We start from the raw sequence: 57671 nt of genomic DNA on the forward strand, positions 1-57671 counted from the left end.
TTTGTTTTTAATACTGATGGCTGGAGGTTTTAAGGATCAGGATTTCCTTTTCTAGTTTTTTTAACAGCGTATTGAAGGTTTCAAGTGTGTTTTCCAGCTCCTGTATCACTGCATTCCCTCTGATCTGATCTGTTGCTTGTTCCTCCCTATCCTTTCCATGAAGCAACCAGTTATAGCTTTTGCTATAATATCTGGCAATTACATTCAGGATATTAAAAGAAGGAAATTGATTTCCCAATTCAATTTGAGAGTAATTGCTTCTGGAAATACTCAACAGGTCCGCAACTTTTGACTGAGAAAGACGTTGTGCAGTTCTGAGGGCCTTTATTCTTTCGCCTATATCTTTCTTTGATAGGATTTCTTGCATAAGTAATATTAATTTCGTTGATTTGTTTAGGATCTCGTTAGTGAATATTAATTATATCGAGACAATTATTACTCCAAAATCAAGTATTAGGGTTAAATTGCCGGGATTTTGAACTTTTTTAGGAAAATTGTTTTCTATTAATGTAATCTTCGGTAGAAAAAAATATGCAAGAATGAGTGTCATGTGGTCTACAGTTGTAAATAAAGGGTATTATGTCAAACAATAGTGTTTGTGAGCTGATTGATAACTCATTTTTTTTAATTGACAGAAAATATCAGTTAGCCTATTATAAAATAGAATCATTGCATTTCGTGGGAAGTTTTTTGGAAAAAAATCCCATAAGTGGGGAGCAGATTGTAGAATTGATTGCCCATCGCTATAAGCGGACTTTGATGAGACTGCTTTCCAAATGTTTTGAAGGCAGGTGTTTTAGTATAGAAAAGAGATTACCGGTTGCCAATGCAAATGATCATATTTTGCTCATCACTTTTACGCCTATAGAAAAGGATGGAAGAATTGAGCATGTGGCTTGTACAATATTTAGCGACAGTGTGAATGCAAGGCAATTGAAGTTGATTAACGAATATTCTCATTTGACCTCACATCAGCTGCGCGCGCCTATAACAAATATTCTAAGCCTGTCCAATGCAAACAATCATGTTTCTTTGGAGTCTTATGATACTTTGAAAATCAACCAGTTGTTAAGTGATATCAATACGCAGGCCGGTAAACTGGATAATATCATCCGTATGCTGAATTCTCTGCTTCATGAAGGAGACCAGGAGGATTATGGACCTGGAATAGAGGGGATGACAAGTAAACACATCGTTCTGGTGGATGATGATGTGATCACCAATAAGATTCATCAGATGCTGATCAGTAAATTACAGATGGATAAGCGTGTGGTTTTGTTTGATAAACCGGAACAGGCGCTTCAGTATGTACTGGAAAATACACCGGACTTAATTTTGCTGGACTTGCATATGCCGGAGATAGACGGCTGGAAATTTTTACAGTTGCTGGAAGAGCATCATATTGAAACAGATGTGATTATTGTTTCATCTTCGATTGATCCGGTAGAAAGAACCCGTGCACAGCAGTTTATCTGTGTTAAGGACTTTTTGACCAAGCCCTTAACCTACGATAAAGTAAAATTGATTTTTGACAATTAGCTTTCTCTGTTCATCAGCTCATTGGCCAGGCCGCTGATTTCTTCTTTTTGCTGTTGCGGTACATTGATCGCTGATAAAGCAGCAAAGGCTTTATCAAGGTAATTCCTCATTTGCTCAGTGGCAAGCTCCTTTACATCATACTGGTTATATAATGCGGTAACGCGCTCTATTTTAAGCAAGGCATCGTTATTGCCTGCCTGCTGATCCAGAAGCACTGCATCTTCAGTGTTTGCAATTTCCTGAAGTTTTAGCAGCAGATAAGTCTTTTTGTTTGCAATGATGTCGCCGCCTACCTGTTTGCCAAATTTCTGCGGATCACCATATACATCAAGAATATCATCCTGAAGCTGGAAAGCAATTCCGAGGTTTTCACCAAAGTCATAGATCAGATTTGCATCGGCCTCATTGGCACCGCCTACAATGGCTCCAATTTTCATAGCGCCCCCAACCAATACCGCTGTCTTTAGCCTGATCATATCAATATATTCCTCAATGCTGACATCATTACGGCTTTCAAACTCCATATCCAGCTGCTGTCCTTCGCATACGCCCTGGGCTGTTGCGTTAAAGGTATCCAGGACTTCTTTTAAGACACTAACTTTTACTTTAGTGAGTAGTTTGTTGGATTCTACCATCATCACGTCTCCGCTAAGGATAGCGTTGTTGGTTCCCCATTTCTCATGAACGGTTTGCCGTCCACGGCGTAAGGGCGCATTATCCATGATATCATCGTGGATGAGGGTGAAATTATGGAAGGTTTCAATAGCTAGAGCCGCCGGAAGTGCCTCGTCCAAAGAGCCGTTAAACAGATCTGCAGCGAGCAGGACCAGTGCCGGGCGTAATCTTTTGCCGCCCAGGTTCATAATATAGGAGATTGGATCGTAAAGGCTTTTGGGGTGATTGGAATAGCTGAGCCCTTTAATTGCTTTTTCTATAATTTCCTGTAATTCAGAAGTCGTGTGCATTCGTCTTTATTGCCGTGTATATGTTGTTGTGTATTGATTAAGGATTTTGAAGGAGTGAAAAATCGATTTGACGTTTGGAAAGGTCTACTTTTTTTACTTTAACCTGTACTTCATCACCCAATTGGTATTTTTTCTTTTTGCGCTGACCAATGATGCAATAGTTCTTTTCATCGAGTACGTAAAAATCATCCGCAATGTCTCTGAGCCTGATCATCCCTTCACATTTGTTGTCGATCAGTTCCACATACATACCCCATTCTGTTACTCCTGAAATAATGCCAGTGAAAATATTTCCAATATTCTCTTCCAGGTATTCTACTTGTTTGTATTTGATGGAAGCGCGTTCCGCATCTGCAGCACGTTTTTCCATGGCTGAAGAATGGGAGGATGCAATTTCATACTGTTCCTCGTTCGCCGATTTTTCTCCGTTAAGATAAGAAGCCAGTAAGCGGTGAACCATTACATCCGGATATCTTCTGATTGGAGAGGTAAAGTGTGTATAGTGGTCAAAGGCAAGACCGTAATGGCTGGTCTTTTTAGTAGTATATACCGCTTTGGCCATGGAGCGGATGGCCAGTTGGGTAAGCACATTCTGTTCTTTTTTACCTTCCACATCTTCCATCAGGAAGTTCAGGGATTTGGCGATTTCCTTATCGGATTTCATATTGATCTTGTACCCAAAACGAGAGGCAAAGAGGGCGAAATTATTCAGCGTTTCCAGGTTAGGGGAGTCGTGGGAGCGGTATACAAAAGTATATTTTTGCTTTCCTTTTCCTTTTTTGGCAACGAATTCTGCTACTTTTTTGTTCGCCAGCAACATGAAATCTTCAATGAGCTTATGCGCATCTTTACGTTCTTTTACATAAACACCAATCGGTTTACCAGTTTCATCCAGCTTAAATTTAACTTCCGTACTTTCAAAACTAATGGCGCCGGCTTTAAACTTTTTATCGCGTAAGATATAAGCGAGTTCGTTCAGCTTGAGGATTTCTTCAGCAAAATCGCCTGCTTTGGCTTCAATGACTTCCTGTGCTTCTTCATAGCTGAATCGTCTGTCAGAATGGATCACGGTTCTGCCAAACCATTCGTTGTGAATATTGGCTTTGTCATCAAGTTCAAATACAGCTGCAAAGCAAAGTTTGTCTTCATGCGGGCGTAAAGAACATACGCCATTACTTAAGCGCTCAGGCAGCATAGGGATCACACGGTCTACCAGGTATACTGAAGTTGCCCTGGCATAAGCTTCTTTATCTAAAGCACTGTTAGGGAGTACATAATGAGAAACATCTGCAATATGTACACCAACTTCATAATGTCCGTTCTCCAGTTTTTTAAAGGAGATGGCATCATCAAAATCCTTGGCATCTGCCGGATCTATGGTAAAAGTAGCGGTTGTCCGGAAATCTTTTCTGCCTTTAAGCTCTGCTTTTGTAACCTCTTCAGGAATGGCATTGGCTTCTTTTTCAACTTCGGCGGGGAAGGTGAGCGGGAAGCCGTACTGCGCAAGAATGGCATTCATTTCTGTATCATTCTCGCCTTGTTCTCCTAATATATGGGTAATCTTTCCGATCGGATTTTTGGCTTCTTCCGGCCAGTCTGTAATAGTGACCTGCACTTTTTGACCATTTTTAGCGCCGTTTAGATCGCTTAAGGGTACAAAGATGTCATGCAGCATTTTCCGGTCGTCTATCGCCACAAAAGCGAAACGTTCTGAAATTCTGATCACGCCGATAAAGTCTGTTTTTGCCCGTTCCAGGATCTCTACAACTTCGCCTTCATTTTTGCGGCCGCTTTTCTTTGCATAGATGTAAACTTTTACCTTATCTCCATGTAGTGCGTTATGCAGCTTCCGTGCAGATACGTAAATGTCTTTTTCAAATTCGTCGTCGGGAACAACATAGCCAGAACCATCGGTGGTAATGTCTACTTTTCCAATGATAAAGGTTTTCAGGTCCTTTAAACGGAACTTACCTTTTTCAGCTTCAATGAAGGTGCCTTTATGAGTTTGATCTTTGAGCACTTCCAGGATAGTTTCCCTGGAAGCTGCATCAGTTATGTTGAGTTTTGCAGATACCTGTTTGTAATTCAGTGCTTCTTTGCTCTTGGTGAGCACATCGCTGATCAGCTGTGTGAGCACTTTTGTTAGGTGGGATGATTTATTCTTTGCCATAATTAATTTATGAATCACCCCGAAGGTAGCAATTTGAAGCGAAAAATAAACCTGTATCTGGTTAAAAGGGGTTTAAAATGCCCTAAAAGTGCCAGTGTATTCCCATATTCAGGTAATAATTGGAGGCCAGTTTAGAGGTTGGACCCTGGTCAAACATTTTAGAAAGTTTCTTTTCCCCAAACTGATAGGTGCGTAAAATGACCATGCCACCGCCAACTACAAAATCAAGGTGTTTAAAATGCCATCTGTTTTCCAGTCCGGCGGGTAATTCCCATGAACTGAGCATTCTTCTTTTGTCGCCAAGCGTTTCTGTATCATAAGACATCAACCTGGGTTTGAAAACCAGGGCCAGGTCTGTTTTTTTATTCACTTGATAGGCATAACTGATTTTATTCACAAAACCAGAGCCTCCATCTCCGTCGGGCAGGCTAACGTCCAGTTTAAATTTATCTCCGGTTTTCCATTGCACAATAAGCACCGGCCATACCATTGGTGTGCCATAAGCGTTGTTTAGAAAAGCCCCGAAACCAAAGGTGAAGTTGGGATTGTAGCGTTTGATAAAAGCCACACCTCCATTAAGGAACACATCTTTTTCGTTTACTTTTTCCATGTCAGAATAGACGCCTGCAGAAAGGGCATATAGTATGCTCCAGCTTCTGTTTAGGCTGTGCAGGTGCTGGATGCCAAAGTCTGCCGTAACCAGTCTGGAAGGGAAAACCTGCTGTTCGTAATTTGTATTTTGCAAATCTGTATATGAGCCACTCAGCGTAGCCGTCCATTTACTATAGCTACCTTTAAGTGTATCTACTTTATTGGACAGGTCGAATCTAAGCCCAAGTTCCGCCCGGCTCATACTGGTTTTTGCTGTGGATTTATCGGTTTCATTGGGTCTGATGAACCTGGATTCCGGAAAATAAGTGCCGCTCGCACGGATGTCTGTAAGTTTGATCTGGGCAATTACCTGTACTGGCTTTCCCATTAAAAATATAACCAGAAACGCTAGAGCGGTTATAACGAGATGTTGCTGAGTGATTTTCATGTTTTTTAAGGTGTGACAACCAATTCCCATTTTACCACTACGGCCAAAAGAATAAATTGTATTTTAGCTTTTATAAGCAATTACTCGTACTGATGATAGAAGAACAAGAGAGAAAGACCAGGAATGAAATTGTTATGATTGTAATTAAGACAGTTGTATACATTGCGCTTGTCTATTTCAAGATCAATATTCCCCCGATATACAAACATTACCCTGTGATCGCTCAAGCTGCAGAGGCTCTTTTTGTATTCCTTGGGCCCAGTTTAGCCGTTTCCGCGATCCGGCTGGTGATCATCTTCTGGTACATCAAGAAACATAAGTTCAAGAGTAATATAAAAGACAACTTTATCCTGGGTATTAACCGGATTGTATCCATTTTAAATACAGTCTTTTTTGCCCTGGCCTTTATGGTTTTCCTAGGGGTTGATCCAATCAAATTTCTGACGAGCATCACCATTGTAGCGGCAGCAATTGCACTGACTTTTAAAGATTATATAACCAATATGATCAATGGATTGATCATTATGTTCTCTGACCGGCTTTCTCTTGGGGATCACATCCGGGTACATGATATTGAAGGTAAGATCATCGATATTACTTTGATCAATATGATCCTGCAAAATGAAGATAATGATATGGTGATCGTTCCCAACTCCGTGGTTTTTAGTTCTGTAATTGTAAACCAGTCTAAGCAAAACATCAAGAAGCTTAGTGTGGAGTTTCAGATGCTGCTCCATTTTGGCTATACTCCGGAGTACCTGGAAAATCATTTAAGACAAATAGTGATGCCATATTCTGGCTTTATTATGGTGAATGGCCTGACCGTAAAAACGATGGCCATCAATAAAGATGAAGCCAGGTTCAAAGTCCAGGTCTTATTGAATCAATACGACAAGGTCAAAGAAAGGGAGATCAGGCGGGCATTAAATACCGCAGTAATGAAACTGGCTGTTCCGGATCAGAAATTATAAATACAGTGTCTGTGTACCCGGAATGGCAGCAATCAGTTTTTTCGTATAGTCTGCTTTGGGATGATTATAGATATCTTCCGGAAAACCTTGTTCTTCAATTTTACCTTTGTTCATCACAATCATCCGGTCGGAGATATGTTTGACAACGGCGAGATCGTGAGAGATGAAGATATAGGTTAAACCGAGTTCCTGTTGCAATTGCCTTAACAGATTCAGCACCTGGGCCTGTACAGAAACATCGAGCGCGGAGACAGATTCGTCACATATAATAAACTTAGGTTCAAGAGCCAGAGCCCTGGCAATCACAATACGCTGACGTTGCCCGCCGGAAAACTCATGAGGATACCTGTCAAAATGCATCGCATTCAAACCCACTTTCTCCAGTAAACTGATCACATGCGCTTTGCGTTGCTGATCGTTGTGGTGCAGCTGGTGAACTTGAAGGGGCTCCATAATAGCATTGCCGGCCGTCATTCTGGGATTTAAAGAAGAATAGGGGTCTTGAAAGATGATCTGAATGTCTTTCCTTATTCTTTTTAAATCGTTCCTGCGCAAGCTGCAAAGATCTGTATCATTAAAGATCACTGTGCCCGATGTGGGGTCGGTTAATCTTAAAATACTTCTTCCAAGGGTGGTTTTTCCACAGCCGGATTCGCCCACCAGACCGAGGGTTTCGCCAGGATAAACATTAAAGGTGATGTCATCCACCGCTTTCACATAATTGCTGACCTTGCCAAACCATCCCGGATTAACCGGGTACCAGGTACAGAGGTTCCGGACCTGGAGGAGTGGGGGCTGGGCATAGAGTTCCGCTCTTCGTGCTTCTATTTCTGCCGTAGTATAGGTATTGGCTTCCAGCAGATGCTGGATAGGTTGGTCCTGTTTACCATCGAGAAAATCGGCTATGGTTGGTAAAACTTTAAGTACCCTGCAGGGGCTTGGTCTGCAAGCCAGTAAACCTTTGGTATAGGGGTGCTTCGGATTTTTAAAAATTTGTTCTACCGCACCCTGTTCAACAATTTTTCCTTTGAACATGACTGCAACTTCATCTGCAATCTCACTCACTACACCGAGATCATGAGAAATGAAGATCATGGCCATATCTCTTTCTTCTTTAAGCTTGGCCAGCAATTGCAATATGGTTTTTTGTACCGTAACATCTAAAGCTGTGGTAGGCTCATCTGCAATTAGAAGGTCAGGATTACAGCTCAGCGCCATGGCAATCATTACCCTTTGTTTTTGCCCACCCGACAACTGATGTGGGTAACTGTTAAAAATGCGATCGGGCTGGGGCAGCTGTACTTCTTCAAACAATTGAAGAGTATGCTGTTTGGCTGCCTCTTTACTTAATTTCTGATGTAGGATAACGGCCTCCATGACTTGATCTCCACAAGTAAAAACGGGATTGAGTGAGGTCATGGGTTCCTGAAAGATCATAGATATCTTATTTCCACGGTATTTTCTGATCTCTTTTTCCGAAAGATTAAGCAAATTGATGGTCTCAAACTCAATGTCTCCTTCAACCCTGGTGCTCCGGGGATTGTGAAGCCGCATGATGGAGAATGAGGTTACCGATTTTCCTGAGCCAGATTCACCTACGATTCCAAGAACTCTTCCTTTTTCAAGGGTGAAATTGATCTGGTTTACAGCCGGAGTCCAGGATTTGTCCTCTTCATTCAGGAACTGTACGGCGAGATTTTTTACGTTTAACATCAGATTACCAAGATAAGGAAATTTATCCCTCAAATTCCGTCAGTTTCTTCTATTTTTGTGCCATGGAAAGAGAAATTCTGGATACTAAGCGTAAAGCCTTAAAGATCAATTTAGATCCAAAAATTTACGGAACTTTTGCAGAAATTGGAGCAGGCCAGGAAGTGGCACGTAATTTTTTTACCGCAGGAGCGGCTTCAGGCACGGTTGCTAAAACCATGTCGGCATATGATATGACATTTAGCGATGCGATTTATGGCGCTGAAGAGTCGGGGAGATATGTAAGCCAGTCTCGCTTAAGTAAAATGTTAAACCATGAATATGGTTTATTGAATGAGAGGTTAAGTGGTGAAAAATACGACGACAGGACCTTTTTTGCTTTTGCAGATACGGTTACAACCTTAAATTACAACAAATCGAACGATCCGCATGGCTGGATTGGAATTAAGTTCCAGTCTGAACCCGGTGGTGAATCCAATGAAATTGTATTCCATGTAAGGTTATTGGATACGGATTCTGCCTTGCAGCAAAACGTTCTGGGAATAATTGGTGTGAACTTAGTATATGCTGCGTTTTATTTCCATCACGATCCTAAAACGATGATTGAGTCTTTAGCAGACAATTTAACTGTAGGTTCTGTAGAAATTGACCTGATCTCCGTGAACGGTCCCGCATTTAAAGAGGTAAACAATATTTTGCTGAACTTATATCTGATTGTTAAAGATTTTTCCAGTGCGGCCATTTTTGACTCCCTTGGAAGGCCTTGCTTACCCAAAGACCTCCTGTATAAAAAGGACATTATGATTCTGCGGACGAAATATGCGCAGAAATCAAATCCGAATTTTAGCATGTTAAATAAGGCTGTTGATCAGTTTGTACGTACAGAGAATGTGAAGAAAGACAATTTGAGTGTACTGATTGAAGTATTGCTTTCCAATGTTTTGTCTGAAGATGAAAATTGGACCGAGAACCTCGACCTGCGTGCTGTGGCTAAAAGGGCAGAGGAGATGTGCAATACCGGTAACCTGGTGATCGTATCGAACTTTGCAAGACACAATAAGTTGGCTAAATACCTGGACAGGTGCAAACCTAAAAGTGTAGGAATCTCGACCAATATCAACAACTTGAAATTTGTATTCAACTCGAGCAATTTTGGAGATAATTATTCCAGCATGTTGTTGAGTTATGTAAGTGATATGTTCAGTAAAAATGTAAAGCTTTTTGCTTATCCTTTCCTGGACAAGAAGACCAGTGAGGTGATTACCAGTGCCAATATGCCGGTTACACCAGATGCAAAACCTTTATTCGATTTCCTGATCATTAATGGATATATTACTGATATCAGAGATTACAGTGAGGGAGACGTGAAAACGGTTTAATGTTTTACGACTTTAATATATAACGAAGAAGGCCCTGCAAATTTTGCAGGGCCTTCTTCGTTATATATTGCCTGGTGATTTCTTAGAACTTATAGGCTAAAGTTGTAATGAACTGACGTGGAGGAATAGGGTTCACACTGTAGTTTTCATGAACATAGTAGTTCAACACGTTAGTAATGTTCGAGATCTTACCAAGTAAGGATAGTTTTTTCCAGCTGTAACCTGCGGAGAAGTCAAGTGTTGTAAAACCTTTAAGTGGAATGATTCCAGTGGAAGAATTATTCTTTGTTGTATTTCTACCGCCGTTGCGATCTCCTGTATAAAATGCGGAAGCTCCTAGTTTAAGACCTTTAAGCTCACCAGAATTAAAAGTATAGAACAATGTACCATTTGCAGTGTTCTTAGTTGTACCAACTACACGTTCGCCTTCTACGATACCTGTGGTGGCACTGGTAGAAGTATATCTCATATAGTTATAACTATAGCCCGCAATAAAATTTAAACCATCTACGATCGTTCCAGTAAGGTCAATTTCTAAACCATCACTCTCAGATTTACCGCTAAACTCTTTCTTGGTTGCATCTGCAATGGCAGTTTGTGCATACCTATTGTTCTTAATCTTATAATAAGTTAAGTTAGCGGATAGTTTACCCTCCAAAAAGTCATTTTTCACACCTGCTTCATATTGATCAATAATGGAAGGAGCGATTGGGGCGTTGGTTGCAATATCAATGCCTGTGTTCGGTGTGAAGTTATTGGAGTAACTCGCATAAACAGATGTAGTTTTTAGCGGCTGATAGATTAGTCCGATTTTAGGAGAAAATGCTTTATCTATTTTAGTATCACCAGTAGTTTTTATTTCGCTTCCGTCAGCAATTGTTTTAACCGTTGTTACAGGTGTTCTTTGATAAGTCCATCTCAAACCTGCCAGTACTTTAAATTGCTCAGTTACAGTAATCAAATCTTGTACAAATCCGCCCATTCTATAGATTGGTGCCACCGTATTGGTCGATAAAGTAGTTTCAGGAGTATTAAAATTTGTCGGTTGATTAAAAGTTAGCGGATCAAGTATATTTACCTGATCATAGTATTTGGTCTGAACACCACTTAAATTCACTGTTCTTGTGTTTGGATTGTTGAATGCACCGGTAGTTGTATTAGATTGATCTGCGTCAACGCCTACTAATAATGTATGCTGTAAAGATCCCGTTTTAAATGATCCATTTAAATTGATCTGCTCATTGTAAGTAAATTCTTTAATATTAGACCGGGTAAGAGAACGGTACCAAATTCCTTGTGCATCAGCAAATGGTCGCTCAGAAGAAAAATAGTTTCTTTTGTATGACTGCAGGGATGCAATCGCATTTAACTTCCAGTTGTCATTAAACCGATGGTTTAAATTGGCCTGCGCTGTAGAGGTATTTGTTTTATTATATGCCCAGTCTGTGTTGATGTATACATTTCTTCCTAGCGGAGATAGTTTGTTTGCAACTGTACCTATACCAAAGTCAGGTGTATAATCACTTTTTAAATAATCTCCTTGAACCAATAACTCGGTATTATCGCTGATTTTATAGAGTAAGGATGGATTAACATAGATTCTTTTAGAGTCTACATTGTCTCTAAAGCTCCCAGCCTTTTCATAAGTTCCAATTACACGGAAAGCTAGTTTTTTTGAGATTGGGCCATAAAGATCCAGTGTTGGCTTGTATAGATCGTAACTTCCAACACGCATGGAAACTTCACCACCATATTCGAATTTAGGCTTTTTAGTCACCATGTTTACAACAGCTCCACCACTAACTCCTCCATATAATAAGGCAGCGCTTCCTTTTAATACTTCAATTGATTCCAGTGTGCTGGCTTCTGGCATACCACCAATAGTTGTTCTTGCGCCATTTTTAAAAACATTATTGGAACCCAAACTATAACCACGGGCAAAAAAATTCTCACCAACAGAACCGCGGTTCGCCCCTAAAGATACCCCATTCACATTCTTTAAAACATCGGCTAACCTATTAGCTTGCTGATCCTGGATTACCTGACTGCCAATAATCTGTACAGCCTGAGGCAGATCCCTAGGTGCAATGGCAATCTTACCCAGGTTCACTGGTTTCTGATTTGGCGTTTTGTAACCATTAATGGCTACCTCATCCAATTGAGAAGCGGATTGCGAGATAGAGAAGCTGATCTCCGCAGTTTGTCCGGCAGCAACATTGACAGATTTCTCTTGCGAAGCGATACCAACAGCCGATATTTTAATCACATAACTTCCTGGCTTTACATTTTTAATGGAAAATGCACCATCTTCATCTGTTACTGCAGCTTTTCCTGCATTTTTTAGGCCTACGCTTACATACCCGGCAGGTTTGCCATCACTTGTTTTAACCGTACCGACGATTTTACCTGTGTTTTGTGCATAAACAGCAGATTGAAGAGCGAAAAAGATAGCGAGGAAGCTAAATAATTTGTAAATATCTGGCATATTGTTATTAAGATTAATTCTAATTGGCCGCAAAGATAGAATCTCATTTGGTTTTAGCAAAATTATTTAGAATTAAAATAAATAAGACTAATGAAAAGTCTGAATATCAGATATCAAGGCAATGTCATTTATGATTTGTTTATTGGTATATCGGAAAAAGTCGATATATATTTGTGTCATGAATCATTTAGATGTTTTTAAGGCACTGTCTAACAAAGCAAGGTTACAGATTTTACAATGGCTGAAAGATCCGGAGGTACATTTTCCAGATCAGCCTGGATTTGAATCTGGTGTATGTGTTGGACAAATCCAGCAGAAGGCTGGACTGACACAATCTACTGTTTCCGAGTACCTGTCTATTCTTCAGCGTGCCGGATTGATAGAGTCAACCAGAGTAGGGCAGTGGACTTATTATAAAAGAAATGAGAAAGCTTTTATTGAGCTCACACAGATTATACAAAAAGACTTATAGAAAATAATATGAATACAGACAGTTTATTTAGGCCGTTTAGCCTTAAATCTTTGAATATCAAAAACAGAATTGTCATGGCTCCAATGACACGTTCCTTTTCGCCTGATGGCGTGCCTACTCCAGAAGTAGCGGCTTATTACAGGAAAAGAGCAGCCGGTGAAGTTGGATTGATCTTGTCGGAAGGAACCGTTATAGAACGTATTTCTTCATCTAATGATAAAAACATTCCCCATTTTTATGGAGAACAGGCATTGGCAGGATGGCAGAGTGTAATACAGAATGTTCACCAGGTAGGAGGACAAATGGGACCTCAGATCTGGCATATGGGCGTTATGGATAACCACCATTCCGGATGGGTACCGTCTGCACCTTTTGAAGGCCCTTCTGCTTTTAATAAACCTGGTTTTGAGAATGGAAAAGCAATGACGGAATCCGATATTGCAGATACCATTGCGGCTTTTGGACGTGCTGCTGCAGATGCCAAAAGACTGGGTTTTGACTGCTTAGAAATTCATGGTGCACATGGTTATTTAATTGATCAGTTTTTCTGGACAGGAACCAACAACCGAAAAGATCAGTATGGTGGGGAAACTTTGGCAGAAAGAAGTCGTTTTGCAATCGAAGTGATCAAAGAAGTAAGAAAACAAGTTGGTGAGGATTTCGCTGTGATCATTCGTCTTTCACAATGGAAACCTCAAGATTATACCCACCAACTGGCTAAAACACCTGCCGAACTTGAAGCCTGGTTAAATCCTATGGCTGATGCTGGTGTAGATATTTTCCACTGCTCGCAACGCCGTTTCTGGGAACCGGAATTTGAAGGCTCTGATTTGAATTTTGCAGGCTGGGCTAAAAAAATCACCGGGAAATCAACGATAACTGTAGGATCTGTAGGGCTTAGCGGTGAGTTTTTGGCTGCTTTTGCAGGAGAGAGCTCGCAACCAAGTTCACTGGATGAATTGGTAAGAAGGATGGACCGTGGAGATTTTGATCTTGTGGCTGTGGGAAGACCACTGCTCGCAGATCCAAACTGGGTACAAAAGATTCATCAAAACAAAACAGATGAATTGAAAGGATTCAGCAGAGAAGCCTTAGCACAATTGATTTAAGAATAAAAGGGGACCTTAATCCAGGTCTCCTTTCTATTTTATACAAGATATTTATTGTTGATAAGCTTTTGGAACCACAACTGCCATTAGCCTGTCGGGGTGTTCTAATGGTTTAAATCCAAACTGGGCATATAATCCGTGGGCATCCTGCGTAGCCAGCATATATCTCCTTAGGCCCTGAAGGGCTGGATGAAAAAGCATCAGCGACATCAATTTTTTAGATAAACCCAAACCCCGGTGTTCTTCCAGAACATACACATCGGCCAGATAAGCAAAGGTTGCCTTGTCTGTGATCCATCTTGCAAAACCAATTTGGTTAGTTTCCTTATAAATTCCAAAACACAAGGAATTATCGATAGATTTTTGAACAGTTTCCAGCGGGATTCCCTCTGCCCAATAAGACTGAGTACTCAAATAATGGTGTACTGATATTGCATCAATTTTTTGAACATCGTCTGAAAAAATATATCCATTTTCTATAATTTCCATTCTTTGTTATTGGTTTTTAAGACATTAAACCGTCATTAGTTTCTCATATTGATATATTGTAATGGCTGACCAAAATCTTCCTTCCTGCACAAGGAAATTACAGCCTGAAGATCGTCAATGCTTTTGCTTTGTACACGTACCTGGTCATCCATCATAGAAGCTTGAGCTTTCAATCCGCTTGCTTTAATTTTTGCAACGATTTTTTTTGCGGTTTCTTTGTCAATTCCTTCTTTTACAGATATTTCCTTTCTGATCATGTTACCTGAAGCATATTGCTCTTTGCCAAAGTCAAGGCTCTTGGCATCCAGATTTTGTTTGATCATCCGGGAGATAATGGCATCCTGTATGGCTTTTAACCGCATGTCGTCCTCTGTTACGATAGTGATCACATTGGTCTTTTTATCATGGTCTATCGTACTCTTAGAATTGTTGAAATCATAACGGTTCAAAATCTCTTTTTTAGCGTTGTTCATCGCATTGTCGAATGTTTGGGCGTCTACTTTACTTACAATGTCAAAAGTGGGCATGATAATAGCTTTAATATAAAAAATTGTTAAATTAGTTAATAATTGATTATCCACAACTTATACGTTTGTTATGAAAACCAAGAAATCAAAAGTGCAAAAAAAAGTTGCTAAAAAGGCAGCAAAAAAAGAATTAGAAAAAACTTTGACTGAAAAGTTCCTGGAAGTGATCAGTCATCTCGGTCATGATGCAGAGAAAATCGCCGCAGACATTACTAAAGCGAGTAAATCGGTAGCCGAAAAGCTTTCTAAAAAATTGCAGGAAGTTAAAGAATCAGTAACCAGTAAGACGGAAGAGGTTGTGAAGAAGAAAGACAAGGTTGCGAAGAAAGCTTCTGCAAAAAAAGCACAGGTTTCTAAAAGTGTTAAAAAAGCGGAAAAAGTAGTAGAAAAAGTTGCTGCCAAGGCCAAACCTGTGGCACAGAGTGTTAAAGTAACAGCCATTGCTACAGAAGAGAAAGTAGCCAAGGCTATTGCAAAACCAGTTGCAGCTGTTAAAAAAGCGGTAGCTGCTCCTAGAAAAGCCCGTGTAGCAAAAGTTGCAAGCCCGGCTAAACCTGTTTCCGAAAAACCAGCTGTTGCTAAACCCGTTGCTGCTAAACCTGTCGTTGCTAAATCAGCAGCTTCAAAAACAAGTGCTGTGAAAAAAACTGCAGCGGTTAAAACCACGCCTGCAAAACCAGCAGCCAAACCTACCGTTGCCAAAACACCGACTGCTAAAACACCGACTGCTAAAACACCAACAGCGAAACCAGCTGAACCGGCTTCAACTGTTTCAAAAACAGTTACAGAAAGCCCGGCCGTAGTTAAAACTTCCGAGGCTGCTGAAAAGGAAGCCGAAGCAACTAAATAAGGTTAAATTATTTTTATGTTAATTCCTCGATAATTAACAATGATTTAACATTAGAATTTGCAGTTTTGACTATCCCCGGTCAAACGGGGAATTGATACATATACATGACTAAGAAAAAGGTTCCTTTTTTAAACAGAGAGATTAGCTGGCTATATTTTAATGAGCGGGTTCTGCAGGAAGCCGCCGATGAAAGCGTCCCTTTAATAGAACGAATCAAATTCTTGTCTATATTTTCTTCAAACCTGGAGGAGTTTTACCGCGTCAGGGTAGCTACCATGACGCGGCTTACCAATTTGAATGATAAGACTAAGGCGCTTCTTGGTTTTAACCCCAAGAAGGTACTCAACGAAATCAAAAATATAGTCGTAAAGCAGGAACGCAAGTTTGAACAGCTTTTCCAGGCCACTTTGATTAACGAACTGGCTCAGAACCGTATTTTTATCTTAAATGATACCCAACTCAATGTGGCAAGGGGCGAATTTGTCCGGAATCATTTCAGAGACCGGATCTTATCGAACCTTGTTCCCATCATGATTGATCTGGATAAACCTTTTCCGGAGCTTAAAGACCGCAACCTGTATTTTTTGGTGCGCTTGTCTAAAAAGGGCTCTAAAAAGAACCAGAAATATGCACTTATTGAACTGCCAAATGATCTTCCCCGTTTCCTGGTCTTACCGGAAACGAACGGATTAAAGTTCATTATTCTTGCAGAAGACATCATCAAGTATTGCCTGGATGATATCTTTTATGTTTTCAATTATGATGAAATTGAGGCTTTTTCGATACAGGTTACCCGCGATGCGGAGTTGGATATAGACAAAAACATCAGTGATAAGTTTATAGAAGAATTAAAGACAAGCCTTGATAAGCGCAAAAAGGGCAAACCCATGCGTTTATTATACGATACAGAGATGCCCTTTGATATGTTGAGCGTACTGGTTTCCAAGATGAAAATTGAGGCCGAAAGCCTGATTCCTGGTAACCGCTATCATAGGTTTGGCGATTTTATCCGTTTTCCAAATGTAGGCTCCGCAAGTTTGGAATATCCACCAACGGTACCACTTAAGGTTGCGGGTTTGCACCGTACGGAAAGCATTATCAATAAACTAGCAGAGCGTGATTATCTCATCAACCTGCCTTATCAGTCATACGATTATATCATCTTGTTTTTAAGAGAAGCGGCTATAGATCCCAAAGTTACAGAGATCAATATTACCCTTTATCGTTTAGCCGAAAACTCGAGGGTGGTCAATGCCCTGATCAATGCGGCAAAAAATGGTAAAAAGGTGAATTGCCTGGTTGAATTGAAAGCGAGATTTGATGAAACCGCCAATATTTACTGGTCTAACAGGCTGGAAGAGGAAGGGGTTAACGTAAATTATGGTTTAACAGACTATAAAGTGCATTCCAAGATCTGCCTGGTAAAAAGGATGGAACGTGGAAGGGCAGTATATTATGCGAATCTGGCTACAGGTAATTTCAACGAAAAAACCGCCAAACTCTATTGCGATCACAGTATTTTTACCGCTAAAAAAGAGATCACTTCCGATCTTTTGAAACTGTTTACTGCTTTAAACAAAAAGACAGTAGCGAAAGGTTTTAAACACCTTATAGTTTCTCCCCTGGAATCCAGGCTAAAGTTCTATGAACTGATAGACCGGGAAATCCGGCACGCTAAAGCTTCCAAACCTGCTTATCTGATTTTGAAAGTCAACAGCCTGGCCGATGAGGGTATCGTAGAAAAATTATACGAGGCAAGCAATGCAGGTGTAAAAATAAAGCTGATCGTTAGAGGAATTTGCTGCCTGGTTCCGGGAATGCAGGGCTACAGTGAAAACATTACGGTAGTGAGCATTATAGACAAGTTCCTGGAGCATGCACGGGTATTTATATTCGGTAATAACGGCAAAGAAGAAATGTTCCTTTCTTCGGCCGATTTAATGAGCCGGAATTTTGAACACCGTGTGGAAGTTGGTTTTCCCGTACTGGACCACGAGGTTCGGCAGGAAATCAGGGATATCATAGAATTTCAACTTCAGGACAATGTTAAAGCCAGGGACATCACCAAACTGAACAACAATAAATACCATAAAAACAGATTAACAACTAAAGTAAGGGCACAGGTTCAGACTTATAACTACTTAAAAAATAAACACCAGTAAATTCATGTTAAGATACGCTGCTATAGATATTGGCTCCAATGCGGTCAGGTTACTGATCGCCGATATTACAAAAGACGAGACCGGATATGGTTTTAAAAAAAACACCTTAGTCAGGGTTCCGTTACGTTTGGGAGACGATGCCTTTCTCGACCAGAAGATATCAGACAGGAAAATTGAAGATCTGTTAAAGACCATGACGGCTTTTAAGAATCTGATGGATGTTTACCACGTTACAGAATACCTTGCCTGCGCAACCTCTGCCATGAGGGAAGCTTCAAATGGTGCAGATATCATAGCCAGAGTAAAAAAACAAACCGGACTGACACTTGAAATCATAGAAGGTCAGCGTGAAGCCAATATCATTTATTCCAATCATATTGAGCAGACCCTGGATGCGAAAAAGAGTTACCTCTATATTGATGTGGGCGGAGGCAGTACAGAACTTTCTGTTTTTGTGAATAAAGCGCCCGTGGCTTCCAAATCCTTTGATATTGGTACCATTCGGATACTGGACAATCAGGATAAAGAGGAAACCTGGGAAGACATGCGGATATGGGTAAAAGAGCAAACCCGGAATTATAAAAATCTGGCTGGTATAGGCACAGGAGGGAACATCAATAAGCTCTTTAAAATGTCTAACGAAAAAGAGGGTACGCCACTTACTTTTCTAAAGTTAAAGTCGATGTACAATCAACTCAATAGTTATTCTTTAAAAGAACGGATCAACCTGGTCGGCTTGAATCCCGACCGTGCAGACGTGATTATACCCGCTTGTGAAATCTATATCACCTTACTAAAATGGACCGGCATTAAACAGTTGTATGTGCCAAGAGTGGGTATGGCAGACGGGATCATTAACCTGCTGATTGAAGAAAATCTGAGCTAGAGGTATATAAGAGCAAGATAAACCCCGTGATGGCTAACGCTGTGCGGGTTCGTACAAGCATATACTGGGTATACACCATCCTGATGAAGAGATATTCTGACCTCTATTTCCTTCAGTAAGGATCGTTTTGGGGCCGCCAGTGAATGGATCATTTCCGCATTTAATTCGCTTTGGGTGTAGTAGGTGCAATTTTCTACAGATACGAAGCCAGTAGAATAGCTGAGGTTAAGTGTTTGTACGGTGGTTTCCAGAGAAGCGGGGGCATAAATCCTTTGACCTGTTTTTCTGGAATGTATTTTATAGGCGGCTTCCTTCATGCTCCAGAACAACCAGACGAGTTGATCGGCATATTCACTTTCCTTAATCAGCAATTGTTCCTTTTCAGAGCATATTTTTTGCAAATAACCTTTCCGCATCCAGTTGCTTTCTGTCGCTGCAAGCCGCAGGTCTACAATGTCATTCCCGGCCAGCTTCATGGAGTTTGCTTTCTATAATCTCAATGGCTGCACGTACATTGAGCATTTTTTCCATCGATAAGTTATCGATCTCGATTCCAAATTCTTCTTCCACATCCAGTACAACATCTACCAGATTTGCAGAGTTGATCTTCAAGTCTTTCAGGAAATCGGTGTCCTCGTTAATGCTGTCCAGTGCCTCCTTATTCTGGGTGTAGTTGGAAACAATGACTTTCAAACGGGAGAGCAATTCTTCTTTATTCATGATCTATATTTTTTAAAGATGATACAGGCATTAACGTCGCCAAATCCAAAACTCGCTTTTGCAAGATACTCTATAGGAAGAGATTGATATTGAAGAGGGATTTTTTGAGGATCTATTTGGGCTGCGATATCCGAATGGAGATCCTCACAGTTGATGTTGGGGAATAAAAAGCCTTCAGCGATCTGAAGAACCGAAGCTACACATTCCATACTGCCTGAAGCGCTTAATCCATGCCCGGTCATACCCTTTAGGGCATTAATATATGGGAAATTCTCCCCCGAACGCCCCAAGGCAGTACACCAGTTCCTGATTTCGGTGCTGTCCATTATCGTCGCTGTTAAATGTCCGTTGATCACATCAATCTGGTCTGCATGCAGGCCCGTGTTTTTTAAGGCAGAACTGATGCAATTTTGTACAGCTTTGCTATTCGGAGCGGTCATCGTACCAGTGCCCCTTTGTCCACCCGAATTGAGATGCCCGCCAAGTACTTCTGCATAAATTACAGCCCCGCGTTCAACCGCACTGTCCAGCGATTCCAGCAGCAGGGCACCTGCTCCACATGCCGGTACAAATCCACTTGCAGAGAGGCTCATCGGTCTTGAGCCTTTTTCAGGCGTTTCATTGTGTTTATAGGTACAAACTTTCATGGCATCAAAACCTGCCCATATATAGGGGCCGCCGTCACTGGTACTTCCGGCTAACATGCGTTTTGCTCTACCAGACTGGATCCGCTCAAAGGCCATCAATACACTTTCTGCACCAGTGGTACAAGCCGAAGAATTGGTGCTGACCTGATTGCCTAAACCCAGTTTTCCACCAAGGTAGGCACTGACGCCACTGGCCATGGTTTGCATCACTGCATTGCTGCCCAGTTTGCGGACCTGTTTTTCGTCAATCTTATAAATGGCTTCCCTGAATTTTTCTATGCCAGAGGTTCCGGCGCCAAAAATAGTACCGCTGTCCCAATCCGGATCATCCTGTCTTTCCAGAGAAAGACCCGCATGTTTCCAGGCTTCCATGCCGGCAATTACGCCATATAAGATGCCTTCACTGTTAAAGTTCCGAAGTTCAAGTTCTGTAAAGCAGCTTGAAATCAACTCAGCGCTCAAGTCCGGGTGGCCGGCAATCTGGCAGGAAAACTGAAGCTCCTGTAGCTGGCTATGGTGTTTAATCCCGGACCTGCCATTTTTAATGGCCTCTTTGAACATAGGAATTCCTACGCCATTTGGAGCCACAATGCCAAGTCCGGTGACAACAACCCTGTTAGCCATTTAATTTTGTGGTTACCATACCGGATAAAGTTCCTTTACAAACCACATCACCAGCTTCGTTCTTCATTTCTACCTTGCAATGCAGTTTCTTGAAACGGAAATATACTTTTTCAGAAACCACAGTTACTTTTTCCCCAGGGAAAACAGGCTTCATAAAGTCAATAGCTGTAGAAGTCAGCATAACATGGCTGGAAGCGGCTGAATCAATATAACCGCTCAGGTAAATACCCAGGCAAACCAATCCAATCTGTGCCATCGTTTCTGTAAGAATTACACCAGGGGTAACAGGGTGGTCTTTAAAGTGGCCTTTATAAAAATCCAGGTCTTTGTTAAAAGTATAAGTTCCTGTTGCGCCATTTTCATCGATAGTAAGCAGTTCATCAACAAATAAAAATGGGACACTGTAGGGTAATTTTTCTAAAATTTCTTGTTTGTTCATCATATAAATTTTTGTTTTACCACTGTAACAGTATTCTTTGCGCAGAAAAGCCAGGTCCAAAACTCAGCATTAATCCTTTTTCTCCTTTTGATGGTTTTTTGTCCATAAAGCGTTCCAGAACATATAAAACAGTGGCACTCGACATATTTCCATACAAACGTAACACTTCTTTTGTATCCTCTATATTTTTATCTTCAGCAGCAAACAAAGATTCTACCATTTGCACAATTTTTTTTCCTCCGGGATGAAAGATCAGGTGGTCAATATCCTGAATAGTTAAATGATTTTTGGCCAGGAAGGGATGGATGATCTGAGGAAAATGTTCTGCAATAACTTTTGGAACATCAATATCCAATACCATTTTCAATCCGGTATTGGTTAAAGCAAAGCCCATCATCTGTTCTGCATGGTAAAAGTGGTACATCGCTTCGTCCAAAATTTCTGGTCCCTGGTCTGCTTCACAGGAAGACAATAAAACGCAAGCTACCCCGTCTCCGAATATGGCTGCGCTAACGATATTGGCCATGGAAAAATCTTCCAGCTGAAAGGTCGCTGTAGGAGATTCTACCGCCACTACTGCGGCCCGTTTGCCAGGATTTGCCTTTAAAAAGTTTTTGGCATAGATCATTCCCGATACCCCTGCGGCACAGCCCATTTCTGTAACCGGGAGGCGGACCACATCTTGGCGCATCTGCAGTTTGTTGATCAGATAGGCATCTAAAGAGGGAATCATAATTCCTGTGCAACTTACGGTGATCAGGAAGTCGATATCCCCAGCCTGCCATTTTGCTTTCTCTAAAGCACCTGCAACGCATTGAGCCGATAATCTTATTCCTTCTCTGATGTAAATATTGTTGCGTTCCTCAAAGGAGCTGTTGGAAAAAACTTCTTCCGGAGAGAGAAAGGAATAACGTCTGTCTACAGCAGCGTTTTCAAAGATCTTTTTCACCTTCCGGACAAAACGCTCTTCTTTTCCTGCCAGCCACCCATCCAGGAAGGGTAGGATCTCTGCAGTTTCCCTGGAATGTTCGGGTACTTGTTTGTTAACCGTTATTACTTTAGTGCTCATAAGTCTGAATGATCCATTGGTATCTGAATGCCCATTTCCATCGAATACGATCATGTTTGAAGTAAAGTTGCTTTGAAAAGTTTTTCAGGTCTTTTTTTTTAAAGCCCTTGAGTATGGAAATCAATCCATCTTCTCTGGACATGTCATTTAATCCGAACACAAAACAGAGCGCTTTAAACAAATAATAAGCAGCAGAACTTCTGTGCAGGTCATTGATCACAATGCCCAGCCGGCTAAGTTTAGAAAAACCACCAATAAGAAACAGAATCTCCTGATCTGTGAAATGATGCAGGGTCAGGGTACACAATATGATGTCATAAGTTTCCTCTTTATTGATCTCTTCAAAGATGTCTGCGGTGCGGTAATGAATGTTTTTGTAATTTTTTGATAGGGTTTCTGCGTGCTGTATAGTATAAGGATTGGCATCTATCCCTACCAAATCTAAGGTCAGGCCTTGCTTTGCGGCAAAATCTGCCAGTGTTCTGAGCATATCTCCATTTCCACAACCCACATCCAGTACACGGATAGGCGTTTTGCTATTGGTTTGGATCAGTTTTTTAACACCTTGCAAGGTCACTTTATTCCCACCCAGCAACTGATTGATCTTTGCAATCTTATCCAGGGCATCTCTCAGGATTTCGCCCTCCATCTCAAAATCATCCATCATCTCTATAGCCTCGCTTCTGCGGGTGGTATTAATCATAAGGTGGAGGGGTTAAAGGTTGACCATGAGTTCTTTTGATCATTTGAGGCAGAAGGGAGGGAAAATGGGCCAGCATGGACATGGCTATATCAGATAGAGCTCCATTCAGCAAAAGAGAAGATAATCTTTTACCGAAGGTCATACGTTGTTCAAAATTAGCCTTCCACTGCATGCTGTAGCTTTTTTCCAATTGCAGCTGATCAGCAATCCCATATTGCTGTACAATCAGCTCTGCACAGATTTTTGCACTGTGGATAGCCATCCCCATACCGTTGCCGCAAAGCGGATGAATAAGCCCCGCTGCATCCCCGATCATCAGGATATGGTCTTTCACCAGCTCCTTTTTTTCAAAGCAGATTTGTGCAATACTGAGCGGACTTTCAAAAGCCAGTTCTGTATGTTCAAAAAGGTATTTAAGGTGTTTATTTTTAAAAAGTACCTGTTGTTGAAAATCTTCCATGTTCTGGTATTTTTTAAACTGATCGTATGCTGTAAGATAACAAATATTAATCAGATTGGTTTCTACTTTCGATACGCCGCAGTATCCGCCTCTGAAATTATGGAGAGCCACCAGATCGTCGTCAAATTCACCTCTGTAATGCGCCTTTACGGCAAGCCAGGGTGATTGTTGATCGATGAAATGGCGGTGAAGCTTTTTGTCCAGTGATGATCTTTTACCAAAGGCACCAATAAGCAGCGGCGTCTGGTGGGTTGCTGCATCTGTTTTTAGACAAAAGGTCTGCCCGGAATGCGTAATGTCCAGGATCCTTTCGTTCAGTATCTTACAGCCTTTGTCTAAAGCTTTGGAATATAAAAAATGATCGAAGGCAGCCCGGCTAAGTCCAAACCCGCCAAGCGGAAGCTTGCATTCTATCTGCCTGCCTTTAACTGTAGAGACTTGTAATCTTGTAATTTTTTTAGGTTGGAGAACTACAGGGTCTGCATCAAGCCATTGCAGGTAAGGCAAGACTTCGTTCGAAATGTACTCTCCGCAGACTTTATGTTGCGGATAAGTGTTTTTTTCAATAATGGTCACTTCGAAACCTGCTTTTAGTAAATGGAGTGCACAGGTTAACCCCGCCAATCCGCCACCTGCTATTATGATATTGTTATTGACCTGCATATCTAAAAATACACAAAAAGCAGGTCTTCATGTTTGTTGTACAAAAGAAATCGGCTTAATGCCGGTTCATCTTTAGAAATCGTAGCATTTTAACCCACGGTCTCTTCTCAGGTTAGGGCGACTGATGTAGAAACCTACAGAGATCTCATGGCTGCCATAATTATAATTCCGTAAACCATTCAGGGAATAGTCGTAGGAATAACCGATCCTTAAATTGGGGGTTGCAAACAGCTCCAGGATCAATCCCATTGCACTTTCCTTTGGAAGGTCGCTTTGCAGGTTGCTTTTGTTATAAAGGCTTACTGAAGTTCTGTAAAATGCACCTACCCATACTTTTTCTTTAACCAGGAGGAAAGCATTTAAATCAAGGGAGGTAGGACCTTTGACATCATCTTTTAGCAGAACAACAGGTTTTAACCTGAGGTCATCTGAAACCGGAAATTGCGCCCCGGCCGTTAAATAGAAATGAGGTTGTGGCACCAGGATATTGCTGTTGTTGCGTTTTACCGCATATTGTGCCAGTAAATTGGTTGCAGAGAAGCCTGCAAAATAATCATCGTTGGAATAATAAACACCGAGTCTTGCATCTGGCAGCAGGGTGGTTTGTGAAATTACCGGGATAGCCCCATCGTCAGGAGTTACACCATCCAGCTTATTTCCATCAATACCAAGCTGCATGAAACCCGCGGCTAAACCAAAGGAAAGCCTGGAGTTGTCATCATTGCCCAGCTGTAATTTATAGGCATAATTGGCATAGGCTGTCAATGCGCTTTGAGCCCCGATCTGATCATTCTGTATAATCAAGCCTAGGCCGACCCGGCCATCGTTTAATGCCCCATCGGCAGAAAGAGAAAAAGTTTTGGGTGCACCTTTAATGCCTTCCCATTGAGAACGGTACATAGATTGAATGTAGATATCTTCTTTGTATCCTGCATAGGCAGGATTGATGTGCAGCCCGTTAAATATATACTGTGAAAACTGGCTGTCCTGCTGTGCATTGCTGCCCAGAGCGGAAACTATTGCTGTAATAAGTAAGAAGATCCTTTTTATCATTTTTTGAATGCCCTGATTAAAGTGATGTATCCTTTATAAACTTCCCATTTGTCGTTGGCAGATTTGACTTTTAGAAGGTAGAAGTATGTCCCTTCGTTCAGGTCACTTCCGTTCCATTCATTTTTGTATCCTTTTTTGTAATAGACTGTACTTCCCCATCTGTTTACGATGGTGATTTCATTGGCTTCATAGTATTCTAATCCAGGAATTTCAAAGGTGTCGTTCTTCCCGTCACCGTTAGGTGTGAACACGTTTGGTATAATGATTCCTGTAATCGCTTTACTGTCTGAAGAGCTGTTGTTATTTGGATTAGGATCTGTTTCATTAGCGGTTACTGTAGCCGTATTTCTGATCACACCCGCTTGAGTGGCAATCACTTTTATTTTCAGATCGGCTGTTTGTCCGTTATCCAGTTTAGGCATTTCCCAAAATACCGTGCGGCTAACGGTATTGTAATGCGCCAGTCCCAGGGTAGGGGTGGCCAGTTCCTGGAAGGTCAGTTCCGTAGGAAGTACATCCTGAACCTTAACCAATGTGGCCGCATCTACACCGTTGTTTTTTACCTGTATAGTGTATTCAAAAGCATCTTTAAGGGTTACCGCCCGGAATTCAGAATGTTTAGTCACCATCACATCTGCAGACAGTGGTGTTCCTGTACCAACAGTTACTATAACCGGTGGGGAGATGTCGGAACTACAACCTTCAGTATTATAGCTAACTACCGTGTATTTTCCAGCAAGGAATACGGTGTAGCTGGATTGGGTAGCCTGGTCAATAACGTCGCCGTTTCTGAACCATTGATAGCTTTTTGCGTTAACAGAATTTGCCTGCAGGCGGATGGACGATCCTTGTGGGATCGTTACCGTCTGGTCGGTAGATTGCGCAAGGCCTGCTGTTGCGCTTAGCAACAGCAGACTTGACACAAAACTTTTTTTTCTGTTAGACATGAATTTATATTATCGTTAGATTTTAAACCTGGATAATTTTTATTAGAAAGTAATTACTGGAGTAGTAGGTTTTGGAGTTACAATTACAGACTTAGCTGCTGTCGTAGCATCGCATCCCTTTTTATTACCAGATGTGTTTATGTTTGAAGGAACAACATATTTCACCGTTGGAGTAAAAGCATAGGTGCCAGCAGAAATGGTGTTCACTGTAAATGTGCTTGATTTTGCTGCATCAGCAATTGTTCCAATATCGCTATTTGAAGCTGGTGAACCACCTTTGGTAACTACCCAGCTAAACTCATAAGTTACTTCTGCAGGGATAGTGACACCAGATGGATCTGTTACCGTAGCTACCAAATTTGAATTAGGAGTTGTGGTAGATGCGCAATATGTTGGGTTTGTTGGATCTGCAAGCGTTAATGTGATGTCAGGAAGTACAAAGATTTTATAATCTGCAGAAACATCACTGGAACATCCAGTCGTTGCCGGATCTCCGGAAATCACCTGTACGTTAAAAACATGTTCACCCGGAGTTAAAGTGGTAGGTGTTGTAAATGTTGCTCCTGTTGTACCTGTCTGAATGTTATTTGAACCGCCTACAGTTTCTGTCCAGCGGAGTGTCTCGCCTGAACCCGGGGTTGGTCCTGTAAGTGTAACCGCTGTTCCCTTACAAGCATAAACCTGATAAGTTTGAGCAAAAGAGTTTGCCGCCAGTAGCATAAATAGAGCTAGAAATGTTGATTTGAGCATTGTCATTTTAGTTTTCATGTCGTTTTTATTTAAGAGTTTATATTAATTAGCTATTGAAATATTTGGTTGATGTGGAGTTGCGTATATATCTATGTTTAATGGCATATCGTTGCTGCAGGTTCCATTATTAATGGTTAACGTACCATGATAAGTGTTGGCTGGTACATTATTGGGCATTGTTATGGAGATGACCCCTCCAGTTAAAGGTGTGCTGGTCACTCCGGCCCAGCCTGCGGTTGTAGCGGTTAAATCCCACTGTATAGTGTATGAGGTTGGTGAATTTACCGGATTGGTATAATTTATTTTAAACTCCGTTCTGTTTGCACAGATTGGTACAAGGGGTTGTAAGGTAATTGAGGGTAGAGGGTTTACAGTTATGGTAACGTCAGACGTGCTCATTGGACAGACACTATTCTGTATAATCCAGCTAAATACATAAGTACCGGTAACCAGTCCTTTAACCTGGGTGGTATTCGATAGGGGAGATGTGATGCTGGGAACTGTTGGACCGCTTTTGAAAGTCCATTGACCACTTCCGGTGGTAGGAAGATTTCCAGAAAGGGTTGTGCTTGTAACACCACATAAACTCTGGTTAGAGCCTGCATTGGCGGTTGTTGGAGGTGCAAATACAGTTACCGTTACATCTGATGAACTTTTAGTGCAAGGACCGCTGCTAATCGTCCATCTAAATAGATAAACTCCCGGTGCCAATCCGGTCACACTGCTGTTATAGAGGGATGGTGTTGTAAATGTGGGTGTATTTGGTCCGCTAACCAAGCTCCATGCTCCGGTACCGACAATGGGCGCATTGCCTTCAAGGTCTGTAGTTGTGGAGTTACATAGGTTTTGATTCGTTCCTGCGGCAGCTATTGTTGGGGGTGCATATACCGTAACCACAACACTTTGATCGGAATAACAAGTGGCGTTGGTATATCTTACATAATAGGTCTTAGGAAGTCCTAAAGAAGGTGTTATGGTCGTACTGCTTAAAGCTGTTCCTCCCTGGGTTAAAGACCAAACATATGTACCCGTTGTTGTTCCCTTTGTATCTGCTGGGTTTAGTGTAGTTAAGTCTAGTGATTGGCCATTGCATAGAGACTGCGGAGGTATAGTTGCCAATACAGGTTGTGTATTGACCGTTACACTTACAGCTTTTAATGTACCTGCAGCATTTTCACAATTTGTAGAATTGCTTACACTCACATAATAAGTGTAAGGGCTGTTTATGGCTGTAAGCCCGCTAATCGTTAAATTGCCACTGGCATCTACAGTATAGTTGCCTCCGGTAGTAATAGGAGTAGCTTTATTTGCATCCAGATACCATTTAAATGTAACCGGAGCAGTTAACGTCGATGTTGGTGACAGCGTTGCCGCTGAGCCCTCGCAAATAGCAGCATTAGCAACAGTGATATTGGCGGCTGTAGCTCTTGGATTGATGGTGAGCTTAGCCTCATTAGAGATAACAGTTTGCGGGCAACCTGGATTTCCTCCTGTTACTAAAACCCGGTATAGCCAATTGTTCATAGACGCAGTAGTAGCACCGGTCGTATAGGAGGCACTATTGGCACCAGAAATGGTGTTCCAGCTTGTTCCATCATAGTACTGCCAACTATAAGTTGGTCCAGTTGAGCCTGTTGGAACTGTTGCTGCAACAGAAAAACTCGCAGTATTTCCCTCACAAATATTTGTAGAATTAACAGATGTAGGTTGAACAGTGATTGTGGGTAAAGCCGGAGCTATGCTGACATCATAAATTCTTAATGCGTCGCCAATTACACCCACTCCAAGTACGCCTTTTTGAAACTCTATTTTAAATCTGTCAAATGGTACATTTAAATTGAAACTAAAATCAAGATTTTTCTGACTGCTTCCTATATTGACCAGATTGAGCAGGTCAAGCCCCAGAAGTGATGCAAGATCCCCAAGTCCCTTGGTATAAACCGGAATCTCTGAACTTCCGGAGTAGGCATAAAATACGATGCCGTTAAGTTGCAGTAGCGACAAGCCGATCAAACTGTTAGACAATCCGAGATTCACATGAATTCCATCATTTGCCGTAGCGGTATGATCATAATAGAAGGTTTGAGATACTGTACTTGCTACACCGACACTAGCAACGCCAGATGAGAAAGAGGAATACTGGCCTGCGACGCCGTTAATTGCATACTGCGGATTTGCAACCAGTTGGCTAAGGTCCAACCCGCCAATGATTCCTGTATTAAGATTGATACCTGTTGCTTCTCCCGGACTTGTAAATATTGGACTTGTATTACAAGTACCGCCCGATGATAGCGTAAATGCACTATATACATTTGCTTCTAAAGCACGTGCAATATCAGCGACCCGAAGGTCAGACGGTAAAGCCACTTCCAGTCTTGCTGCATTGTAGGCCGCATCTGGCGTAACAGCTGCATACCAATCTCCATTTTTATCGATGAGCATTTTGGTCGTGGTTCCCGCGGTGGTTCCCACAACATTACCTACGGATTCATTTCCGTTATAGGATGCACCTCCGGCAGTGTTCGCCGTATTTAGTATATAGTCTCCCGCTGATGTATAACCTCTGCCATTTATACTCTGCAGTTCAACCAGACCTAATAATCCGCCTACAGCCACTGATATACCACTTAACGTTGGTTTTTCTTTAATCTTGAAATAAGTAGTGGTACCAGCCGGAATGGGGGTGTTACTGGTGTTTCTAAATTCAACATACACATCGGATCCTGCACCGAGTAAGCCCAGCAGACCAAGGTCCTGACTTGCTCTGAGTTTAACAGGTAGAGTTGTAGCACCTGTTAGAATACTATTATCTCCATAGAAATATCTGAACGTTGTTCCAGCCCCTAAAAAATTAGTTGTTGTATGAGCTGTCATTGGGGGAATGCTCAAAGATGCACTACCTGGGCCTAATGAAAGTGCTGCCCCTCCACCAAAATAATTTCCCGTCTTGGTTCCATTTAAATATGTCCTTGTTTGCCCGTTCACACTCCCCATCCCCATAACCATTAGAAACACTGTTACCAGTGCTGGAATTAAGAGAGTATATAGAGCCTTTATTTTGTGCACGCTGAGCGATAAATTAGTTTCCTGCTATGCAAGTCCATATAATTTTTGAGATAAAATTTTACGTTCTTTATAGCTTTTCAAACTTATCACAGAAACTTCAACGATTTTCGTTCATTACATTCAGTTTGGGGCTGTATTCAGGGAGATTGATACGGATTCTCGACTCTCAGAGATAGCGAGAGTTAAATTGTATTTGATTGTTAATCAGTAGTTAAATAGAGGTGGTTAAGTTTTGTTCATTTTATTCAGCGTTTTTAACCTGTATGAACTTGTCTGGCTGACCAGAAAGAAGAATAATATTGCCTTCTTAAATATACGATTTAGACATAAAAAATCGTTCCAGCCAACTGTTTGCCGTTAGGCTAAAATAAACAAACAAAGAAGAAGCCATTTTACAGAAAATAGAGGCGATGAAATTCCTATCCACCTATTGCTAATTCTTTTAATTCTGTACAAGAATTGGGCCAATAAATTTTTCTTTGAAAGAGCACTTAACCTACGGGCAAATTGCTGCTCCGTAAAAAAGAAGGGTAAAATTGTATAAAAAAGAAACGGGACCGAAGTCTAGCGACCTGGTCCCGTTCCATTAAATTAACGCTCTCAAGTCAAAGGTAGGAATTTTTATTATCCCTGCAAATTTTTTTTATTTTTTTTCAATTGGTATGAATTCTATAGAGTTTGGAATTTGTTGTCAGCATCCAAGTCTTTGGATATAAATATTTTAAATAAGGGGAGTATCCAATTTATTTTTATTATACTAAAAATATTAGTATTTTTGAAGGCCGTAAAATAGTTTGAAATTTTAAACCCCAAATCATTCTCATGGAGATGGAGCAACTGAGTTTTTTTGCTGAAACAGGCCAAAGTCCCGGCTTGCCTAAAGATCTGCTGGATTACCGGCCGGCACTTTTCAGCCTTGCGGAAAGCGAAAGACTGATGAATAATTTTATTACAGAATGTCCGTGGAAACAGAAAGTAGTCACCATGTACGATAAACAAGTCATCACACCCAGGTTATCCGTTTGGTATGCCGATCCGGATAGTTATGATTATACTTCTCCAGGAAGGACAACTCCGATGCCCTGGACCAGCGATCTGCTGATGATCAGACAAAGGGTAGAAGCGATCACTGGTGTAAGGTTTAACAGTGTATTGCTTAATTATTACCGGGATGGCAATGATTCCGTAGCCTGGCACAGCGATAATGAAAAGGCTCTTGGAACACATCCAACCATTGCTTCGGTAAGTTTTGGTCAAGTGCGGGCCTTTGACATCCGGCATAAGGCAGACCACCGTTTAAAATACACTGTAAAGCTGGAGAATGGCTCCCTGCTGGTGATGAAGGGTGACCTCCAGGCGAAATGGGAACACAGGATTGCTAAATCCATACGGCCAATGCGGGCGAGGGTAAACCTGACCTTCAGGATCGTGGTTTAATCCAGCTCTTCTACGAGTTTCATTTTTGTGATCCCGGGCTTTTTGATATCGGTCTGCACTAGTACAAATGGGTTCTTCTCATCGGTATTGTCATAGGAAACGCGAATCTCTTTGTTGTCTGCACATTTATAGAGCACATTGATTATCTTAGTGGTATCGGCTACTTTTGCGCTGTCTACGGCAGTTTTATCTGTGCTTACTGAAGAAGTCGTATTGCTTTGTGTACATGACAACATAAACAGGCCCAGGCAGGGTATAAATAAATGTATTGGCTTTAACATAATTTCTTAGTCTTTCTTAAATAACAATCCAGGAATGGGGCTTGTTTTAAAAAACACCTGATAAATAACCAGTTTAAACTAGACAGGGTTCATAGTATGTTCTATTTGAGTACGCAATGTATTTAGTATGAGTACGCCATGACTGCGCCTTTATTCTGAAAAAAGGCGCAGTCATGGCGCACTCACTGCGCACTCATGGCGCAGTCATACTGAACGAATATAGAACCGTTTCCAACTCTTTATCAAGAGTTGGATTCCTAAATCGATTGCGTAATATTTTTAGAGGAATTGGCCTGCCGGAAGACAATTTGCTGCGTAATAGCTTATCTTAGTTTAAAGGATCTATTATAATCTAAATATAAGAAAGCCGAACCAAATATGAAGAAGTATATGTTTTTTATCTGCTGCAGCTTCAGTATGCAGTTGTTTGCCCAAACTGAGGAAGTCCATTTTTTGGATAAACGTGAAGACAAGAAAATTGATGTTGTGGTTGGAGGCCGGTATTTCAGTAGCTTTATTTTTCCTTCCAATTTAGAAAAGCCCGTACTTTATCCCATTCAGGCGGCAAATGGAGCAGTGGTAACCCGTGGCTTTCCGCTCGATAAAAGGGATGGAGAAAGAACAGATCATCCACATCATGTGGGCTTGTGGTTTAATTACGAAAGTGTAAATGGCCTTGATTTCTGGAACAATTCCTATAATATACCTGCAGAAAAAAAGAGCAAATACGGCTGGATCAGGAATGTGAAAGTATTGGAGCTGAACAAGGGGAAATCTGCAGGCAAGCTTGTTTATACGGCCAACTGGGAAAAACAAGATGGTACGGTACTGCTTATAGAAAAGACGGAACTGGTGTTTAGCGGAACAGAGAACAGCCGGACAATTGACCGGTATACAACCTTAACCGCGCAGCGGGACACCGTGCACTTTAACGATGTTAAGGACGGTTTACTGGGTATTCGTGTTACGAAAGAACTTGAACTTCCTTCAGATAAAACGGAGAAATTCAGTGATAGCCAGGGAAATATTACCGAGGTTTCTCCAACAAAGAACGGTGCCAATGGAAACTACCTGACCAGTGCTGGTCAAACAGGGAATGCGGCCTGGGGAACCCGGGGAAACTGGTGTTTGCTCTACGGTGTTAAAGATCGGGTTCCGGTGTCAGTTGCGATGATCGATCATCCCAAAAACCCGGGCTATCCAACCTACTGGCATGCAAGAGACTATGGGTTGTTTGCTGCCAATCCTTTAGGGCAAAAGATCTTTAGCGAGGGTAAAGAAGAGCTTCGCATGCATCTGGCGCCCGGAGCCTCTGTCAGCTTCCGTTACCGGGTAAAGATCAGTTCAGGAACACAACCAACGGCAGCCAGTCTGAATGCAGAGGCTGCAGATTTTGCACGTAAATAAATCACAATCATTATAAAAAACCGATCACAAAATGAAGAAATCAATAGGATTAATCCTAACGGTTATGGTCATGGGAAGTTATTCCCTTGTACATGCACAAACCGCAAAGTGGCAGAACCTTTTTAATGGAAAGGATCTGCAGGGCTGGAAACAGTTGAATGGAAAAGCAAAATACGAGGTCCAAAATGGAGAAATTATAGGAACAACGGTATCTGGTACACCCAATTCTTTCCTGGCTACGGAAAAAAATTACGGAGACTTTATCCTGGAGGTGGAATTGCTGGTGGATGATTCGATGAATTCTGGAATACAAATTCGGAGTGAAAGCAATGATGCTTATCAGAATGGGCGTGTTCACGGTTATCAGGTAGAAGTAGACCCATCTGAGAGAAGGTTTAGTGCGGGCATTTACGATGAAGCCAGAAGAGGATGGCTGTATCCTCTGGATATTAATCCTAAAGCGCAGATGGCATTTAAAAATGGGGGATGGAATAAATATAGAGTGGAATGTATTGGGCACTCTATCCGGACCTGGCTGAACGGGGTTCCTGCTGCAAACCTGATTGATGATATGACATCAAGTGGGTTTATTGCCTTGCAGGTCCATGCGATAGGTAAGGATGATACGCCCGGAAAGCAGATCCGCTGGCGGAACATCAGGATCCAGACGGAAAACCTGAAGCCCTCTAAACAGGATGATATCTTTGTGGTGAACCTGATCCCAAACAATCTTTCTCCGCAGGAAAAAGCAGAAGGCTATTCCTTGTTATGGGATGGTAAAACGACTAAAGGATGGAGAGGCGCTTATAAAAGTACTTTTCCTGAAAAGGGCTGGCTGATTGAAAATGGTGAGCTGAGCGTTCAAAAATCCAATGGAGCAGAATCTACCAATGGTGGCGATATTGTAACGGACAAGGAATACGCGGCCTTTGAACTGAAGTTCGATTTCAAACTGACGGAAGGTGCCAACAGCGGGGTTAAATATTTTGTAACCCTAACCGAGGGAAACAAGGGGTCGGCAATAGGTCCTGAGTACCAGATTCTGGATGATGAAAGACATCCGGATGCCAAGCTGGGTAAAAACGGAAACCGTACGCTGGGTTCATTGTATGATCTGATCACCAGTAAAAAGATTCCGAATGCACAGCGGAAAATAGGGGAATGGAACCGGGGGCTGATCCGTGTTTTTCCAAATAACAAAATTGAATACTGGTTAAACGGGTATAAAATTCTGGAATATACACGGGGTTCTGCAGAATTTCTGGCACTTGTGGCCGATAGTAAATATAAAGACTGGAAGAATTTTGGGATGGCACCTAAAGGCCATATCCTGTTGCAGGACCATGGTGACAAAGTATCTTTCAGAAGTATCAAAATCAAAACCCTCTAAATCTCTTTAAACATGATAGAATCGAGAAGAAAATTCATTAAACAATCGGCTATTGCTGCTGCGGGTACCTATTTGGGAACGATGGGTTTAAGTGCCAAGAGTTATGGTAATATTATAGGGGCGAATGACCGGGTGAGGGTAGGTGTGGTTGGTTTTTCTGACCGCTTTAAAGATTCGCTGCTGCCCAGTTTTTTAAACCATCAGAAGGAACTCAATTTTGATATTGTAGCGGTTTCTGATCTCTGGAATTACCGCAGAGGTTTAGGTGTGGAGCATCTGAAAAGTAAGTTTGGTCATGACATTACGGGCTGCCGGAACAATGAAGAATTGTACGGTTTAAAGGATATAGATGCTGTAATTGTAAGTACAGCTGATTTTCAACATGCGGTGCATGCCATGGAAGCGGTGAGTGCCAAGTGCGATGTATATTGTGAAAAGCCTTTTGCAGAAACGATGGCTGATGCAAGGGCAGCTTTAAAAATGATCAAAGCGTCTAAGCAGATTGTGCAGATCGGTTCGCAGCGCAGGAGCGGAAATAACTATCAAGCGGCATCGCAATTTATTAAAGAAGGTAAATTTGGAGATATTACCATGGTCGAACTGACCTGGAATGTGAATCAGCCGGGGAGATGGCGCAGACCAGACCTGGTGGCCAAATTGAAACAGGAAGATACCGACTGGAAACGCTTTCTGATCAATCGCCCTTTTGAAGAATGGGATCCGCGGAAATACCTGGAATATCGCTTGTTCTGGCCTTATTCGTCTGGAATGCCGGGACAGTGGATGTCGCACCAGATTGATACGGTACATTGGTTTACGGGTTTAAAGCATCCAAGAAGTGTGGTGGCTAATGGTGGCATTTACCAGTGGCGTGACGGACGAAGGAACTGGGATACCACTACTGCGGTATTTGATTATGGCCCCGCCGGGGACCCTAACCATGGCTTCCAGGTGGTTTTTTCTTCCAGGATGCACAATGGGGATGAAAATCCTGCGGAGATCTATTATTCAAACGGCGGCGAGCTCAACCTGAATACCAATATGGTGTCTCCTAAAGGAGGTCTTAAAGAGGGGCCAGCCAGTGCTATGCACATGAAGGCCAACCTGCTGCCAGAAATTAAACTGACGGACAATACGGAAAAGGTTGCCGCTTCGGCCAATACAGGCGGGGATAAGCTGACTTCTGCGCATATGCGGAACTGGATGGAATGCATTCGCAGCCGGAAGGAAACGAATGCACCTGTTGAGGCGGGTTATTATCACTCCATTGCCAATATTATGACCAATGCCTCAGCCAGAACAGGGATGAAAGCCACTTTTGATGAGGCTACCCAGGAAGTTATGGTGGGTGGCAAGGTATTTACTTATTAAATAAGGAATCGGAATGCGATTGGATCTAATCGCATTCCGGTACTGTATAAGTCCAGGTTTCTGAAGCATCGGTTGGTGAGGTATAGCCATTGCTTTTATTGAGCTCAAACCAAAGCCTGCCTCTAAGTTTATCCCGGCTTCCAATTTCATTCATCGACATGCTGTCGTAGATTCTTCCGTTCACCATCACATATTTGATCTTTTCAGAATTCCGGATGTCGTCGAGCGGATTGGAATCCATAACGACCAGATCTGCTAGTTTTCCTTTTTCCAGTGAACCGATTTCTTTATTCATACCCAGGTAACCGGCACCATTGATGGTGGCGCAACGAATGGCCTGTAGCGGGCTCATACCGCCTTGTACCAGCATCCAAAGTTCCCAATGTGCTCCTAAGCCCTGGATCTGTCCATGGGCACCCAGGTTTACTTTTGTACCGCCATCAGCAATTTGTTTAACCGCTTTGGCTACATCGATATGGCCGTAATCTCCATACTCTGAGGTGGTCCGTCTTCTGGAGCGGGCGTCTACGATGGCTCTTGGTGTAAAGGCCAGGAGTCTCTCATTTTCCCAGACATTAGTGCGGTCATACCAGTAGTTTTCGCCCCACTGAGAACCGTAGCTTACAATTAAGGTAGGGGTATAGCCTACATGGGTATTGTTCCAGAAGCTTTTAACGTCTTTGTAGACAGGAACCACCGGGATGCTGTGCTCTATGCCGGTATGTCCGTCGGCAATCATGTTCATATTGGTGAAAAAGGTAGATCCGCCTTCGGGTACCACTTCCATTTTGAGTTGCCGTGCGGCTTCAATAATTTGCTGGCGTTGTTCTCTGCGGGGCTGGTTGTAAGATTTTACAGAAAATGCACCCACTGCTTTAAGTCTTCTTAAATTGGACAGGGCATCGTCAAGGCTGTTGATCACGACTTTGAAGTCTCCGTCTGCTCCATATAGGATAGACCCGGTAGAATACAGGCGAGGGCCAACCATCCGGCCTGCTTTGAGCATTTCGCTTTGGCTGAAGACCATTTCTGTATTGCTGGATGGATCGTGTGAAGTGGTTACGCCAAAAGCCAGGTTGGCCAGATAGGACCAGTCTTGCTGAGGGCTGATGCCATCAGGACTGGTGTGCAGGTGTGCGTGTACATCTACAATGCCGGGCATAATTGTTTTTCCGGTGACATCGATCACCTGGGCGTTTGCAGGAACGGAGATTTCTGCCGCTTTTCCAATATTGATGATTTTGTTGTTTTCAATCAGAATTATACCTTCTTCTATAACTTCGTCGCCATTCATGGTGATGATCCGGGCGCCTTTTAAGGCCATGAGGCCTGTTGGGGCATCGGTTTTTAGGACCAGATTGATGGGGGTTTCATCCGCAGGGCTGTCATTTAGATCTGCTGTGGTTGAAGGGTTTTGAGCTGTACTGTCTGCAAAACTGAAAATGGTGTTGATGTCTTTGCTGTAATAATTCTCTCCGAGTGTCCAGCAAAGTTTTTTGCTGTCGTTGCTCCAGTGGATATAAGTACCGCCGTCTTTAGTGATTTTGCTGAGCGGAATGGACTTGTTGCCCGCAGAAAGGTCAAGTTCTGAGCCTACGGTAACCATAGGCGTAATGTAAACGTTGAACAATTCGGTAAAGGCCATCCATTTCCCGTCAGGGCTTGGTGCAAATTGTGTGGCATAAGTGGAGGTGTAATGTGTTCTTTCATTTCCACCGTTGATGTCTACACTTTTATAGGCTTTTTTGCCATTGCTGTTGCCCTGGAAATAGATCCGGCTATCGTCTGCATTGAATTGTGGTTTAATACCATTGTCCAGGATCTGGGTTTTATTGCCGCCGTTGGAGGAGATGATATAGATGCCCGGGTTTTTGCCGTAGGAATAGCCCAGAACATCATTGCCGCTTCCTTTTCTGTATATGATCTTATCGCCTTTTGAGGAATAAGAAGGGGAGTAATAGAAGCCCTTTTCATCCGTTAGGGTAATGGTTTTGCCTGATCTGAAATCTGCGCGTTTTACTGCACCCTTGAATTCATCACTCCAGGTGGTAAAGATTACATACTTCCCGTCGGGGCTAAAAGAGGGTTCAAATTCGAAATCCAGGCCATTGGTCAATCTTTCCGGTTTCCCCTCCGGGAGTTCTTTTTTGTAAAGAAAACCTGCCGCATTGAAAACAACCCATTTGCCGTCGGGAGAAGTTTTGAGCTGGCGGATCATTTTGGCTGTAAATTCGCTGCTATATACTTGTTGCGGGAAATGAAGGGCTTCCTGAACGGTTTGTTCGCTATTGACCTGGAATGGGATTTCAGTAACCTGAAGGCTGCCCAGATCTACTTTTTTGATCTTTCCTTTTGCATAAAAGATCAGGCTTTTGGCATCGGGCGTCCAGGCGAAATTGGGATACACACCAAAGATGGCCCAGGTTTCCTGCTGGTCATGAGAAAGATCTTCAAATACGGGCCATTCTTCTCCTGTTTTGAGATTTTGTATGTAAAGTGCGGATTTGAGGCGCACCCGTTTTACATAGGCCATGAATTTGGCGTCCGGAGAGATTTGCGGCCTGGCCGCGCCCCCTTGTTCGGCAATCAGGTTGCTGAGTTTGCCTGTGGTCATGTCCAGTCTTCTTATGGCGTAAATCATCCCATTAGGGTCTTTGCTGTATTCGAAATCGGGACCGGGGCTCATGTCTTCACTAAAGTAGAGGAAACGTCCGTTTGGTGAGATATTGGGTTCTCCTGCATCCTGCTGGTCATTTTTCCTTTTGGTGAGCTGTACGCCCTCCCCGCCATAAATGCTGTACATCCACATTTCTCCGGCACCAAGCGACCTGGTTCCTGTAAAGTGCTTCCGGGCTACAACATATTGGCTGTTTGGCATCCAGGTGGCATTGTTCAGCAACCGGAAACTTTCTTTGGTGATCTGTTTTTTATTAGAACCATCGCGGTTCATGATCCAGATGTTGTCGCCGCCGCTTTTGTCACTGGTATAAGAGATGTATTTTCCGTTTGGACTGAAACGGGGCTGTACATCCCAGGCAATACCACCACTCAGGAGCTGGGCTGTGCCACCGTTAACGGGCATAATATAAATATCTCCAAGGAGGTCAAAAACAATGTCTTTTCCGTCCGGACTGACGTCTAGGTTCATCCAGGTACCTTCATCTGTACTGATGCTGAAGGTTTTGGTGGTGCCTTTGTATTTTTCAACATCCCATTTAGGGCTTTCTTTCTTATCTTGTGAGAAAGCTGGACTGAAGGTAATGGAGAAAATGAGGAACAGTAAATATCGTTTCATCTTATTTTTTTGTTCTGGTTAAGTATTTCGTCGTGCTGAATTTATTTCAGCATACCGTTTAAGTAAGGGTTGAATAGTAAGTCCGGGATGCTGAAATAAATTCAGTATGACGATCGTACTGTTTCAGACAACCTCTTTAGGCCTGCAATTTAATAATATCAGTTCGTTTTTATAGTTTTGGTTTATCTTATTATGAATAAAACAGACATATTAAAGCAATATTGGGGGTTTGATTCCTTCCGGCCTTTGCAGGAGGACATCATTGATGCTGTTTTAGCGCATAAAGATACCCTGGCCCTACTGCCAACAGGGGGTGGAAAATCACTCTGCTTCCAGGTTCCTGCCTTGTTGCAGGAGGGGATTTGCCTGGTGATTTCGCCCTTGATTGCGCTAATGAAGGATCAGGTTGAAAATCTGAAAGCGAAAGGGATTGATGCGGTGGCTATCTATGCGGGTATGGGGAAGCGTGAAATTGACATTTTGCTGGACAATTGTATCTATGGCAAGATTAAGTTTTTATACCTCTCTCCGGAACGCCTCCTTTCAGACATTGTAAGGGTCCGGATCTCCCATATGAAGGTAAATTTGATTGCCATTGATGAAGCGCATTGTATTTCCCAGTGGGGTTACGATTTCAGACCGCCTTATTTACAGATTAAGGAGTTGAGGGCGATTTTACCGAAGGTTCCGGTGATCGCGCTTACGGCCACGGCTACACAGTTTGTACGAAAAGATATTGTAGAGAAGCTGGAACTGAAAGATCCACAGGTTTTTGTTAAAAGTTTTGCGCGTAAAAACCTGAGCTATGTTGTTTTTGACCTGGAGGATAAATACAAGAAACTGGTCGATATCATCCGGAATGTGAAGGGGTCTGGTCTGGTCTATGTGAGAAACAGGCGGGAAACGGCGGAGGTGTCTTTCTTTTTAAAAAGAAACCAGATTTCGGCAGATTATTATCATGCAGGCCTGGAACGGAGTGACAGGTCGAGAAAGCAGGAAGACTGGAAGGGCAACAGGACCCGTGTGATGGTGGCTACGAATGCTTTTGGAATGGGTATAGATAAGCCTGATGTCCGTTTTGTGGTGCATTTGGATCTTCCGGAAAGCCTGGAGGCCTATTACCAGGAAGCTGGAAGGGCTGGGCGGGATGAACACCGGGCTTTTGCGGTACTGCTGGCCAATAAGTCTGATCAGAAAGCATTGGAACATAAGTACTCGAATAATTTTCCTTCTGTGGAGGAGATTAAGAAAACCTATCACTATCTGGGTAGTTATTACCAGCTGGCTTATGGCATGGGTGAGGGTTTGAGTTTTCCTTTTGATCTGGCGGATTACTGTAAGAAGTTCAACCTGGGAGTCCTTAAGACCATTGGGGCGCTTAAATTTCTGGAGCATGATGGTTACCTGACCTTGTCGGAGAATATCTTTTTACAGTCGAGGGTGTTGTTTTTGATCCATAACGAGGATCTTTACCGTTTTCAGATTGAAAACGCTGGTTATGATCCTTTAATTAAGTCTATATTAAGGTCTTATGGTGGTTCATTTGATCAATATGTGAAGATTAATGAATATGACCTGACCAAACGTCTGGGGATATCATTTAATACCTTGGTGAGCATGCTGAAAAGGCTCCATGAGCTGGAAGTTTTGTCTTATTTGCCGCAAACGGATCAGCCACAGCTGCAGTTCTTACGTCCAAGGGCAGACCAGTTGCATATGGATATTGATGTGAAGTATATTGAACTCCGGAAGAAGATCCAGGATGATCAGATCAGTGCTGTTCTGGCTTATGCAAGTACAGCACAGTGCCGCAGTGTTCAGTTGCTGGCTTATTTTGACGAACCTGCCGCTGCGAAATGCGGGGTTTGCGATGTTTGCCTGGCCGAAAAGCGGGCAGAGGAGTCGAAGGAATTTCCGGAGAAGCTGGAGTTTGAAATTGCGACTTTGCTACAAACGGGGCCTCAGAGTTTGGATGATCTGGTTGCTGGAGTGAAAACAGGAAGTGAAACGGAGAAGTTGAACCAGATCCGGGAATTGCTTGATGCAGGCAAAATAAAAACAGATGGAAAAAACTATTATTTATAAATTGCGTTGATACTAAGATGTATTATGATAGCTTCATCTCCATTAAAAAACAAACCGAGTTTACGAGTTCATTAATACAAATGAAAACAATACACAAAGAATTAATAATTATATACTGATGAAACCATCATAAGCATACCGCTTACAAACAGCAATGAATATGCTTATGATAGCTTCATAACCTTTAAAATTAATTATATACTAATGAAAAAATTAACCTTTCTTATCCTTGTGCTGCCTATTCTATGGTCGGCTTGTAAAACCAAATGTGTTGAAGATTCAGGTGTCCGGACATCGCGGGGTCAGACAGTAAAGGAGTTTAATGAAATAGAAATTGCTGGTCCGATTAAGCTGGTCCTACACCAGGACAGTACGTTCCAGGTAAAGGTTTCTGCTGATTCTAATGTGGTAAATCTGGTAGAGACCAACGTGAGTGGGGGTACGTTAAAGCTGAAACTGGATACGGCTGCTTATTGTGGAAAGGATTCTATTGTTGTTCATGCGGGTATTGCGCAGTTAAAATCTTTGAAGGCAGAATCTCCAAGTAAGGTGGTGAGTGCCGGACGGTTAAATGTTGACGACCTGAAGCTCACGTTAAATGGCAGTACGGAATTGAACTTGGATCTCAACGCGGGTAAGGTAACAACAGAGGTTGATGGGGCGACTAAGATCCATTTGACCGGACAGGCTGGAACGCATTTGTTTAAGGCTAAGGGTGCTGTGGAACTGGATGCTTTTGATTTTGTGGTTGGGATTTATGATTTGAACATTAAGGGGGTAGGAAAGGCGAATATCAATGTGCTGAATGATTTGAAGATTGCGACTTCTGGTGCGACGTCTATTTTTTATAAAGGAAATCCTAAGAATGTTAAGGAGGATAAATCGGGAAGCAGTTCGATACAACAAGTAAAGTAGGGGTTTAAGCTGGGTGAAAAAAAATAATGTGCTCTTCGGGGTCTGGAGTCCTTGCCCCGCTTCGCTCTTGTGGCAAGGCCCCCTGAGGTCCCCTCTTAGCAACATTATTTTTTTACGAAGTGCTTAAAACTTTTTCTTTACTTTTAGTCCCTAGACAAACATGAAACAGAAGAATAATAAAAAAGTCATCCGGTCGTGGGCATTTTTCGACTGGGCAAATTCAGCGTACAACCTCGTCATTACCTCGACAATATTTCCCGCTTACTACACCATTATTACGACAACACCCGAACACGGAGATAAAGTCACCTTCTTTGGGATGCGATTTGTGAATACCGCGCTGTCCAATTACGCACTCGCAGTGGCCTACCTCATTATTGCGTTGACTTCTCCATTATTAACTTCTATGGCAGATTATAGGGGGAATAAAAAAATATACATGAAGCTGTTTACCTGGCTGGGTGCTTTGTCCTGTTGTGCATTGTTCTTCTTCAAGCTGGAGACCCTGGAACTAGGGGTGATCTGTTTTGCATTAGCCGCAATAGGTTATGCAGGCGGTTTTGTGTTTTACAATTCTTATCTGCCTGAAATAGCCACTGCTGATCAGCAGGATGCTGTGAGTGCAAAAGGCTTTAGTTATGGCTATGTAGGGAGTGTGATCCTGCAGCTCATCTGTTTTGTATTTGTTTTAAAGCCGGAACTCTTCGGGATCACAGATCTCAGTTTCCCACCAAGATTGTCCTTTTTACTGGTAGGCCTGTGGTGGATCGGCTTTGCTCAGATCCCTTTTAAAGTGTTGCCAAAAGGCAGTCCAAATTTCAGCGTAGAAGAGCAGAAAAAGGTTTCAGGGGGCTTCAAAGAACTGCAAAAGGTTTGGCATCAGGTTAAAACGATGAGTTTAATGAAGCGTTTTTTACTGGCTTTCTTCTTTTATTCTATGGGCGTTCAAACCATTATGCTGGTGGCTGCAAGCTTTGGAGAAAAGATCTTGCATTTGCCTACGTCCAGTTTAATCTTAGTGATCTTAATTATACAACTTGTTGCTATAGCGGGCGCCAACATGATGTCGTACCTATCTAAAATCTATGGTAATGTGAGCGTGCTGATTAGTGTTGTGGTGATTTGGGTGGGCATGTGTATTGCTGCTTATTATATCACTACAGCGGTTCAGTTTTATGTTTTAGCAGCAGTGGTTGGACTGATAATGGGTGGTATACAATCTCTTTCCCGGTCGACATATTCCAAATATATCCCTTCAAATACAGCTGATACGGCATCTTTCTTCAGCTTTTATGATGTTACGGAAAAACTTGCAATTGTAGCCGGATTGGCTAGCTTTGCATATATAGAAGAATTAACCGGCAATATGCGGAATTCGGCGATTGCATTGACCACCTTCTTTATCGTGGGGTTGGTGTTGCTGCTGGCTTTAAAAGCTGCAGAGCGAAAGATTTCCGCAAAACCGGTGCTGGATTAGAGAAAAAGAATTTATAGATGAAGATAGAATTATTTATTCCATGTTTTGTAGATCAGTTGTATCCTGAAACCGCTTTTAATACTATTAAAGTATTGGAAAAGGCAGGGTGTGAGGTGAATTACAACTCCAAGCAGACCTGTTGTGGACAACCGGCTTATAACGCCGGATACTGGGAAGAAGCCAAAGAGACAGGTACTAAATTTTTGAATGATTTTTCTGACAATAAATATATCGTAGCGCCATCGGCCTCTTGTGTGGGAATGGTGAAAGGCGGCTACAATGATTTGTTTACCAATACCATTGTGCATAATAAATGCAGGTCGATGCAGACCAATATCTTTGAACTTTCAGACTTTCTGATCAATATTGCAAAGAAGGATTATTTTGGGGCGGAGCTGGACGGAAGAGCGGTATACCATGACTCCTGCAGCGGGCTCAGGGAATGTAAGATCAAAGAAGAACCACGTTTGCTGTTGTCTAAAGTTCATGGACTGGAAATGGTAGAGATGAAAGATACAGATATGTGCTGCGGATTTGGCGGAACTTTTGCGGTTAAATTTGATGCCATTTCATCGGCTATGGCAGAGCAAAAGGTGAACAATGCGTTGGAACAGGAAGTAGATTATATCATTTCTACAGATCTTTCGTGCTTAATGCATTTGCAGGGCTATATTGATAAAAATAACATCCCATTGAAAACCATGCATCTGGCAGATGTGCTGGCCAATGGCTGGCTTGAATATTAAATTATATTTTGACATAAAATTTCTCTGATGAAAGCTTTAATGATCGCCGTTGTGGGCCTTTTATCCTGTAGTTTACAGGTCAATGCACAACAAAAACAGTCTGGAGCCATCCAATTTGAAACTCGTTTTGATCCTGCTGCAGCAATGGAAGCCAATGGGATTAAAATCACACCGGAAATGAAAGACAGACTTCCGGAAAGTTCAAAAACTGATTTTGAACTGTTGTTTAATGCGACAGGTGCAAGTTATACCAAGGTAGAGGAAACAGAAGACAGCAATGGCGGTGGACGAGGTGGTTTTCGTTTTGGCGGAATTTCCAATCGGGATTATTACTATAACTTTTTGGATCATAAATTGACGGCTGTATTCGACCTGAGCGATACAACATACTTTCTGGACGGTAAACTGGGGCAGGCTGATGTTTCTATGCTTGGCCGTGGTTTAATTGGGCAGCCTGTTGTGGAGTATATAAAATCTGATGAAGTGAAGAAGATCGTTGGTTTTGATTGCCATAAAGTTACCATTAAAACGACCTCCAAAAGAAAGATCATGGAAGAGGAAAAGGAAATTGTAGATGAAACTGTACTTTGGTATACCAAGGATCTGGGTTTTGAGTTTTCGCCTAATCCTGCACTTTGGACGGAAGGTGCTGTGTTGTCTATTCAATCGAAGGCAGGAAGCACACTGGCAACCAGCATAGAATTCAGAAAGGTCAATGCTAAAGATATAAACCTTCCTAAAAAGGGAACGGTGATTACCTCTGATGCGTATAAAGCTAAACTGGAGCAGATGATGAAGAACAGGGGCAGGGGAAATGGCCAGAGAAGGGCTGGGGGGAATTAATATAAATTTCAGTTTAAATGAACTGATTATTTGAAATTTACTTTACCTTTGTGCCTGAAAGAAAATCACATTGTAGGTGATTTTAATAAAATTATTTTTTTACTTATAAATCATAGTTGTAGATGATTAACATTACACTGCCTGACGGCTCAGTACGTCAGTATGAAAAGGGTATAAACGCCCATCAAATCGCATTATCCATTTCTGAAGGTTTGGCCCGTAACGTATTGGCTGCGGAAGTAAATGGTGAAGTTTGGGATTCTTCCCGGGCTATTGAAAACGATGCTTCTGTTAAATTGCTGACCTGGAATGATACTGCTGGTAAATCGACTTTTTGGCATTCTTCTGCTCACTTAATGGCTGAAGCCCTGGAAGCTTTATATCCTGGAACTAAATTTGGTATTGGTCCGGCTATTGAAACTGGATTTTACTATGATGTGGATTTTGGAGACAGGGAGTTTTCTTCGGATGATTTCAAAGCGATCGAAACAAAGATCCTGGAACTTGCTAAGCAAAAGGAAACTTTTGTTAGAGAAAGTGTTTCTAAAGCAGATGCTGTAAAATATTTTACAGAAAAAGGCGACGAGTACAAATTAGACTTAATTGAAGGCCTGGAAGATGGAAAGATTACTTTCTATACCCAGGGGAACTTTACAGATCTTTGCCGTGGTCCGCACATTCCCAATACCGGTTTTGTAAAAGCGGTAAAGTTAATGAATGTTGCTGGTGCTTACTGGAGAGGTGATGAAACCAGGAAACAATTGACTCGTATTTACGGGGTTACTTTTCCGAAAGCAAGTGAGCTGACAGAATATCTTCATATGATTGAAGAAGCGAAAAAAAGGGACCACCGTAAATTAGGTAAGGAACTGGAACTTTTTGCTTTTTCTGAAAAAGTAGGTATGGGTTTGCCTTTATGGTTGCCTAAAGGAACTGCTTTACGTGAACGTCTGGTTCAATTCCTGACTAAAGCGCAGGGAAAAGCTGGTTATGAGCAAGTGGTTACACCGCATATTGGACATAAGAACCTATATATCACTTCAGGTCATTATGAAAAATATGGTAAAGATTCTTTTCAGCCTATTAAAACGCCTCAGGAAGGGGAGGAGTTTTTCCTGAAACCGATGAATTGTCCGCACCATTGCGAAATCTATAAAGTAAAACCCCGTTCCTACAAAGACCTTCCTTTGCGTTTTGCAGAGTTTGGTACTGTATATCGTTATGAACAAAGTGGTGAGCTTCATGGTTTAACCAGGGTTCGTGGCTTTACTCAGGATGATGCGCATTTGTTCTGTCGTCCGGATCAGGTAAAGGAAGAATTTAAGAAGGTAATTGACCTGGTGCTGTATGTTTTTAAGTCTTTGGGCTTTAACGATTATATTGCACAGGTGTCTTTGAGAGATCCTGATAACAAAGCAAAATATATCGGTACAGATGAAAACTGGCACCTGGCGGAATCAGCTATTATAGAGGCTGCTGCTGAGAAGGGTTTACCTACTGTGGTAGAACTGGGAGAGGCTGCATTTTATGGTCCGAAACTGGATTTCATGGTGAAAGATGCCCTGGGAAGGAAGTGGCAGCTTGGAACAATCCAGGTAGATTACAACTTGCCGGAGCGTTTTGAACTGGAATACACAGGTAGTGATAATCAGAAACACAGACCGGTTATGATCCACCGCGCACCGTTTGGTTCACTGGAACGTTTCATTGCGGTATTGATTGAACATTGTGCAGGTAACTTCCCATTATGGCTTTCTCCTGAACAGTTTATTATTCTTCCTATCTCAGAAAAATATGAAGAATATGCGAAAAAAGTTTCAGATGAACTAAATAATTCCGATATTCGCGGTTTGATTGACTTCCGTGATGAGAAAATCGGGAGGAAGATCCGGGATGCAGAGGTTAAAAAGATCCCTTATATGTTGATTATCGGAGAGAAAGAGATGGCAGACGGTAAGGTTTCGGTAAGAAAGCATGGTGATGGAGATGTAGGTGAAATGACCCTGCAAGAGTTTAGTGAATTATTAATTAAAGAAATAACAGTTTAAATAAGATACAAATTTGGCATTAGGCAGACCAGGATTTAACAGGGGACCACGTCCTCCTTTTAAGAAAAAAGAAGCAGAACATAATATTAATCAGTTTATCAAGGCTCAGGAAGTGAGATTAGCTGGAGATAATGTTGAACCGGGGATCTATCCTTTGGCAAAAGCTTTGGCCCTTGCCGATGAGTTGGAATTAGACCTTGTAGAGATTTCTCCAAATGCAGTTCCGCCGGTATGCAGAATTATTGACTACAGTAAATTTGTTTACGAGCAGAAGAAAAAGCAAAAGGAGATCAAAGCAAACGCGAAGCAAACCGTTATTAAGGAGATTCGTTTTGGTCCTAATACCAATGATCACGATTTTCAGTTTAAACTAAAACATGCAGTTAGTTTCTTGGAAAATGGTGAGAAGGTGAGAGCTTATGTTCACTTTAAAGGTAGAGCAATCGTTTACAAAGAGCAGGGAGAGATCTTATTGCTTAAGTTTGCTCAGGCTTTAGAAGAAATAGGTAAAGTGGAATTGTTACCAAAATTAGAGGGTAAGCGTATGTTTTTAACGCTAGCCCCAAAAGTTGCAAAAAAATAAATAAATTACATAAATAAACACAGGTTATGCCAAAAATGAAAACCAATTCCAGTGCTAAAAAGCGTTTTTCGCTTACTGGAACAGGTAAAATCGCAAGGAAGAACGCATACAAAAGCCACATCTTAACTAAGATGTCGACTAAACGTAAGCGTAACTTAAGTAACACAAGCTTAGTGTCAGATGCTGACATGGGCAATGTTAAACGTATGCTTTGCATCGGTAAATAATTAATTTTTAACCAGGTACCCGGTAGTAAGTTTGCTGAAATACGCAACACCGTTTATCAAAAAACAACAACAACATGCCACGTTCGGTAAACGCAGTAGCTTCGAGAAGAAGAAGGAAAAAAGTCCTAAATATGGCCAAAGGCTATTGGGGATCAAGAAGTAAGGTTTTCACCATTGCTAAAAATACGGTAGAAAAAGGTTTGCAATATGCTTACCGTGACCGTAAAGTTAAGAAAAGAGAATTTCGTGGATTGTGGATTCAGCGTATCAATGCTGGAGCTCGTCAGCACGGCATATCTTACTCTCAATTAATTGGTAAATTGGCTAGCAAAAACATTGGTTTAAACCGTAAGGTTTTAGCTGATCTAGCGATGAATCATCCAGAAGCTTTTAAAGCGGTAATTGACACAGTAAAATAGATATAACTTCAAAGTTATTAGAAAAGGGGAGCTAAAATTAGCTTCCCTTTTTTTATACGGTTTATTTTGGAAAAAAATCAATGCTACTCTTCGAGGACTGGAGTCCTTGCCCCGCTTCGCTCTTGTGGCAAGGCCCCCTGAGGTCCTCTCTGAGCAGCATTGATTTTTTTCTTTGGGCGCATAAAATGCAGGGTGGATAGGCTGATTGTTTAGCTCCACTTTTAGATGAACTGTTGAAGGTTAAGGGGGGAGAGTCCGGGAATGAGTGCCGTGTTGGTGGTGTATTGGGAGGATAATTGAGGAGAAAGTATTGAAATTGAGCGAGAGAGAGGAGGAATTGGATATTGAAGGTTATGGAGAAGAATCAGGGAATGAGTGCCGTGTTGGTGGTGTATTGGGAGGATAATTGAGGAATTGGATATTGAAGGTTAAAAGGGGAAGAATCCGGGAAGGTAGGAAAGAATAAAAAGAAGAAGCTGATAAAGAAGAGCTCTTAACTTTTAGAGAAAACAGATAGGTCTGCATAATGCAGTTTGGAGGATTCCCCAACATAAATCCCTGACATTCAAATTAACAAATACTAAACAGCATTTAATACACTTGTCAGATTAAACGCCCTGTTCTGCGTTCAGGAAAAAATCAATGTTGCTCAGAGAGGACCTCAGGGGGCCTTGCCACAAGAGCGAAGCGGGGCAAGGACTCCAGTCCTCGAAGAGTAACTTGATTTTTTTTAGCAGATATGCGATTCCGACAAGTGCACTTATAAAGCTTAGTTTTTGTTCAGTTGCGACAGGGATTTCTGCATCTGCGACATCATGGTGGTTAGGGTTTCGATAGTCGGCTCCGGTGTAGGATCCGGCAAGCTTGAAGTAAAATAAGCCTTCGCTTTCCAGATTTCCAGAATGTCATCGGAAGGAACGGTATAAGGATCGTAGGCCTTATTATCAGAGATCAGCTTTAGCTCCTTATTTTCCTTGAAGCGGTTACCCGCTCTTTTATAAACAACACCTTCATTCTTGCTGATGATGATATAGGTCTCCCCGGTCTTTACATCGTTCCAGTTGTCCAGGTATTCGCCAATAACCACACTGCCAGGTTGGATGGGCAACATAGAATCACCTGTAATCTCAAAAGCCCTGAAAGTACCTTGCTTAAGAGAGGGCAGGGGCAATTGAAACTTGGGGAGTTCCCGGATATACTGAGGGTCTGAGAAGCCATTCATATAACCAGCACTAGCCTTTACAGGAACCAGTTCAATGTTTTCATTATCATCTTTATCAACAGAGATACTCAGGACCCTCAGGTTGGAACCCTGGGCTTTCAGGTTGGGTTTCCACTTATCGTTGATCTCTTCGTTGATGAATTCATCTATAGAAAAGTCATAGAAGTCTGCTATTTTTTTTAGCAAATCGTATTTTGGCTCTGCACGATCTTCTTCATAAGCACCAACCAAAGAACGCTTGATGCCTATAGCATCGGCGAATTGTTGCTGTGTAAGGCCTTTTTTCTTTCTGAGGTATTTAAGGTTAGATGAAATATTCGACATAAAATAAAAATTAGAAATAATTTGTTTTTACTAATATTGTTAGTATTATTGTGCCAATAAAGTTAGTAATATTAATTGGTCATACAAATATATCTACTAATTAATTTAGTTGTGAATAATTTTATTTAAATGCTATGAAAAAATTTGTGTACGTAGTAACTGACAGAAACCGGACTAATTTACATGTAGGTATGAGCTCAGATCTGATTAAGACGCTTGAGTTTTATAAACAGATGCCAAGCCTGTTTTTTGATAGTGGCCAGCAACTGACCAGGCTGGTTTATTTTGAAGAATTCAAAACAGAAGCTCAGGCAATAGGCCGTTTTAAACTGCTCAGCCGTTTTACGAGAATGCAAAAGGAAAGACTGGTTCGTTCTTGTAATCCAGATTGGGTGGATCTGACTATTGGGCTTGATTTTGAGCACATCATTAGCAGCAAGGCGATCAATACACAGGTAATGCTGCCATTAGGTATCATGTCCTGATAGAGAGATGATGTAGCTGAATACAGCATCTCTCTTATCTTGATAGGCTATAAAGAAATAGTTTATTGGGAATAGTTTATCGCTGGTTTTGTGACTCCTGCTTTTTCTTTTCCTTCTCTTCCTGACGTTTTTTTCTGCGGAGCTCCCGTTCTTCTTTTTTTGTAAGAGGGGCTGCCGGTACTGCTGCTGCTGGGGCTTCAGGTGTTTTTTTCTCTTCCTGTTTTGGCGTTTCTTCTTTTTGAGGCTGAGGTTGTACTTCTTCTATGGTTGGTACATTAAAAACTGAAGAATCTACCGCTACACTGTCCTTGGCTGTGGTATCTACAGAATACCTTGGGGTAGGGCAATTGATGTTCCTGGTAATCTTTTCTTTTGCTTTGGGAAAAGGTCCGTAGGTGTATCCGGAGTTCGGATCATGGTATACTTTCTCCATGAATTTACCGAATATTGGCAATGCTGTTCTGGAACCTTCACCGGTTTCTCCATTTTTAAAATGTGCACTGCGTTCGTCGCAGCCCACCCAGATTCCAGTAACAAGGTCTTTGGTGATGCCCATATACCAGGCATCTACGTAATCGGAAGAGGTACCTGTTTTACCGCCAATCTGGTTGTTCTTTTTCCAAAGGTCCCATTCCCATAAAGCTTGAGAAGTACCACCTGGTTCTTCCATACCACCTCTGAACATATACAACATCAACCAGCTGATTTCGTCGGAAAGCACCTTTTTGGTTTTAGGTTTGAATTCTTCGATCAGGTTACCGTCCAGATCAGTGATCTTTTCCACCAGAATGGGGTCAGTTTTAATACCATCGTTCAGGAAAGTTCCATAAGCTTTGACCATTTCATATACTGAAACATCATTTGATCCCAGACTTACTGAAGGCACAGATTCCAGATGGCTGTCAATACCGCATTCGTGTGCCCATTTAACAACGTTGTCCCAGCCCACAGTTTCCGTAACCTGGGCAGTAATGGTGTTTACTGATCTGGCCATAGCTAAACGTAAAGACATTTCTTTGTAGGAATTGGAATAACTGGCATTTTTAGGCTCCCAGTATTCTGTTTTTCCGTGTTCCTGGTAGGCGATGCTGACTGGCTTATCTACGTAAGTGTCGCAAGGGCTCATTCCTTTTTCTAATGCTGCCAGATAGGCAAAAGGTTTGAAAGTTGATCCGGCTTGTCTTTTACTTTGGTTTACGTGGTCGTATTTGAAAAACTTATGGTCAATACCACCTACCCAAACTTTGATCTTACCAGAGAAGGGGTCCAGACTCATCATACCTGTGTTCAGGATTTTTCCGTAATAACGGATCGAATCCATCGTAGAGAATAAGGTGTCGCGGTCACCTCCCCAGGCAAAGACACGCATTTTTTTCTTTTTGTTGAAATATGCGTCTATAGAATCTGCATTGTTGTTGTATTTCTTCTGCAGCATAGCGTAGATGGGAAGGTTCTGTTTGGCCCGGTTAGGGTAATCAACTTTCTTTTTTTCGGAATCCTGCCATGGATCTTCCTTGCCCCATACACTGTAAAAACGCTTTTGAAGACTTCTCATCTGTTCGTTTACAGCTTCCTCTGCATATTTCTGTAGTTTGGAATCAATAGTGGTATAAATTTTTAATCCATCTTCATAGAGATCGTAACCATTATCCGAACACCATTTTTCGAGGTATTTCGCAACTGCTGCTCTTAAATAAGAGTCTCCGTCGCTGCCATCGTCAATACGGCCCTCTTTTAACTTAATGGGGGTATTCTTGAAGGTGTCGAGCTGTGCAGCGGTAATGTATTTGTATTTGCTCATTTGAGCCAATGCCACATTTCTGCGTTCCAAAGCCCTTTGGGGATTCTTAACGGGATTATAGTAAGTTGTTCCTTTTAACATCCCCACTAAAAGTGCAGACTCAGGTACGTCTAAATTCAACGCATCTTTGTCAAAATAGATTCTCGCGGCAGTTTTGATTCCGTAAGCGTTGTTTCCAAAAGAAACGGTATTGAGGTACATGGTAATGATGTCGTTCTTGGAATAATTGGATTCCAGTTTTACGGCGGTCATCCATTCCTTTAATTTGGAAACCAGCGTACGGACCACCGGGATATGTTTTATAAAACCCTGCGATTTATTATATCTTGTTCTGTAGAGGTTCTTTGCCAGTTGTTGTGTAATGGTACTGCCGCCACGTTTATCGCCCGAAGCGGTAGAAAGCCCGCTGGAAATCAAAGACCTGAAATCGATACCCATATGCTGGTAAAAGCGCACGTCTTCAGTGGCTACAAGGGCATTGATGACACTTGGCGCAATTTCTTTAAAGTCAACAGGGGTTCTGTTTTCCTTAAAGTAACGGCCAATCAGTTTACCATCTGAAGTATATAATTCAGAGCCGACCCGTAGTGTTGGGGTTTTAATGTCCTCATAAGAAGGAGAGTATCCAAATAGCCACAAGAAATTTAACTGGAGCGCACAGAAGAAAATGATGATACAAAAAATTGATATAGTGGCGTAGCGGATATATTTATTGCGAATCTCTTTGAACATGTGGATAAATATCAATAAAACGTAAAACAGTAAATGTTAAAATTTGTTAAAAACGGTAGTTTAGACTACAAGTCTTAAGCTGCAAATTAACGTAATTAATTTAATAAAATTGCGCTATTGTATCGTTCTGCTGAGGCAAGGTAAAAATTATGAGGTGGGTGAATTTTTTGAAAAACACTTGTACTCTACTCCAAGGCTAACGATATCAGGTGCACGAAGGGCGCACAGATCTCTGAGGCCTTTTCGCAGAGTACAAGTGTTTTTCTTAGCAAATTGCAGAACTGGAGCGCCGAAGGGTGCAGAAATGGAGGGCCGAAGGGCTGGCTATGGGCCGTTTTAAAAAGCTAAATGAGGGATTGCTGATTGTTTAAGTATTATTAGAATAAAAGGTTTAGGCTTGTACAATATCGTAGACGAGGACTTTCTCCCATAAATGACCGTAATTCTTAATGAAATCCAAATGAATGGGGTGTGTTTGATAGGTTTCCTGTCCTTCAAGATCACTAAAGAACATCAACTCTGATACATCCCAGCTGTTGTCTACAACATCGCGTTTTTCTGTGCTGGCAACAATGCCAACGTGTATGTCGCGAACTGTTGGTATTGCTGAAAGTGTTTTCACTCCATTGATCAATTGATCGCGATCTTCTTTTGAATTTGGGTTTTTTAACCAGAAAAATACATGATGTACAACAGGATAAGTCTTATTCATAATGGATAAATTTAGGAAACCGGAATGATTATTCAAAGCAGACTTAGGGTGGAATGGGAGGTGAATTTTTGAAAAACACTTGTACTCTACTCCAAGGCTAACGATATCAGGTGCACGAAGAGCGCACAGATCTCTGAGGCGTTTTCGCAAAGTACAAGTGTTTTTCTTAGCAAATTGCAGAGGAGAGACCGGGAAGTACAGTGACACCGGGGATAGAGCACGCTTATTATTCATTGTTTTTCTGTCTGACCCCTGGACAAGACTTGGAATATTTGCTTATCTTTAAGTTGTAATGGCTTTTATACAATAGGTGATCATCGGTTGTTTAGTAGGTTGTTAAAATAAAATGGTGAAAGGCTCCCTGATTCTGGCTCTTTTATTTCAATGCTTATGCACTTTCGCGCAGCAAGATTCTATTTTATTCAGGAACATAGGTTTAAATGAAGGTTTATCACAAAGTAGTGTGGTCGATATCGCATTTGATGCCAAGGGTATGGTTTGGATGGCTACCCAGGATGGTTTAAACCGGTATAACGGGAAGAATTTCCTTGCAGTGGATAAGAAATTCGATGATAAAACTTCTGGAACAAGCAGCAGACTGGGAAAAATTGAAAGCGCGGGCGATCATTTTCTATGGATTCTGGTTAAAGGGGGGCATCTTGAAAAGTTTGATTTGCTTAGCCATACCTTTCTACGTGCGGATATCTTCTCTGGCAAAAACCGGGAGGTCATTGTCTGTTTTTATCCGGAAAAAGATGGAAAATTGTGGGTGGGTACAGAAAGCGGAAAGCTGTATGAGTATGACAGCCATACAAGAAAAGTAATCAGGCAAATTGCCATTCCTGTTACAACTTCCCAGCCGGTAGTTAATGCATTCTTTAAAGACAGCCAAGGAAGGCTATGGATCATTGGGAGTACAGTAGGTTATTTAGACAATAACAAAGTTAATAATGTGGCTTTTGAGCCATTGAAATCCAAACAAACCAGCTCGTACAGCTGTATGACTGAAGATAGTGATGGAAACCTCTGGCTGGGCAGTTGGGGCAGAGGGCTTTTTGTGAAAAAGAAAGCTGAAGCTCATTTCCATCAGTTTATGGGATATAAAACAAGAGGGCTTCCTTCTGACCTGGTCATAGAAGCAGTCCTGGCAGATGAGACCAATAGAATTTGGATTGGTACCTATGGTAAAGGGCTCTTTATTGTAGATACAGAAGAAGAAAAATTAGAGCAATTGGTTAATGACAGGAGAAATCAATTTTCAATTGCCTTTAATGATATACTTTCTATTAAACAGGATGCTCATCGAGGGATCTGGATAGGCACCGATGGCGGAGGTTTAAGTTATTTTAATCAAAACGGAAACAATTTTAAATTATTTACTGATCAGACCGTTCCGTCTGATGTAGAAATTTCTTTAGTCAGGTCCATTACTACAGACAAAGAAGGCAATATTTGGGTTGGTACCACCAGTAAAGGCCTGACCCAAATCAATGATAAACGGGTCCGATATAAAACCTGGCATTTTCCAGCTTATAAACGGAGCATTTCTAACCCGGACCGTATTGTTTCTCTTTTTAATGACGAAGCAGAGGTCTTGTGGATAGGTACCCAGGGTAATGGTTTAATTCTTTTTGATGCCAAAAAAGGTAAGATTATAAAAAGGTTTCATCCCGATGCAGCCTCCGGATTAAAAATGCCGGATGGAACGGTGTGGTGCATGTACCCTCATCGAAAAAATGAAGTATGGTTAGGTACACAAAGCAGTGGTCTTTGCCTGGTCAATGCGCGCAGCGGTCTAATGGCCAGGTATATGCCCGGTAATGGACCAAATAATTTTACTGATGCCATACGTGCTATGGTTTCTATAAATGACAGTACTTTATGCATTGGTTTTGAAAAAACAGGTCTGTTGCTTTTTAATACGGTAAGAAAGAGCTTTTATGAGATAGGTTCAAAAGATATTTTCAGTTTTTTTAGTGTGGAAACCAGTGTTAAATGCTTATATTACAGTGATTCCGTGTTGTGGGTTGGAACCGGGGGCAAGGGGATACTTACCTATAATATTGCGACCAGGAAGACCAGTTTGATCACGGAAAAAGATGGCCTGCCAAACAATACCATTTATGGAATATTACCGGGGCCGGATCACTTTTTATGGGCCAGTACAAATAAAGGCCTCAGCCGTTTTAACGCCTCCGTAGCTAAGCAAAATGTAAAGTCTTTTCAATTTACCAATTATACTGCTGAACAAGGTTTGCAGGAAAATGAATTTAATACGGGTGCTTTTCACAAAAGTTCGGATGGAATGCTTCTCTTTGGGGGTATTAATGGGCTTAATGTATTCGATCCTTCTAAATTTAATGAAGCGCGAAAAACAGCACCAGTAGTTTTTACCCATATTTTAATTGATGACAAAGCGGTGGGGGATGAAACAGCTGTGCCATTTTTAAAGGAGGTAAGGCTGGGTTACGAGAATCATTCGGTCATGCTCAACTTTGTTGCATTGAATTTCCCGCCTTTAACTCAGTACCATTATTATTATAAACTGGATGGCTATGATCAGGAGTGGATTGATGCCGGTCAAAGAAACTATGCTGCCTACATGAATGTTCCAGCCAATTCCTACCGTTTTCTGGTTAAATATGTACAACCTGGATATGTTAATAAAGGTGTGGTTACAGAAATTCGTATTGATATTGATGAACCATTTTGGGAAAAAAATTGGTTTATTGCTGATCTTGTGCTTTTGTTTCTGGGCTTAGTTTATTGCCTGTACCGCTATAGAATAGCCCAGGTTTCAAAGCTGGCTCAGATGCGCCAGGGCATAGCGACAGATTTACATGATGATATCGGTTCTGCTTTGTCTAATATCAATATCTTATCAGAACTTTCTAAAAAAAGCCTTCAAAATACCACTTTGGCTCATATTTTTCTGGACCGAATTTCTGAAGAGGTACAGACTTCCAGCCAATCTCTCGATGATATTATATGGAGCGTAAATACTCATAATGACAATTGGGAAGAAACTTTTAGCCGGATGAGGCGCTATGCTGCTGAAGTTTTTGAGAACAACAATATTCTATATCACCTTAAGCTTGATGAACAGGTCGGAACTGCGAAATTAAACATGGGGAAGAGAAGGGACATTTTTCTGGTTTATAAGGAGATTTTGAATAATATAAACAAACATGCTGAGGCAACGGAGGTAGAAATAGAGATGTGCTTTAAGGAAAAAAAACTGATGATGATCATATGCGACAATGGCAAAGGCTTTGATAAAAGCAAACAAACCCACCGGAATGGTCTTAAAAATTTAGCCCGGAGGATTGCCTGTTGGAAGGGAAGCCTGACTATAGATGCGGATGATAAGGGGACCCGGATAAAGATTCTGATATAACAGAGGATCACTCATTTGAGTGGGCTTTGCTATGGATTAAATGATTAATTTAGAGAGATGAATCCAATCAGTATTATATTGTTTGAAGATAATGAACGGCTCAGGGAGTCTCTTGTTTACCTGTTAAACAATACCGATGGATTTAAGGTACTGGCAGATTATGGGCATTGCAATGATGCGGCATCTGCTGTTAAGGTATATAAACCTGAAGTGGTATTGATGGATATTGATATGCCCGGGACAAATGGGATTAAAGGTGTAAAAATGGTTAAGGAGGCTATGCCTTTAACTGCTGTTATTATGTTTACCGTTTTTGAAGACGATGATAAATTGTTTCAATGTCTTTGTAATGGTGCAAATGGTTACCTCTTAAAAAAGACAGCGCCAGGAAAACTTTTCGAAGCGATACAGGAGGTGATGGATGGGGGAGCACCAATGTCGCCCTCTATTGCCCGTAAAGTTTTGAATAGTTTTAATCAAGGTAAGCCAAAAGAATATAATTTAACACCAAGAGAGTTGGATGTGTTGCAGTTGCTCATTAAGGGCTACAGCTCAAAAATGATTGCTGCTGAATTAACGA

At 41.7% G+C, this 57671-nt stretch carries 48 protein-coding genes (1 of these 48 running past the window's edge); 24 read left to right on the forward strand and 24 right to left on the reverse strand.

The window, feature by feature from the left end:
* Positions 1-7: 7 nt before the first annotated feature.
* Positions 8-367 carry a helix-turn-helix transcriptional regulator gene (locus R2S08_RS20030; RefSeq protein WP_316836801.1) on the reverse strand — a complete coding sequence of 120 codons (360 nt, stop codon included), beginning with the start codon at positions 365-367 and terminating at the stop codon, positions 8-10.
* A gap of 212 nt (positions 368-579) precedes the next feature.
* On the opposite strand from R2S08_RS20030, the gene R2S08_RS20035 reads away from it, so the two are divergent.
* A complete protein-coding gene (locus R2S08_RS20035) occupies positions 580-1539 on the forward strand; it encodes a response regulator (protein WP_316836802.1) in 960 nt (319 codons plus the stop codon).
* Here R2S08_RS20035 and R2S08_RS20040 read toward each other — a convergent pair.
* The 3 genes from R2S08_RS20040 to R2S08_RS20050 all read right to left on the reverse strand — a co-directional run bounded on the left by R2S08_RS20040 (position 1536) and on the right by R2S08_RS20050 (position 5653).
* Entirely contained in the window at positions 1536-2504 is a 969-nt protein-coding gene (locus tag R2S08_RS20040) for a polyprenyl synthetase family protein (RefSeq protein WP_316836803.1), read from the reverse strand. The two genes, R2S08_RS20035 and R2S08_RS20040, sit on opposite strands and share 4 nt — an antisense overlap.
* A 37-nt stretch (positions 2505-2541) precedes the next feature.
* Complete coding sequence (rnr, locus tag R2S08_RS20045) at positions 2542-4674, reverse strand: ribonuclease R (protein ID WP_316836804.1); 2133 nt, start codon at positions 4672-4674, stop codon at positions 2542-2544.
* A gap of 82 nt (positions 4675-4756) precedes the next feature.
* Positions 4757-5653 carry a DUF6268 family outer membrane beta-barrel protein gene (locus tag R2S08_RS20050; RefSeq protein ID WP_316836805.1) on the reverse strand — a complete coding sequence of 299 codons (897 nt, stop codon included), beginning with the start codon at positions 5651-5653 and terminating at the stop codon, positions 4757-4759.
* Positions 5654-5805: 152 nt separating this feature from the next.
* Here R2S08_RS20050 and R2S08_RS20055 point away from each other — a divergent pair, with 152 nt between their 5' ends.
* Positions 5806-6684 (forward strand): mechanosensitive ion channel family protein, encoded by an 879-nt coding sequence (locus tag R2S08_RS20055; RefSeq protein ID WP_316836806.1) that lies wholly within the window; start codon positions 5806-5808, stop codon positions 6682-6684.
* Here the strand turns inward: R2S08_RS20055 and R2S08_RS20060 are convergent.
* Positions 6679-8397, reverse strand: a complete 1719-nt coding sequence (locus R2S08_RS20060) for an ABC transporter ATP-binding protein (RefSeq protein WP_316836807.1) — start codon at positions 8395-8397, stop codon at positions 6679-6681. The genes R2S08_RS20055 and R2S08_RS20060 overlap by 6 nt on opposite strands.
* A 62-nt stretch (positions 8398-8459) precedes the next feature.
* Between R2S08_RS20060 and R2S08_RS20065 the strand changes: the two genes are divergently transcribed.
* Positions 8460-9773: a nicotinamide mononucleotide adenylyltransferase gene (locus R2S08_RS20065; RefSeq protein ID WP_316836808.1), complete on the forward strand. Its 1314-nt coding sequence runs from the start codon at positions 8460-8462 to the stop codon at positions 9771-9773.
* An 82-nt stretch (positions 9774-9855) separates the two neighbouring features.
* On the opposite strand, the gene R2S08_RS20070 is transcribed toward R2S08_RS20065, so the two are convergent.
* Entirely contained in the window at positions 9856-12258 is a 2403-nt protein-coding gene (locus R2S08_RS20070; protein WP_316836809.1) for a TonB-dependent receptor, read from the reverse strand.
* 178 nt (positions 12259-12436) lie between these two features.
* Between R2S08_RS20070 and R2S08_RS20075 the strand changes: the two genes are divergently transcribed.
* Both R2S08_RS20075 and R2S08_RS20080 read left to right on the forward strand, forming a co-directional pair.
* On the forward strand, positions 12437-12730 hold the full coding sequence (locus R2S08_RS20075) for a metalloregulator ArsR/SmtB family transcription factor (RefSeq protein ID WP_316836810.1): 294 nt from the start codon (positions 12437-12439) through the stop codon (positions 12728-12730).
* An 8-nt stretch (positions 12731-12738) separates the two neighbouring features.
* A complete protein-coding gene (locus R2S08_RS20080; RefSeq protein ID WP_316836811.1) occupies positions 12739-13839 on the forward strand; it encodes an NADH:flavin oxidoreductase in 1101 nt (366 codons plus the stop codon).
* A 51-nt stretch (positions 13840-13890) separates the two neighbouring features.
* Here the strand turns inward: R2S08_RS20080 and R2S08_RS20085 are convergent, their stop codons facing one another.
* Positions 13891-14328 (reverse strand): GNAT family N-acetyltransferase, encoded by a 438-nt coding sequence (locus tag R2S08_RS20085; protein ID WP_316836812.1) that lies wholly within the window; start codon positions 14326-14328, stop codon positions 13891-13893.
* A gap of 35 nt (positions 14329-14363) precedes the next feature.
* Positions 14364-14855, reverse strand: coding sequence for a YajQ family cyclic di-GMP-binding protein (locus R2S08_RS20090; RefSeq protein ID WP_316836813.1), 492 nt, complete (start codon positions 14853-14855; stop codon positions 14364-14366).
* A gap of 70 nt (positions 14856-14925) precedes the next feature.
* On the opposite strand from R2S08_RS20090, the gene R2S08_RS20095 reads away from it, so the two are divergent.
* The 3 genes from R2S08_RS20095 to R2S08_RS20105 all read left to right on the forward strand — a co-directional run bounded on the left by R2S08_RS20095 (position 14926) and on the right by R2S08_RS20105 (position 18753).
* A complete protein-coding gene (locus R2S08_RS20095; RefSeq protein ID WP_316836814.1) occupies positions 14926-15705 on the forward strand; it encodes a hypothetical protein in 780 nt (259 codons plus the stop codon).
* A 104-nt stretch (positions 15706-15809) separates the two neighbouring features.
* Positions 15810-17867, forward strand: coding sequence for a polyphosphate kinase 1 (gene ppk1 / locus R2S08_RS20100; protein WP_316836815.1), 2058 nt, complete (start codon positions 15810-15812; stop codon positions 17865-17867).
* Between the two features lie 4 nt (positions 17868-17871).
* On the forward strand, positions 17872-18753 hold the full coding sequence (locus R2S08_RS20105; RefSeq protein ID WP_108553825.1) for an exopolyphosphatase: 882 nt from the start codon (positions 17872-17874) through the stop codon (positions 18751-18753).
* Here the strand turns inward: R2S08_RS20105 and R2S08_RS20110 are convergent.
* The 11 genes from R2S08_RS20110 to R2S08_RS20160 all read right to left on the reverse strand — a co-directional run bounded on the left by R2S08_RS20110 (position 18750) and on the right by R2S08_RS20160 (position 29822).
* Positions 18750-19229, reverse strand: coding sequence for a 4'-phosphopantetheinyl transferase superfamily protein (locus R2S08_RS20110; protein WP_316836816.1), 480 nt, complete (start codon positions 19227-19229; stop codon positions 18750-18752). The two genes, R2S08_RS20105 and R2S08_RS20110, sit on opposite strands and share 4 nt — an antisense overlap.
* Positions 19210-19473 carry an acyl carrier protein gene (locus R2S08_RS20115; RefSeq protein ID WP_316836817.1) on the reverse strand — a complete coding sequence of 88 codons (264 nt, stop codon included), beginning with the start codon at positions 19471-19473 and terminating at the stop codon, positions 19210-19212. Before R2S08_RS20115 ends, R2S08_RS20110 begins: the two co-directional genes overlap by 20 nt.
* Entirely contained in the window at positions 19470-20744 is a 1275-nt protein-coding gene (locus tag R2S08_RS20120; protein WP_316836818.1) for a beta-ketoacyl-[acyl-carrier-protein] synthase family protein, read from the reverse strand. The genes R2S08_RS20115 and R2S08_RS20120 overlap by 4 nt, the downstream gene beginning before the upstream one ends.
* A complete protein-coding gene (locus R2S08_RS20125; protein ID WP_316836819.1) occupies positions 20737-21186 on the reverse strand; it encodes a 3-hydroxyacyl-ACP dehydratase FabZ family protein in 450 nt (149 codons plus the stop codon). The genes R2S08_RS20120 and R2S08_RS20125 overlap by 8 nt, the downstream gene beginning before the upstream one ends.
* 13 nt (positions 21187-21199) lie before the next feature.
* On the reverse strand, positions 21200-22306 hold the full coding sequence (locus tag R2S08_RS20130; protein WP_316836820.1) for a type III polyketide synthase: 1107 nt from the start codon (positions 22304-22306) through the stop codon (positions 21200-21202).
* Entirely contained in the window at positions 22242-22955 is a 714-nt protein-coding gene (locus R2S08_RS20135) for a methyltransferase domain-containing protein (protein ID WP_316836821.1), read from the reverse strand. Before R2S08_RS20135 ends, R2S08_RS20130 begins: the two co-directional genes overlap by 65 nt.
* Positions 22948-24078, reverse strand: a complete 1131-nt coding sequence (locus R2S08_RS20140; RefSeq protein ID WP_316836822.1) for an NAD(P)/FAD-dependent oxidoreductase — start codon at positions 24076-24078, stop codon at positions 22948-22950. The genes R2S08_RS20135 and R2S08_RS20140 overlap by 8 nt, the downstream gene beginning before the upstream one ends.
* A 72-nt stretch (positions 24079-24150) precedes the next feature.
* Positions 24151-25131, reverse strand: a complete 981-nt coding sequence (locus tag R2S08_RS20145; RefSeq protein ID WP_316836823.1) for a type IX secretion system membrane protein PorP/SprF — start codon at positions 25129-25131, stop codon at positions 24151-24153.
* Positions 25128-26078 carry a gliding motility-associated C-terminal domain-containing protein gene (locus tag R2S08_RS20150; protein ID WP_133780881.1) on the reverse strand — a complete coding sequence of 317 codons (951 nt, stop codon included), beginning with the start codon at positions 26076-26078 and terminating at the stop codon, positions 25128-25130. The genes R2S08_RS20145 and R2S08_RS20150 overlap by 4 nt, the downstream gene beginning before the upstream one ends.
* Positions 26079-26120: 42 nt before the next feature.
* Positions 26121-26846: a hypothetical protein gene (locus R2S08_RS20155; RefSeq protein ID WP_316836824.1), complete on the reverse strand. Its 726-nt coding sequence runs from the start codon at positions 26844-26846 to the stop codon at positions 26121-26123.
* Positions 26847-26870: 24 nt separating this feature from the next.
* A complete protein-coding gene (locus tag R2S08_RS20160; RefSeq protein WP_316836825.1) occupies positions 26871-29822 on the reverse strand; it encodes a hypothetical protein in 2952 nt (983 codons plus the stop codon).
* A gap of 894 nt (positions 29823-30716) precedes the next feature.
* On the opposite strand from R2S08_RS20160, the gene R2S08_RS20165 reads away from it, so the two are divergent.
* On the forward strand, positions 30717-31331 hold the full coding sequence (locus tag R2S08_RS20165) for an alpha-ketoglutarate-dependent dioxygenase AlkB family protein (protein WP_316836826.1): 615 nt from the start codon (positions 30717-30719) through the stop codon (positions 31329-31331).
* On the opposite strand, the gene R2S08_RS20170 is transcribed toward R2S08_RS20165, so the two are convergent.
* Positions 31328-31612 carry a hypothetical protein gene (locus R2S08_RS20170; protein WP_316836827.1) on the reverse strand — a complete coding sequence of 95 codons (285 nt, stop codon included), beginning with the start codon at positions 31610-31612 and terminating at the stop codon, positions 31328-31330. The genes R2S08_RS20165 and R2S08_RS20170 overlap by 4 nt on opposite strands.
* 378 nt (positions 31613-31990) lie before the next feature.
* On the opposite strand from R2S08_RS20170, the gene R2S08_RS20175 reads away from it, so the two are divergent.
* Genes R2S08_RS20175 through R2S08_RS20185 form a run of 3 tightly spaced genes read left to right on the forward strand, consistent with a single transcriptional unit; the run spans position 31991 to position 35780 of the window.
* Positions 31991-33019: a PmoA family protein gene (locus tag R2S08_RS20175; protein WP_316836828.1), complete on the forward strand. Its 1029-nt coding sequence runs from the start codon at positions 31991-31993 to the stop codon at positions 33017-33019.
* 31 nt (positions 33020-33050) lie between these two features.
* The gene (locus tag R2S08_RS20180) at positions 33051-34409 is read left to right on the forward strand and encodes a DUF1080 domain-containing protein (RefSeq protein WP_316836829.1); all 1359 of its coding nucleotides are present in this window, start codon (positions 33051-33053) and stop codon (positions 34407-34409) included.
* A 12-nt stretch (positions 34410-34421) separates the two neighbouring features.
* Positions 34422-35780, forward strand: a complete 1359-nt coding sequence (locus R2S08_RS20185) for a Gfo/Idh/MocA family oxidoreductase (protein WP_316836830.1) — start codon at positions 34422-34424, stop codon at positions 35778-35780.
* 25 nt (positions 35781-35805) lie between these two features.
* Here the strand turns inward: R2S08_RS20185 and R2S08_RS20190 are convergent, their stop codons facing one another.
* Positions 35806-39075 carry an amidohydrolase family protein gene (locus R2S08_RS20190; protein WP_316836831.1) on the reverse strand — a complete coding sequence of 1090 codons (3270 nt, stop codon included), beginning with the start codon at positions 39073-39075 and terminating at the stop codon, positions 35806-35808.
* 192 nt (positions 39076-39267) lie between these two features.
* On the opposite strand from R2S08_RS20190, the gene R2S08_RS20195 reads away from it, so the two are divergent.
* The 9 genes from R2S08_RS20195 (at position 39268) to rplT (ending at position 48418) form a co-directional block, all read left to right on the forward strand.
* Positions 39268-41160 (forward strand): ATP-dependent DNA helicase RecQ, encoded by a 1893-nt coding sequence (locus tag R2S08_RS20195; RefSeq protein ID WP_316836832.1) that lies wholly within the window; start codon positions 39268-39270, stop codon positions 41158-41160.
* Positions 41161-41364: 204 nt separating this feature from the next.
* The gene (locus R2S08_RS20200; protein ID WP_316836833.1) at positions 41365-42075 is read left to right on the forward strand and encodes a head GIN domain-containing protein; all 711 of its coding nucleotides are present in this window, start codon (positions 41365-41367) and stop codon (positions 42073-42075) included.
* Between the two features lie 160 nt (positions 42076-42235).
* Positions 42236-43552: an MFS transporter gene (locus R2S08_RS20205; protein WP_316836834.1), complete on the forward strand. Its 1317-nt coding sequence runs from the start codon at positions 42236-42238 to the stop codon at positions 43550-43552.
* Between the two features lie 17 nt (positions 43553-43569).
* On the forward strand, positions 43570-44298 hold the full coding sequence (locus R2S08_RS20210; protein ID WP_316836835.1) for a (Fe-S)-binding protein: 729 nt from the start codon (positions 43570-43572) through the stop codon (positions 44296-44298).
* 27 nt (positions 44299-44325) lie between these two features.
* Positions 44326-45141: a hypothetical protein gene (locus tag R2S08_RS20215; protein WP_316836836.1), complete on the forward strand. Its 816-nt coding sequence runs from the start codon at positions 44326-44328 to the stop codon at positions 45139-45141.
* Between the two features lie 122 nt (positions 45142-45263).
* Positions 45264-47189 (forward strand): threonine--tRNA ligase, encoded by a 1926-nt coding sequence (gene thrS, locus R2S08_RS20220; protein ID WP_316836837.1) that lies wholly within the window; start codon positions 45264-45266, stop codon positions 47187-47189.
* Positions 47190-47202: 13 nt separating this feature from the next.
* Entirely contained in the window at positions 47203-47772 is a 570-nt protein-coding gene (infC, locus tag R2S08_RS20225) for a translation initiation factor IF-3 (protein WP_133780907.1), read from the forward strand.
* A gap of 26 nt (positions 47773-47798) precedes the next feature.
* Positions 47799-47999: a 50S ribosomal protein L35 gene (rpmI, locus tag R2S08_RS20230; protein WP_108555435.1), complete on the forward strand. Its 201-nt coding sequence runs from the start codon at positions 47799-47801 to the stop codon at positions 47997-47999.
* Positions 48000-48073: 74 nt separating this feature from the next.
* Positions 48074-48418 carry a 50S ribosomal protein L20 gene (rplT, locus tag R2S08_RS20235; protein ID WP_108555434.1) on the forward strand — a complete coding sequence of 115 codons (345 nt, stop codon included), beginning with the start codon at positions 48074-48076 and terminating at the stop codon, positions 48416-48418.
* 769 nt (positions 48419-49187) lie between these two features.
* On the opposite strand, the gene R2S08_RS20240 is transcribed toward rplT, so the two are convergent.
* The gene (locus tag R2S08_RS20240; protein ID WP_316836838.1) at positions 49188-49964 is read right to left on the reverse strand and encodes a LexA family transcriptional regulator; all 777 of its coding nucleotides are present in this window, start codon (positions 49962-49964) and stop codon (positions 49188-49190) included.
* 134 nt (positions 49965-50098) lie between these two features.
* On the opposite strand from R2S08_RS20240, the gene R2S08_RS20245 reads away from it, so the two are divergent.
* Complete coding sequence (locus tag R2S08_RS20245) at positions 50099-50449, forward strand: GIY-YIG nuclease family protein (protein WP_133780909.1); 351 nt, start codon at positions 50099-50101, stop codon at positions 50447-50449.
* 76 nt (positions 50450-50525) lie between these two features.
* Here R2S08_RS20245 and R2S08_RS20250 read toward each other — a convergent pair whose 3' ends face one another.
* Together R2S08_RS20250 and R2S08_RS20255 are read right to left on the reverse strand one after the other, a co-directional pair.
* A complete protein-coding gene (locus R2S08_RS20250) occupies positions 50526-52982 on the reverse strand; it encodes a transglycosylase domain-containing protein (protein ID WP_316836839.1) in 2457 nt (818 codons plus the stop codon).
* A gap of 391 nt (positions 52983-53373) precedes the next feature.
* Positions 53374-53694, reverse strand: coding sequence for a Dabb family protein (locus R2S08_RS20255; protein ID WP_133780913.1), 321 nt, complete (start codon positions 53692-53694; stop codon positions 53374-53376).
* Positions 53695-54040: 346 nt separating this feature from the next.
* Between R2S08_RS20255 and R2S08_RS20260 the strand changes: the two genes are divergently transcribed.
* Both R2S08_RS20260 and R2S08_RS20265 read left to right on the forward strand, forming a co-directional pair.
* Positions 54041-57091, forward strand: coding sequence for a two-component regulator propeller domain-containing protein (locus R2S08_RS20260; protein WP_316836840.1), 3051 nt, complete (start codon positions 54041-54043; stop codon positions 57089-57091).
* A 57-nt stretch (positions 57092-57148) separates the two neighbouring features.
* On the forward strand, positions 57149-57671 hold the 5' portion of the coding sequence (locus R2S08_RS20265; RefSeq protein WP_316836841.1) for a response regulator transcription factor. Its footprint extends 107 nt past the window's final position; only the first 523 of its 630 coding nucleotides appear in the window; it begins with the start codon at positions 57149-57151; its stop codon lies off the right edge, out of view.

Source organism: Pedobacter nutrimenti (genome assembly GCF_032678445.1).
In the GTDB taxonomy this organism is placed as follows: Bacteria; Bacteroidota; Bacteroidia; order Sphingobacteriales; family Sphingobacteriaceae; genus Pedobacter; species Pedobacter nutrimenti_A.

Bases quoted from the DNA above. Each gene is read 5' to 3' on its own strand.
- R2S08_RS20165 (WP_316836826.1), top strand. From the start codon at position 30,717: ATGGAGATGGAGCAACTGAGTTTTTTTGCTGAAACAGGCCAAAGTCCC.
- R2S08_RS20140 (WP_316836822.1), bottom strand. From the start codon at position 24,078: ATGCAGGTCAATAACAATATCATAATAGCAGGTGGCGGATTGGCGGGG.
- R2S08_RS20160 (WP_316836825.1), bottom strand. From the start codon at position 29,822: ATGGGGAGTGTGAACGGGCAAACAAGGACATATTTAAATGGAACCAAG.
- R2S08_RS20260 (WP_316836840.1), top strand. From the start codon at position 54,041: ATGGTGAAAGGCTCCCTGATTCTGGCTCTTTTATTTCAATGCTTATGC.
- R2S08_RS20040 (WP_316836803.1), bottom strand. From the start codon at position 2,504: ATGCACACGACTTCTGAATTACAGGAAATTATAGAAAAAGCAATTAAA.
- R2S08_RS20145 (WP_316836823.1), bottom strand. From the start codon at position 25,131: ATGATAAAAAGGATCTTCTTACTTATTACAGCAATAGTTTCCGCTCTG.
- R2S08_RS20080 (WP_316836811.1), top strand. From the start codon at position 12,739: ATGAATACAGACAGTTTATTTAGGCCGTTTAGCCTTAAATCTTTGAAT.
- thrS (WP_316836837.1), top strand. From the start codon at position 45,264: ATGATTAACATTACACTGCCTGACGGCTCAGTACGTCAGTATGAAAAG.
- R2S08_RS20200 (WP_316836833.1), top strand. From the start codon at position 41,365: ATGAAAAAATTAACCTTTCTTATCCTTGTGCTGCCTATTCTATGGTCG.
- R2S08_RS20155 (WP_316836824.1), bottom strand. From the start codon at position 26,846: ATGAAAACTAAAATGACAATGCTCAAATCAACATTTCTAGCTCTATTT.
- R2S08_RS20120 (WP_316836818.1), bottom strand. From the start codon at position 20,744: ATGGCTAACAGGGTTGTTGTCACCGGACTTGGCATTGTGGCTCCAAAT.
- R2S08_RS20180 (WP_316836829.1), top strand. From the start codon at position 33,051: ATGAAGAAATCAATAGGATTAATCCTAACGGTTATGGTCATGGGAAGT.
- rpmI (WP_108555435.1), top strand. From the start codon at position 47,799: ATGCCAAAAATGAAAACCAATTCCAGTGCTAAAAAGCGTTTTTCGCTT.
- R2S08_RS20205 (WP_316836834.1), top strand. From the start codon at position 42,236: ATGAAACAGAAGAATAATAAAAAAGTCATCCGGTCGTGGGCATTTTTC.
- R2S08_RS20070 (WP_316836809.1), bottom strand. From the start codon at position 12,258: ATGCCAGATATTTACAAATTATTTAGCTTCCTCGCTATCTTTTTCGCT.
- R2S08_RS20130 (WP_316836820.1), bottom strand. From the start codon at position 22,306: ATGATCGTATTCGATGGAAATGGGCATTCAGATACCAATGGATCATTC.
- rnr (WP_316836804.1), bottom strand. From the start codon at position 4,674: ATGGCAAAGAATAAATCATCCCACCTAACAAAAGTGCTCACACAGCTG.
- R2S08_RS20185 (WP_316836830.1), top strand. From the start codon at position 34,422: ATGATAGAATCGAGAAGAAAATTCATTAAACAATCGGCTATTGCTGCT.
- R2S08_RS20245 (WP_133780909.1), top strand. From the start codon at position 50,099: ATGAAAAAATTTGTGTACGTAGTAACTGACAGAAACCGGACTAATTTA.
- R2S08_RS20060 (WP_316836807.1), bottom strand. From the start codon at position 8,397: ATGTTAAACGTAAAAAATCTCGCCGTACAGTTCCTGAATGAAGAGGAC.
- R2S08_RS20055 (WP_316836806.1), top strand. From the start codon at position 5,806: ATGATAGAAGAACAAGAGAGAAAGACCAGGAATGAAATTGTTATGATT.
- R2S08_RS20085 (WP_316836812.1), bottom strand. From the start codon at position 14,328: ATGGAAATTATAGAAAATGGATATATTTTTTCAGACGATGTTCAAAAA.
- R2S08_RS20240 (WP_316836838.1), bottom strand. From the start codon at position 49,964: ATGTCGAATATTTCATCTAACCTTAAATACCTCAGAAAGAAAAAAGGC.
- R2S08_RS20115 (WP_316836817.1), bottom strand. From the start codon at position 19,473: ATGAATAAAGAAGAATTGCTCTCCCGTTTGAAAGTCATTGTTTCCAAC.
- R2S08_RS20170 (WP_316836827.1), bottom strand. From the start codon at position 31,612: ATGTTAAAGCCAATACATTTATTTATACCCTGCCTGGGCCTGTTTATG.
- R2S08_RS20250 (WP_316836839.1), bottom strand. From the start codon at position 52,982: ATGTTCAAAGAGATTCGCAATAAATATATCCGCTACGCCACTATATCA.
- R2S08_RS20195 (WP_316836832.1), top strand. From the start codon at position 39,268: ATGAATAAAACAGACATATTAAAGCAATATTGGGGGTTTGATTCCTTC.
- rplT (WP_108555434.1), top strand. From the start codon at position 48,074: ATGCCACGTTCGGTAAACGCAGTAGCTTCGAGAAGAAGAAGGAAAAAA.
- R2S08_RS20110 (WP_316836816.1), bottom strand. From the start codon at position 19,229: ATGAAGCTGGCCGGGAATGACATTGTAGACCTGCGGCTTGCAGCGACA.
- R2S08_RS20190 (WP_316836831.1), bottom strand. From the start codon at position 39,075: ATGAAACGATATTTACTGTTCCTCATTTTCTCCATTACCTTCAGTCCA.
- R2S08_RS20095 (WP_316836814.1), top strand. From the start codon at position 14,926: ATGAAAACCAAGAAATCAAAAGTGCAAAAAAAAGTTGCTAAAAAGGCA.
- R2S08_RS20215 (WP_316836836.1), top strand. From the start codon at position 44,326: ATGAAAGCTTTAATGATCGCCGTTGTGGGCCTTTTATCCTGTAGTTTA.
- R2S08_RS20150 (WP_133780881.1), bottom strand. From the start codon at position 26,078: ATGTCTAACAGAAAAAAAAGTTTTGTGTCAAGTCTGCTGTTGCTAAGC.
- R2S08_RS20075 (WP_316836810.1), top strand. From the start codon at position 12,437: ATGAATCATTTAGATGTTTTTAAGGCACTGTCTAACAAAGCAAGGTTA.
- R2S08_RS20255 (WP_133780913.1), bottom strand. From the start codon at position 53,694: ATGAATAAGACTTATCCTGTTGTACATCATGTATTTTTCTGGTTAAAA.
- ppk1 (WP_316836815.1), top strand. From the start codon at position 15,810: ATGACTAAGAAAAAGGTTCCTTTTTTAAACAGAGAGATTAGCTGGCTA.
- R2S08_RS20175 (WP_316836828.1), top strand. From the start codon at position 31,991: ATGAAGAAGTATATGTTTTTTATCTGCTGCAGCTTCAGTATGCAGTTG.
- R2S08_RS20065 (WP_316836808.1), top strand. From the start codon at position 8,460: ATGGAAAGAGAAATTCTGGATACTAAGCGTAAAGCCTTAAAGATCAAT.
- R2S08_RS20105 (WP_108553825.1), top strand. From the start codon at position 17,872: ATGTTAAGATACGCTGCTATAGATATTGGCTCCAATGCGGTCAGGTTA.
- R2S08_RS20090 (WP_316836813.1), bottom strand. From the start codon at position 14,855: ATGCCCACTTTTGACATTGTAAGTAAAGTAGACGCCCAAACATTCGAC.
- R2S08_RS20035 (WP_316836802.1), top strand. From the start codon at position 580: ATGTCAAACAATAGTGTTTGTGAGCTGATTGATAACTCATTTTTTTTA.
- R2S08_RS20210 (WP_316836835.1), top strand. From the start codon at position 43,570: ATGAAGATAGAATTATTTATTCCATGTTTTGTAGATCAGTTGTATCCT.
- R2S08_RS20125 (WP_316836819.1), bottom strand. From the start codon at position 21,186: ATGATGAACAAACAAGAAATTTTAGAAAAATTACCCTACAGTGTCCCA.
- R2S08_RS20050 (WP_316836805.1), bottom strand. From the start codon at position 5,653: ATGGGAAAGCCAGTACAGGTAATTGCCCAGATCAAACTTACAGACATC.
- R2S08_RS20135 (WP_316836821.1), bottom strand. From the start codon at position 22,955: ATGATTAATACCACCCGCAGAAGCGAGGCTATAGAGATGATGGATGAT.
- R2S08_RS20030 (WP_316836801.1), bottom strand. From the start codon at position 367: ATGCAAGAAATCCTATCAAAGAAAGATATAGGCGAAAGAATAAAGGCC.